The sequence below is a fragment of the Crenobacter oryzisoli genome (genome assembly GCF_030385785.1).
Classification (GTDB): domain Bacteria; phylum Pseudomonadota; class Gammaproteobacteria; order Burkholderiales; family Chromobacteriaceae; genus Crenobacter_A; species Crenobacter_A oryzisoli.
The window spans coordinates 53,460-110,559 of the sequence record NZ_JAUEDK010000009.1; the positions used below are offsets into that span (position 1 = coordinate 53,460).

General features: G+C 66.0%; 50 protein-coding genes, 1 other RNA gene and 1 pseudogene (2 of these 52 only partly in view). 12 read left to right on the forward strand and 40 right to left on the reverse strand.

The genetic code is table 11. The features are described 5' to 3' along the window. Positions 1–1,095: the 5' portion of a 2-isopropylmalate synthase gene (locus QU481_RS07215; protein ID WP_289829256.1), read on the reverse strand. 696 nt of this gene lie to the left of the window's left edge; the window shows 1,095 of its 1,791 coding nt (coding positions 1–1,095); it begins with the start codon at positions 1,093–1,095; its stop codon lies beyond the left edge, outside the window. Between the two features lie 221 nt (positions 1,096–1,316). After that, a complete protein-coding gene (gene pssA / locus QU481_RS07220; protein ID WP_289829257.1) occupies positions 1,317–2,090 on the reverse strand; it encodes a CDP-diacylglycerol--serine O-phosphatidyltransferase in 774 nt (257 codons plus the stop codon). 150 nt (positions 2,091–2,240) lie between these two features. On the opposite strand from pssA, the gene asd reads away from it, so the two are divergent. After that, the gene (asd, locus tag QU481_RS07225; RefSeq protein WP_289829258.1) at positions 2,241–3,080 is read left to right on the forward strand and encodes an archaetidylserine decarboxylase; all 840 of its coding nucleotides are present in this window, start codon (positions 2,241–2,243) and stop codon (positions 3,078–3,080) included. Positions 3,081–3,168: 88 nt separating this feature from the next. Here the strand turns inward: asd and ilvC are convergent, their stop codons facing one another. The 3 genes from ilvC to ilvB all read right to left on the reverse strand — a co-directional run bounded on the left by ilvC (position 3,169) and on the right by ilvB (position 6,555). Next, positions 3,169–4,185 (reverse strand): ketol-acid reductoisomerase, encoded by a 1,017-nt coding sequence (gene ilvC / locus QU481_RS07230; protein ID WP_289829259.1) that lies wholly within the window; start codon positions 4,183–4,185, stop codon positions 3,169–3,171. A 100-nt stretch (positions 4,186–4,285) separates the two neighbouring features. Beyond that, positions 4,286–4,777, reverse strand: a complete 492-nt coding sequence (gene ilvN, locus QU481_RS07235; protein WP_289829260.1) for an acetolactate synthase small subunit — start codon at positions 4,775–4,777, stop codon at positions 4,286–4,288. Positions 4,778–4,794: 17 nt separating this feature from the next. Next, positions 4,795–6,555, reverse strand: coding sequence for a biosynthetic-type acetolactate synthase large subunit (gene ilvB / locus QU481_RS07240; protein WP_289829326.1), 1,761 nt, complete (start codon positions 6,553–6,555; stop codon positions 4,795–4,797). A 197-nt stretch (positions 6,556–6,752) separates the two neighbouring features. On the opposite strand from ilvB, the gene QU481_RS07245 reads away from it, so the two are divergent. The 4 genes from QU481_RS07245 to QU481_RS07260 are packed head-to-tail and all read left to right on the forward strand — an operon-like array spanning position 6,753 to position 8,594. Then, a complete protein-coding gene (locus tag QU481_RS07245; protein WP_289829261.1) occupies positions 6,753–7,319 on the forward strand; it encodes an RNA polymerase sigma factor in 567 nt (188 codons plus the stop codon). Then, positions 7,316–7,693 carry a DUF3619 family protein gene (locus QU481_RS07250; RefSeq protein WP_289829262.1) on the forward strand — a complete coding sequence of 126 codons (378 nt, stop codon included), beginning with the start codon at positions 7,316–7,318 and terminating at the stop codon, positions 7,691–7,693. The genes QU481_RS07245 and QU481_RS07250 overlap by 4 nt, the downstream gene beginning before the upstream one ends. Continuing rightward, the gene (locus tag QU481_RS07255) at positions 7,659–8,069 is read left to right on the forward strand and encodes a DUF3106 domain-containing protein (RefSeq protein WP_289829263.1); all 411 of its coding nucleotides are present in this window, start codon (positions 7,659–7,661) and stop codon (positions 8,067–8,069) included. Before QU481_RS07250 ends, QU481_RS07255 begins: the two co-directional genes overlap by 35 nt. A 15-nt stretch (positions 8,070–8,084) precedes the next feature. Further along, on the forward strand, positions 8,085–8,594 hold the full coding sequence (locus QU481_RS07260; protein WP_289829264.1) for an RDD family protein: 510 nt from the start codon (positions 8,085–8,087) through the stop codon (positions 8,592–8,594). A gap of 207 nt (positions 8,595–8,801) precedes the next feature. Here the strand turns inward: QU481_RS07260 and guaD are convergent, their stop codons facing one another. Beyond that, complete coding sequence (gene guaD / locus QU481_RS07265; protein ID WP_289829265.1) at positions 8,802–10,106, reverse strand: guanine deaminase; 1,305 nt, start codon at positions 10,104–10,106, stop codon at positions 8,802–8,804. A 319-nt stretch (positions 10,107–10,425) separates the two neighbouring features. On the opposite strand from guaD, the gene QU481_RS07270 reads away from it, so the two are divergent. From QU481_RS07270 to QU481_RS07280, 3 genes are all read left to right on the forward strand, one after another. Continuing rightward, positions 10,426–10,926, forward strand: coding sequence for a MarR family winged helix-turn-helix transcriptional regulator (locus QU481_RS07270; protein ID WP_289829266.1), 501 nt, complete (start codon positions 10,426–10,428; stop codon positions 10,924–10,926). A 447-nt stretch (positions 10,927–11,373) separates the two neighbouring features. After that, the gene (locus QU481_RS07275) at positions 11,374–11,913 is read left to right on the forward strand and encodes a MarR family winged helix-turn-helix transcriptional regulator (RefSeq protein WP_289829267.1); all 540 of its coding nucleotides are present in this window, start codon (positions 11,374–11,376) and stop codon (positions 11,911–11,913) included. 81 nt (positions 11,914–11,994) lie between these two features. Continuing rightward, positions 11,995–12,969: a hypothetical protein gene (locus QU481_RS07280; protein WP_289829268.1), complete on the forward strand. Its 975-nt coding sequence runs from the start codon at positions 11,995–11,997 to the stop codon at positions 12,967–12,969. Between the two features lie 196 nt (positions 12,970–13,165). Here the strand turns inward: QU481_RS07280 and QU481_RS07285 are convergent, their stop codons facing one another. Then, complete coding sequence (locus QU481_RS07285; protein WP_289829269.1) at positions 13,166–13,783, reverse strand: transglycosylase SLT domain-containing protein; 618 nt, start codon at positions 13,781–13,783, stop codon at positions 13,166–13,168. Further along, a complete protein-coding gene (locus tag QU481_RS07290) occupies positions 13,783–15,492 on the reverse strand; it encodes a proline--tRNA ligase (RefSeq protein ID WP_289829270.1) in 1,710 nt (569 codons plus the stop codon). The genes QU481_RS07285 and QU481_RS07290 overlap by 1 nt, the downstream gene beginning before the upstream one ends. Positions 15,493–15,829: 337 nt before the next feature. Here QU481_RS07290 and kup point away from each other — a divergent pair, with 337 nt between their 5' ends. After that, on the forward strand, positions 15,830–17,701 hold the full coding sequence (kup, locus tag QU481_RS07295; RefSeq protein WP_289829272.1) for a low affinity potassium transporter Kup: 1,872 nt from the start codon (positions 15,830–15,832) through the stop codon (positions 17,699–17,701). Between the two features lie 289 nt (positions 17,702–17,990). On the opposite strand, the gene ampD is transcribed toward kup, so the two are convergent. The 3 genes and pseudogenes from ampD to QU481_RS07310 all read right to left on the reverse strand — a co-directional run bounded on the left by ampD (position 17,991) and on the right by QU481_RS07310 (position 19,416). Next, a complete protein-coding gene (gene ampD / locus QU481_RS07300; protein WP_435382725.1) occupies positions 17,991–18,536 on the reverse strand; it encodes a 1,6-anhydro-N-acetylmuramyl-L-alanine amidase AmpD in 546 nt (181 codons plus the stop codon). Positions 18,537–18,560: 24 nt separating this feature from the next. Further along, positions 18,561–18,986 (reverse strand): annotated as a pseudogene (locus tag QU481_RS07305) (GNAT family N-acetyltransferase); the annotation flags it as partial. Next, entirely contained in the window at positions 18,979–19,416 is a 438-nt protein-coding gene (locus QU481_RS07310) for a group III truncated hemoglobin (RefSeq protein WP_289829273.1), read from the reverse strand. The pseudogene QU481_RS07305 and the gene QU481_RS07310, both read right to left, overlap by 8 nt. Before the next feature lie 156 nt (positions 19,417–19,572). Here QU481_RS07310 and QU481_RS07315 point away from each other — a divergent pair, with 156 nt between their 5' ends. After that, entirely contained in the window at positions 19,573–20,097 is a 525-nt protein-coding gene (locus QU481_RS07315) for a hemerythrin domain-containing protein (RefSeq protein WP_289829275.1), read from the forward strand. 108 nt (positions 20,098–20,205) lie between these two features. Continuing rightward, positions 20,206–21,228 (forward strand): sodium:calcium antiporter, encoded by a 1,023-nt coding sequence (locus tag QU481_RS07320; protein WP_289829276.1) that lies wholly within the window; start codon positions 20,206–20,208, stop codon positions 21,226–21,228. Here QU481_RS07320 and QU481_RS07325 read toward each other — a convergent pair. From QU481_RS07325 to phoB, 6 genes are all read right to left on the reverse strand, one after another. Further along, on the reverse strand, positions 21,225–21,548 hold the full coding sequence (locus tag QU481_RS07325; protein ID WP_289829278.1) for a DUF190 domain-containing protein: 324 nt from the start codon (positions 21,546–21,548) through the stop codon (positions 21,225–21,227). The two genes, QU481_RS07320 and QU481_RS07325, sit on opposite strands and share 4 nt — an antisense overlap. 10 nt (positions 21,549–21,558) lie before the next feature. Then, the gene (locus QU481_RS07330) at positions 21,559–21,936 is read right to left on the reverse strand and encodes an HIT family protein (protein ID WP_289829279.1); all 378 of its coding nucleotides are present in this window, start codon (positions 21,934–21,936) and stop codon (positions 21,559–21,561) included. 35 nt (positions 21,937–21,971) lie between these two features. After that, a complete protein-coding gene (crcB, locus tag QU481_RS07335) occupies positions 21,972–22,361 on the reverse strand; it encodes a fluoride efflux transporter CrcB (RefSeq protein ID WP_289829280.1) in 390 nt (129 codons plus the stop codon). Positions 22,362–22,492: 131 nt separating this feature from the next. Further along, complete coding sequence (gene tal, locus QU481_RS07340; protein WP_289829281.1) at positions 22,493–23,551, reverse strand: transaldolase; 1,059 nt, start codon at positions 23,549–23,551, stop codon at positions 22,493–22,495. A 388-nt stretch (positions 23,552–23,939) separates the two neighbouring features. After that, positions 23,940–25,238 carry a phosphate regulon sensor histidine kinase PhoR gene (gene phoR, locus QU481_RS07345; RefSeq protein ID WP_289829282.1) on the reverse strand — a complete coding sequence of 433 codons (1,299 nt, stop codon included), beginning with the start codon at positions 25,236–25,238 and terminating at the stop codon, positions 23,940–23,942. A gap of 6 nt (positions 25,239–25,244) precedes the next feature. Beyond that, positions 25,245–25,934 (reverse strand): phosphate regulon transcriptional regulator PhoB, encoded by a 690-nt coding sequence (gene phoB, locus QU481_RS07350; RefSeq protein WP_289829283.1) that lies wholly within the window; start codon positions 25,932–25,934, stop codon positions 25,245–25,247. 400 nt (positions 25,935–26,334) lie between these two features. Here phoB and QU481_RS07355 point away from each other — a divergent pair, with 400 nt between their 5' ends. After that, positions 26,335–26,790, forward strand: coding sequence for an Lrp/AsnC family transcriptional regulator (locus QU481_RS07355; protein WP_289829284.1), 456 nt, complete (start codon positions 26,335–26,337; stop codon positions 26,788–26,790). Between the two features lie 214 nt (positions 26,791–27,004). Here the strand turns inward: QU481_RS07355 and QU481_RS07360 are convergent, their stop codons facing one another. The 23 genes from QU481_RS07360 to aceF all read right to left on the reverse strand — a co-directional run. Then, positions 27,005–28,564, reverse strand: a complete 1,560-nt coding sequence (locus QU481_RS07360) for a DHA2 family efflux MFS transporter permease subunit (protein ID WP_289829285.1) — start codon at positions 28,562–28,564, stop codon at positions 27,005–27,007. Next, positions 28,561–29,790, reverse strand: coding sequence for an HlyD family secretion protein (locus QU481_RS07365; RefSeq protein ID WP_289829286.1), 1,230 nt, complete (start codon positions 29,788–29,790; stop codon positions 28,561–28,563). The genes QU481_RS07360 and QU481_RS07365 overlap by 4 nt, the downstream gene beginning before the upstream one ends. 16 nt (positions 29,791–29,806) lie before the next feature. After that, positions 29,807–31,264 (reverse strand): efflux transporter outer membrane subunit, encoded by a 1,458-nt coding sequence (locus QU481_RS07370; RefSeq protein ID WP_289829287.1) that lies wholly within the window; start codon positions 31,262–31,264, stop codon positions 29,807–29,809. 41 nt (positions 31,265–31,305) lie between these two features. Then, positions 31,306–31,827: a MarR family winged helix-turn-helix transcriptional regulator gene (locus QU481_RS07375; protein ID WP_289829288.1), complete on the reverse strand. Its 522-nt coding sequence runs from the start codon at positions 31,825–31,827 to the stop codon at positions 31,306–31,308. Between the two features lie 394 nt (positions 31,828–32,221). Next, positions 32,222–33,988, reverse strand: a complete 1,767-nt coding sequence (nagE, locus tag QU481_RS07380; protein WP_289829289.1) for an N-acetylglucosamine-specific PTS transporter subunit IIBC — start codon at positions 33,986–33,988, stop codon at positions 32,222–32,224. Positions 33,989–34,022: 34 nt separating this feature from the next. Then, positions 34,023–36,533: a phosphoenolpyruvate--protein phosphotransferase gene (ptsP, locus tag QU481_RS07385; protein ID WP_289829290.1), complete on the reverse strand. Its 2,511-nt coding sequence runs from the start codon at positions 36,531–36,533 to the stop codon at positions 34,023–34,025. Positions 36,534–36,606: 73 nt separating this feature from the next. After that, positions 36,607–37,629, reverse strand: a complete 1,023-nt coding sequence (locus QU481_RS07390) for an SIS domain-containing protein (RefSeq protein ID WP_289829291.1) — start codon at positions 37,627–37,629, stop codon at positions 36,607–36,609. After that, a complete protein-coding gene (nagA, locus tag QU481_RS07395) occupies positions 37,610–38,734 on the reverse strand; it encodes an N-acetylglucosamine-6-phosphate deacetylase (RefSeq protein WP_289829292.1) in 1,125 nt (374 codons plus the stop codon). The genes QU481_RS07390 and nagA overlap by 20 nt, the downstream gene beginning before the upstream one ends. Then, positions 38,731–39,465 carry a GntR family transcriptional regulator gene (locus tag QU481_RS07400; RefSeq protein WP_289829293.1) on the reverse strand — a complete coding sequence of 245 codons (735 nt, stop codon included), beginning with the start codon at positions 39,463–39,465 and terminating at the stop codon, positions 38,731–38,733. Before QU481_RS07400 ends, nagA begins: the two co-directional genes overlap by 4 nt. Before the next feature lie 334 nt (positions 39,466–39,799). Then, the gene (gene yedA / locus QU481_RS07405; RefSeq protein WP_289829294.1) at positions 39,800–40,684 is read right to left on the reverse strand and encodes a drug/metabolite exporter YedA; all 885 of its coding nucleotides are present in this window, start codon (positions 40,682–40,684) and stop codon (positions 39,800–39,802) included. 151 nt (positions 40,685–40,835) lie between these two features. Continuing rightward, the gene (tolQ, locus tag QU481_RS07410) at positions 40,836–41,495 is read right to left on the reverse strand and encodes a protein TolQ (protein ID WP_289829295.1); all 660 of its coding nucleotides are present in this window, start codon (positions 41,493–41,495) and stop codon (positions 40,836–40,838) included. A gap of 35 nt (positions 41,496–41,530) precedes the next feature. Continuing rightward, the gene (gene tsaC, locus QU481_RS07415; RefSeq protein ID WP_289829296.1) at positions 41,531–42,100 is read right to left on the reverse strand and encodes an L-threonylcarbamoyladenylate synthase type 1 TsaC; all 570 of its coding nucleotides are present in this window, start codon (positions 42,098–42,100) and stop codon (positions 41,531–41,533) included. 128 nt (positions 42,101–42,228) lie between these two features. Then, entirely contained in the window at positions 42,229–43,506 is a 1,278-nt protein-coding gene (gene purD / locus QU481_RS07420) for a phosphoribosylamine--glycine ligase (RefSeq protein ID WP_289829297.1), read from the reverse strand. A 57-nt stretch (positions 43,507–43,563) separates the two neighbouring features. After that, the gene (gene pagP, locus QU481_RS07425) at positions 43,564–44,184 is read right to left on the reverse strand and encodes a lipid IV(A) palmitoyltransferase PagP (RefSeq protein ID WP_289829298.1); all 621 of its coding nucleotides are present in this window, start codon (positions 44,182–44,184) and stop codon (positions 43,564–43,566) included. 55 nt (positions 44,185–44,239) lie between these two features. Continuing rightward, a complete protein-coding gene (gene purH / locus QU481_RS07430) occupies positions 44,240–45,817 on the reverse strand; it encodes a bifunctional phosphoribosylaminoimidazolecarboxamide formyltransferase/IMP cyclohydrolase (RefSeq protein ID WP_289829299.1) in 1,578 nt (525 codons plus the stop codon). A 91-nt stretch (positions 45,818–45,908) separates the two neighbouring features. Continuing rightward, positions 45,909–46,145 (reverse strand): helix-turn-helix domain-containing protein, encoded by a 237-nt coding sequence (locus QU481_RS07435; protein ID WP_289829300.1) that lies wholly within the window; start codon positions 46,143–46,145, stop codon positions 45,909–45,911. Between the two features lie 31 nt (positions 46,146–46,176). Further along, positions 46,177–47,199: a tRNA dihydrouridine synthase DusB gene (gene dusB / locus QU481_RS07440; RefSeq protein WP_289829328.1), complete on the reverse strand. Its 1,023-nt coding sequence runs from the start codon at positions 47,197–47,199 to the stop codon at positions 46,177–46,179. 209 nt (positions 47,200–47,408) lie between these two features. Further along, positions 47,409–47,887, reverse strand: an RNA gene (rnpB, locus tag QU481_RS07445) — RNase P RNA component class A. A 53-nt stretch (positions 47,888–47,940) separates the two neighbouring features. Further along, positions 47,941–51,801: a translocation/assembly module TamB domain-containing protein gene (locus tag QU481_RS07450; protein WP_289829301.1), complete on the reverse strand. Its 3,861-nt coding sequence runs from the start codon at positions 51,799–51,801 to the stop codon at positions 47,941–47,943. Positions 51,802–51,811: 10 nt separating this feature from the next. After that, on the reverse strand, positions 51,812–53,554 hold the full coding sequence (locus tag QU481_RS07455) for an autotransporter assembly complex protein TamA (RefSeq protein WP_289829302.1): 1,743 nt from the start codon (positions 53,552–53,554) through the stop codon (positions 51,812–51,814). 138 nt (positions 53,555–53,692) lie between these two features. After that, entirely contained in the window at positions 53,693–54,466 is a 774-nt protein-coding gene (locus QU481_RS07460; RefSeq protein ID WP_289829303.1) for a glutamate racemase, read from the reverse strand. 152 nt (positions 54,467–54,618) lie between these two features. Continuing rightward, positions 54,619–56,394, reverse strand: coding sequence for a dihydrolipoyl dehydrogenase (gene lpdA / locus QU481_RS07465; RefSeq protein ID WP_289829304.1), 1,776 nt, complete (start codon positions 56,392–56,394; stop codon positions 54,619–54,621). Between the two features lie 84 nt (positions 56,395–56,478). After that, positions 56,479–57,100, reverse strand: partial view of a dihydrolipoyllysine-residue acetyltransferase gene (aceF, locus tag QU481_RS07470; RefSeq protein ID WP_289829305.1) — the final stretch only. 1,043 nt of this gene lie beyond the right edge of the window; only the last 622 of its 1,665 coding nucleotides appear in the window; its start codon lies beyond the right edge, outside the window; the stop codon is at positions 56,479–56,481.

The window sequence follows — 57,100 nt, forward strand, 5'->3', positions numbered from 1 at the left end:
CTGCACCGGGTAGCCGGTGACGGTGGACACCAGCTTGGAAGCCGGCACGATCTGGGTGGTGTCGATACGGGTATCCACGTTGAAGATGTCACGACGGGTCTTCACCGCCATCACGATTTCTTCCATCGCCGCGTTGCCGGCACGCTCGCCAAGGCCGTTAATGGTGCACTCCACCTGGCGGGCGCCGCCGAGCACCGCAGCCAGGCTGTTGGCCACCGCCATGCCCAGGTCGTTGTGGCAGTGCGCCGACCAGATCACCTTGTCGCCGCCCGGAGTCTTGGCGATCAGCTCGCGGAAGAACGCTTCAGTCTTCTGCGGCACCGCGTAGCCGACCGTATCCGGCACGTTCAAGGTGGTGGCACCGGCCTTGATCACCTCGCCGAAGATGCGGGCGAGAAAATCGATATCGGAACGCAACGCATCTTCGGCCGAGAATTCGACGTCGTCGGTGTATTCGCGCGCCAAGGTCACCGCCTTCACCGCCGCCTCGACCACCTGATCCGGGCTCATGCGCAGCTTATGCTCCATGTGGATCGGGCTGGTAGCGATGAAGGTGTGGATGCGGCCACGCGCGGCCGGCTTGATCGCCTCGCCGGCGGCACGGATGTCGCGCTCGTTGGCACGGGCCAGGCTACAGACGGTCGACTCCTTGATCACCTCGGCGATCGCACGGATTGCGTCGGCATCGCCTGGGCTCGCCGCAGCGAAACCGGCCTCGATGATGTCGACGCCGAGCCGCTCCAGCTGGCGCGCGATGCGGATCTTTTCTTCCTTGGTCATCGACGCGCCCGGGCTCTGCTCGCCGTCGCGCAAGGTGGTGTCGAAGATGTACAAGCGATCGCTCATGATAGGTGACTCTCCCTGTCCCGATCGGGTCCCACCGATCAGATAATCGTTGAAGTTGAACGATTTACCGACTCCCGCCGCGAGCAGGGCCAGTTTATTTAATTGCGCCAAGGGCAGACTGCCGCGTTCGCGCCACTTGTAAACAGCGGCACGCGACACCGGATCGTCGGGGAAGGCCCGATTGAGCTCGTCGGCCAGCTTGCCCGGGCCGCCGAAGTCTGCGATCAGTCGTTCGATGTCGAGTTGCATGTCACACCCTTGCGTTGTCATTGAGATCGAGAATAGGGAAAAGTTGGACATCTGGTCAACCAGTTTTCAGAATTTTTCCATAAAAACCGTAAAACACCGTGTCTAACACGCAAATATTGGACATATGGTCCAATTTATTTCCCAAGAGGGCGCCCTGCGGACCTCCAGACGCAAAAAAAGGGCGGCTCACGCCGCCCTTTCGGGAAATTAAATACACCGCTTCACACCGCCGGACGCCCGGGCGTCTGCTTGCCATTGCGCCCCATGCCGAGCAGCGCCATCACATAACCGGACAGGCCGTAACCGACGAAGAAGCCGAACAGCACCAGCGGCGGCTCGGACACGATCAGCAGGATACCGATCACCACCACCAGCAATGCCATGAACGGCACCTTACGGCGCACGTGGATCTCCTTGAAGCTCCAGAAGCGCACATTCACCACCATCGAAATGCCGGCGAACGCGGTGAAGCCCAGCGTGACCCAATTTAGGTACGGCAGATCGGTGTACTGATAGGCATGGCAGATCCACACCAGCCCCGCTACCAGCGCCGCTGCCGCCGGACTCGGCAGACCGGTGAACCAGCGCTTGTCGGCCGTGCCGAGCATCGTGTTGAAGCGCGCCAGGCGCAGCGCAGCGCATGCGCAATAGATGAACGCGACCATCCAGCCTAGCTTGCCCAGATCCTTGAGCATCCACTCGTAGGCGATCAGCGCCGGTGCCACGCCGAAGCTAACCATATCGGAAAGACTGTCGAACTCGGCGCCGAAGGCGCTCTGGCTATGCGTCAGCCGCGCCACCCGACCGTCCAGGCCGTCCAGGATCATCGCGAGGAACACCGCCACCGCCGCCACCTCAAACTTGGTGTTCATCGCCTGCACGACGCCGTAGAAGCCGGCGAACAGCGCCGCCAGCGTAAACAGGTTGGGGAGAAGATAAATGCCCTGGCGCCGGAGCGTTGGCTTTTCCGGTCTGAGGGAGTCAGGAGTCTGCATCTTCACTTTCCGCAGAAGACAACGGCGCCACGGCACCGTTGCGGTTGGTATCAATAACTTACTATTGTAACGCGAGCAGCGCGCCGAGCGCGACCGGCAGGCGGATAGGCTATACTTTGCTGCTTTGACCGAATTCTTGGGAATCTACCCTTGTCCGAGCGCCTTTTCGTCCAGCTGCAGCACCTGCTGCCCAAGCTTCTCATCACACGCCTGTTCGGCTTTGTCGCGCGTCGGCGCGCCGGTGCGCTGACGCAGTGGATGATACGCCGCTTCATCGCCAAATACGGCGTTGACATGTCGGAGGCGGCCGAGCCCAATCCGCACGGCTACACCCGCTTCAACGATTTCTTCACCCGGGCACTGAAGCCGGGTTTGCGTCCGCTGGCGGCGACGCAGCTGGTCTGTCCGGTGGACGGCGCGATCAGCCAGTTCGGCCGCATCGAGCGCGATCAAATCTTCCAGGCCAAAGGCAAGTCCTATAGCAGCGGCGCCCTACTGGCCAGCGATGCCGCGCAAGCCCGCCAGTTCGACGACGGCCTGTTCGCCACCATCTACCTGAGTCCGCGCGACTATCACCGCATCCACATGCCGTGTGACGGCCGCCTGCTCTCGATGAGTTATGTGCCGGGCGAACTGTACTCGGTCAACCCGGCCACCGCACGTGGCGTCGACGGCCTGTTCGCCCGCAACGAACGCGTGGTCTGCCACTTCGACTCCCCACACGGCCCGTTCGCCCTGGTGCTGGTCGGCGCCACCATCGTCGGCAGCATGGAGACGGTGTGGCACGGCGTAATCAACCCGCCGCGCAGCGCCAATGTGCGGCGCTGGGACTATCGCGACCAGAACATCACTCTGAAGAAGGGCGAGGAGATGGGGCGTTTCCTGCTAGGCTCGACCGTGGTGCTGCTATTCCCGAAGGGTCCGCTCACTTTCAATGCCGACTGGGCGCCGGCACGCGCAGTGCGAATGGGCGAGGCGATGGCCGACTGAACGGCCCGCCACCCGACTCGCACCTGAGGCGCTCTTACAAAAAAAAGCCGGGATCGCTCCCGGCTTTTTTACTTGCTTTGAATCAGGCTTAGTTCTTCGACTGGTCGACCAGCTTGTTCTTGGCGATCCACGGCATCATCGCGCGCAGTTCGTTACCCACCTTCTCGATCGGGTGCTCGGCGTTCAGACGACGACGGGCGGTCATCGACGGGTAGTTGGTCTTGCCTTCCAGGATGAACATCTTGGCGTACTCACCCGACTGGATGCGGTACAGCGCTTTCTTCATCGCTTCCTTGGTAGCCGAGGTCACCACTTCCGGGCCGGTCACGTACTCGCCGTATTCGGCGTTGTTCGAGATCGAGTAGTTCATGTTAGCGATGCCGCCTTCGTACATCAGGTCGACGATCAGCTTCAATTCGTGCAGGCACTCGAAGTAAGCCATTTCCGGCGCGTAGCCGGCTTCGGTCAGGGTTTCGAAACCGGCCTTCACCAACTCGACCGCACCGCCACACAGCACGGCTTGCTCACCGAACAGGTCGGTCTCGGTCTCTTCGCGGAAGTTGGTCTCGATCACACCACCCTTGGTGCCGCCGTTGGCTGCAGCGTAAGACAGCGCCACGTCACGTGCGCGGCCCGACTTGTCCTGGTACACGGCGATCAGCGTCGGCACGCCGCCACCCTTCAGGTATTCGGAGCGCACGGTGTGGCCCGGGCCCTTCGGGGCGATCATGATCACGTCGAGGTCGGCACGCGGCACGATCTGGTTGTAGTGCACGTTGAAGCCGTGCGCGAACGCCAGTGCAGCACCCTGCTTGATGTTCGGCTCGATTTCGCTCTTGTACACGTCCGGCTGCGACTCGTCCGGCAGCAGGATCATCACTACGTCAGCGCCTTTTACTGCCTCGGCCACTTCCTTCACCTGGTGGCCGGCGCCTTCCGCCTTCTTCCACGAAGCGCCGTCCTTGCGCAGACCGACTACGACGTCGACGCCGGACTCTTTCAGGTTCTGCGCGTGAGCATGGCCTTGCGAGCCGTAACCGATGATGGCGACCTTCTTACCCTTGATGATCGAGAGGTCAGCGTCTTTGTCGTAAAAAACCTTCATGATGTTTCCCTATATATTTCGGGGCACCGCCGTCGGGCGGCGCCCAAGTTTGCTAATGCGTTACGGCTATCCGGCGGGAACCAGCCCCGCCGCCGACGACTCAGATTTTCAGAATCCGCTCGCCGCGACCGATCCCCGATGCACCAGTACGGACCGTTTCCAGGATCACTGTACGGTCGACCGCCTCGATAAAGGCGTTGAGCTTGTCGCTGGTGCCGGTGAGCTCGAGGGTGTAGGTCTTCTCGGTCACGTCGATGATGCGGCCGCGGAAGATGTCCGCCATCCGCTTCATCTCTTCACGATCCTTGCCTGTCGCGCGCACCTTGATCAGCATCAGTTCGCGCTCGATATGCTCGGACTCGTTCAGGTCGATCACCTTGACCACCTCGATCAGCTTGTTGAGCTGCTTGGTGATCTGTTCGATCACATCGTCGGAGCCGTGGGTGACGATGGTCATACGTGACAGTGTCGCATCCTCGGTGGTGGACACGGTCAGCGAATCGATGTTGTAACCGCGGGCCGAAAACAGGCCCACGACGCGGGACAAGGCGCCCGCTTCGTTTTCAAGCAAAATGGAAAGAATATGTCGCATGTTCAGGCCGTCCTCGATCAGCACAGGTTGCCGTAGTCACGTTCGGACTCGGCCGCTTGCGCATCGCGCATGTGCGGCGGCAGGTCCATCTCGTCCAGGCCCTTGCCGTTACCGACCATCGGGTAGACGTTTTCCGACTGATCGGTCAGGAAGTCGAGGAATACCAAACGCTCTTTCAGCTTCGGCCCGAACGCTTCGCGCAGCACCGGCTCGACGTCGGACGGCTTTTCCACCTTGAAGCCGACGTGGCCATACGCTTCGGCCAGTTTCACGAAGTCCGGCAGCGCATCCATGTACGACTCGGAATAGCGGTTGCCGTAGAAGATCTCCTGCCACTGGCGCACCATGCCCAGGTAGCGGTTGTTCAGGTTCACCAGCTTGACCGGGATGTGGTACTGGTGACAGGTCGACAGCTCCTGGATGTTCATCTGGATCGACGCTTCGCCGGTGATGCAGGCGACTTGCGCGTCCGGATTGGCCAACTGGGCGCCCATCGCGTACGGCAGGCCGACGCCCATGGTGCCGAGGCCGCCGGAGTTGAGCCACTGCTTCGGACGGTCGAACTTGTAGTACTGCGCCGCCCACATCTGGTGCTGGCCGACGTCGGAGGTGATGATCGCGTTGCCGCCGGTCACCTCGAACAGCGTCTCCACCACGTACTGCGGCTTGATGATCTCGTTGCTGGTCGCGTAGCGCAGCGAGTTCGGCGCGCGCCAGGCGTCGATCTGGCGCCACCAGGCGGCCAGCGGCTCGGCGGCCGGCTTGGCGCCGGTGGCCTTCAGCACGTCGAGCATCTCGCGCAGCACCAGCTTCACGTCGCCGACGATCGGGATGTCGACCTTGACGCGCTTGGCGATCGAGGACGGGTCGACGTCGATGTGGACGATCTTTTTCGGCACGGCGGTGAACTTGGACGGCACGCTGATCACGCGGTCGTCGAAACGCGCGCCGATCGCGATCAGCACGTCGCAGTTCTGCATCGCCATATTGGCTTCGTAGGTGCCGTGCATGCCGAGCATGCCGAGGAACTGCGGGTCGGTACCCGGATAGGCGCCCAGGCCCATCAGCGTGTTGGTACAAGGCAGGCCCAGCGAGCGCACCAGTTCGCGCACCTCGTCGGCAGCGTTGCCCAGCACCGCGCCGCCACCCACGTAGATGAACGGGCGCTTGGCTTCGGCCAGCAGGCTGACCGCCTTCTTGATCTGGCCCGGGTGACCGCGGGTCACCGGGGTATAGGAACGAATGTTGACGCTATCCGGCCAGTGGAACTCGGCCAGAGTCTGCTGCACATCCTTCGGGATGTCGACCACCACCGGGCCGGGACGGCCGGTCTTGGCGATGTAGAATGCCTTCTTGATGGTGGACGCCAGCTCGGCGATGTCCTTGACCAGGAAGTTGTGCTTCACACACGGCCGCGACATGCCGATCATGTCGACTTCCTGGAAGGCATCCAGGCCGATGGCCGGGGTGCCGACCTGGCCGGAGATCACCACCAGCGGGATCGAGTCGAGATAGGCGGTGGCAATGCCGGTGAGGGCATTGGTCGCGCCGGGACCGGAGGTCACCAGCGCCACGCCGACCTTGTCGCTGGAGCGCGAATAAGCATCGGCGGCATGCACCGCTGCCTGCTCGTGCCGCACCAGCACGTGTTTGAATGCATCTTGCTTGAAGATGGCATCGTATATTTCGAGTACCGCACCACCAGGGTAGCCGAAGACGAATTCAACGCCTTCTTCCTGGAGACTGCGGACGACGATTTCCGCGCCCGAGATCTGCATCATTGCCTCTTGATTTAATATGAGATTAATCCCAATGTTATGAGTTCGAACTTAGCTTATCTGTGAAAGTTCGGTCAAGCGCTTTTGCGCACCTGCAAATCCCCGCCAACGCTTAAAAATCAGTGCTTTCAAGCAGCGCTACCCGACTGCCAACGGGTTTGTTAAGATGGTCCGTTGGCATTGAAATTGCTAGTCAAATGGCATCTCGCAAGGAAATGGCCGACTTTCTTCAGTCGGTAGAACGTCGTGCCTTCAAACAGGCGCTGTACGCGGTCCAGGACGAGAATAATGCTCTTGACATTGTTCAGGACTCGATGATGAAACTGGCCGACCGTTACGCGCACGCGCCGGCGGCAGAGTTGCCATTGCTGTTTCAACGCATCCTGCAGAACACCATCCGCGACTTCTACCGGCGCAGCAAGGTGCGACGCTTCTTTATCACGCTGTTCTCCGCACTGGTCCCGGCCCGCCAGGAAGATGAGGGCCTCGACCCGCTCGAGGTGCTGAACGTCGAATCGGACGAGACGCAGACCAATCCCGAGACCTGGCTGGCACGCAAGGAAGTGAGCCAGCTGATCGAGGGCGCGATCTCACTGCTGCCCAATCGTCAACGTGAGGCGTTCCTGCTGCGTTACTGGGAAGGACTGGACGTGGCGGAAACAGCCGAAGTGATGGGCTGCTCACAGGGCAGCGTGAAGACCCACTGCTCTCGCGCTACCCATACGCTGGCCACCATCCTGCAGCAGAAGGGAGTCACGCTATGAATCATGATGCCCACGATGACCGTTTGCCAAACCAGCTGACCCGCGCGCTCGATGCGCCAACCGACGCGCTGACGCTGCGTCAGCTAGAACGCTTGAAGCGCGCCCGCCAAGCGGCGCTGGCACGTTATGACATGCGCGCCGAAGAACCGGTCCGCCTGGCCGAGACCGCCGGCCTCTGGCTGAGCCACCACGCCCGGCTGGTACGCCGCGGCGGCGCCGCTCTGCTCGGCCTACTAGCACTGGCCAGCTCGCTGTGGTTGGCCGAAAGCCAGCTCACCGTCGACGAGAGCCCGACCGAAGCCTCGCTACTGTCCCATGAGCTCCCTCTGGAGGCATTCCTTGAGCCGACGTTCAGCCGTGCCGTCGAGCAGTAAGCCCGGCCTCTTTGCCGCCCTCCTCCTGGCCGGGCTCTTCGCTATGCCGCTGACCGGCTGGGGCACACCCCCCGCGTCGCCGAGCTGGATGCAGCTGTCGGCCGAGCAGCGCGCTGCGCTGACACCGCTGGCGCACGACTGGGATCGCTACTCGCCGGCCAAGAAACAGCAGATGCTCAACCTGGTCGACGACTATCAGGGTCTCGACGCCGTGCAGCGCCAACGCATGCAGCAGCGGCTGAAAAGCTGGTCAGAGCTTACCCCGCAGCAGCAGGAAGAGGCGCGCAACAACTGGAAGCACCTGCAGGAGCTACCACCGGCCGAGCGCGCCGCCGCCATCGACCGCCTGAAGGCGCACTCCGCCACCACCCCCTGACCCGCGACGAGCCTCATGAGCGAAACCTATCTGTTCCCCGGCTGGTGGCGGCGTCTGGCCAGCCTACTCTACGAACTACTGCTGATCACCGCCGTGCTACTCGGTGCCAGCGCCGCATACACCCCGCTAATCACCTGGCTCGGCCACTCGCCGCTGCTCGACCTGGGCCAGCAGCTATGGCAGGTGCTGCTGCTGTTCGGCTATTTCGGCTATGCCTGGACTCGCTCCGGCCAGACGGTGGCGATGAAGACCTGGCGATTGAAGCTGATCGGAGCGCACGGCGCACCGCTTGACTGGCCCCGCGCCGCGCTGCGCTACCTGATCGCGCTGGCTCTGTTCGCCGGCATGCCGCTGATCGCCTACAAGGGCTTGGCCGTAGAGCTTGGCGCCGGCAAGCATGCGCTGACCGCTGCGCTCTTGTGGTGGATCGTACCGCTCGGCTTCGCCTATTTCGACCCGGAAAAGCAGTTCCTGCACGACCGCCTCGCCGGCACCCGGCTGGTGCGCGTCAAGCCGACACGCTAAGAGCCCCCATGCCGCCGCCATTCGGGCAGCATCGCCTTCGGCGCGATCGGCTACATGCCGATCAGGCTGTTGATCGGATCGCGCCGACTGCCGACGCTGCTCCCTGAGCGCGACCTGCTCCTGTAAGCCGATTCGATCAACGAAAAACGGGCGCGCCTTGGCGTGCCCGTTTCGTCACCCCACAGCTACGGCGGGACTCAGGTTCACTCAGTCGCGGCCGTACACCTTGTTGCCGGCGACGTAGGTGGCGGCGATCGCGCGGTCGTCGCCCATCGTCATCTGGATGAACAGCGCCTCTTCGATGTCTTTGCAGTACTTCATCCGGTAGTCGATGATCGGCGTGCTGTGCAGATCGATCACCGCAAGATCGGCCTCGAAGCCCGGAGCGATGGTGCCGATCTTGTCGGCAAGACCGAGTGCCTCGGCGGTGCCGCGGCTGGCCAGGTAGAACGCATGGCCAGCCGACAGCGCATTGCCGTTCAGTTGGGCGGCCTTGTACGCCTCGTTCAGCGTCTGCAGCATCGAGAAGCTGGTGCCGGCGCCCAGGTCGGTCGCGAGACCCACGCGGATCGGACGGCTCGGGTCCTTGGCCTTCTTGACGTTGAACGCGCCGGAGCCCAGGAAGAAGTTGGACGTCGGGCAGTGCGCGACGGCCGCCTTGGTGTCGGCGAAGATGTCTAGCTCTTCGTCGGTCAGGTGGATGCCGTGGCCGTAGATCGCGCGCTCACGCATCAGGCCGTACTTGTGGTACACGCTGGTGTAGCTGCCGCATTCCGGATACAACGACTTCACCCACTCGACTTCGTTGACGTTCTCGGACACGTGCGACTGGATCAGCGCGGTCGGGAAGTCGCGGGCCAGCTGGCCGACCATCTCGAGCTGTTCCGGGGTCGAGGTCGGCGCGAAGCGCGGGGTGATCACGTATTCGTTACGGCCGTTGCCATGCCATTTCTTGGCGAGCGCGGCCGATTCGTCGTAGGCGCGCTGCGGGGTGTCGAGCAGCGCTTCCGGCGCGAAACGGTCCATGCAGATCTTGCCGGCCTGCACGCGCATATTGTAGCGGCTGGCCACCTCGAAGAACGCGTCGACCGACTGCGGGTAGACGGTACAGTAGACGGTGGCGCTGGTGACGCCGTTCTTCAGCTGTTCGCGCAGGAACACCTCGGCCACCTCGGTGGCGTGCTCCTTCTGGGCGAACTGCTGCTCGGCGATGAAGGTGTAATTGTTGAGCCAGTCGAGCAGCTGCTCGCCGTAGGCGCCGATGATCTGGGTCTGCGGGTAGTGCACGTGGCTGTCGATGAAGCCAGGCACGATGATGCTGTTCTTGTATTCGGTAACCTCTACGCCGGCCGGCAGCGCTGCAATCAGGTCACTCGCCTTGCCCACCGCGGTGATCTTGCCACCGTCCATTACGATCAGCGCGTCGGACTCGTAGACCATACAGTCCTTGAGGTCGCGCTGGAATGGATCGTCCTTGAAGGTCAGCATTGCGCCACGAATCGCAGTCTGCATTTCTTGCTCCTTGTATAATATTGTCATTACTCGCATGGAATTTACTTCCCATCCAGGTTTCCATGCCATTCGGCCCCGATCCAGCTTTCCACTATTCCTTTGATATCACGGCGAATTTCACGTCGAAGTGGTTGAGCCGGGGGTAGAAGTCGTCTCCACCCGAAGCATGCCACGAATTATTGCTTCATATCAAAATTCTTTGTGTTGATTTATACCTATATAAGTTGCTTTCGATTGAATAATTTATCTGTTGCTAAAGTGTTCCAATCTGCTTTAAATAGCGCTTTCCCACCCAAGAACCATAAGCAGTCAGAGAGCCATGTCCAATAAAACAGACCACGTTGACCACATCGTCGCCCGCTGGCGTGAGGTCCGCCCGGATCTGGACCCTTCCAGTACCGAAGTCATCGGACGCATCGTCCGTCTCGAATATTTCATCACTCGTCGCGTCCTCACCGATCTGGCCCGCCATCTGCTGAACGTCGGCGAATTCAACGTGATCGCCGCGCTCCGTCGCGCCGGCGAGCCCTATGAGCTGTCGCCTAACCAGCTGCAGGGCATGGTCTTGATCTCGTCCGGTGGCCTGACCAACCGGATCAACCGCCTCGAAGCGGCCGGCCTGGTCACCCGCCACCCCGACCCGAACGATCGCCGCGGCGTGATCGTGCGCCTGACCGAGCGCGGCCTGGCGGTCGTCGACGACGCCGCCGAGCATCACTTGGCCGCCGAGGACGAGCTACTGTCTCCGCTAAATACCGAAGAGCGCGAGCAGCTGGCCTCGCTGCTGCGCAAGCTGCTGATCAGCCACGACGAGGGCTAAGCGACAACCTCAAAGCCGGGTTTGCCTCGCAGGGCAACCCGGCTTTGTCGTGTTCGGAGGGTGGCAAGGGAAAGAAAGTGAAAACGCGGCCGTGCCGGGGGAAGGCGGGGCGGCCAGCGCCGGCAACGAATGGTCGACGGCAGGATCAAGGCCTTGCGGGGAGCGAGACGACCTGTTGGTCAGGGGTAACCCGCTGCGGTCCAGCCACCGGCCGGCGATCACAAGACTGGTCGACGATGCTTCGCCACCGGCGGCGCCAAGCCGAACATTACGCTGGACTTGGCCATGAAGGGAAAGCGGTCGGCTGGGACGGGCTAGCGTATTGGATAGGGCTGCGGCATCCGTCTCCCGAAAACGCCGCCGACGCTGCACCACACCAAACATCGCTGTGTTGAAGATCCAATCTACAAGCCGCAACGATGCGGCCGACCAAGCAGAAAGTGCAAGATGTTCCTCGACGACAACCCCTCGGCACCGGACGAGGCCACCGACATGGTCGACGAGCCGATCGTCGGCGGACACCACGAGTTGCCCGGCCCCAACGGCAGCGGTACCGAAGTGATCGGCCGGCTGGCGCGGCTGGAGTACTTCTTGAGCCGCCGGCTGCTGGCGCAGCTGGAGGGGTTCGGTCTGTCGGTTGGCGAGTTCGGCGTAATCGCCGCACTGCGCCGCAGCGGCCCGCCGTTCCGGCAGAGCCCTCAGCAGCTGCGCACCCAGGTGCTGATCACCGCCGGCGGGCTGTCCAACCGCATCTCGCGGCTCGAAGCAGCCGCTCTGGTCGTACGTCGCCCCGACCCGGACGATCGGCGCGGGGTGCTCATCGAGCTGACCGAGAAGGGACTGACAGTGGTCGAGGCCGCCGCTGAGCGGCACATTGCCACCGAACACGCGCTGCTCACGCCGCTATCGGCCGCCGAGCGCCGGCAGCTTGCTGCCCTGCTCAGGAAACTGATGCTGTTGCACGAGCCAGCGGTGGCTGGGCGCTGAGCGCCTGGGTATACCCTCTTTACGCTGGCATTGACTCTGGTCTAAAACACCCATTAAGCAATGACCAAAGTCGGCCCCGCAATGAGATATGGACACATCCGTCGCGCCGCTGTTGCGACCATGCTAATGGGCCTCGCCACCGGCACCCACGCCGACGAATTTACACTCTCGGCCGGGGCGATGGACAGCAAGGAGCCGGAAGGTCATTCCTATGCGTGGATGCTGTCCTACCAGACACCGCTGACCGAGCACATCGCCGCCAGCGTCACCTGGAGCAACGAGGGCCATGTGCCAGGCCACCACCGCGACGGCCACAGCGCTCAACTATGGTGGCGCTCGTCCCCGCTGTGGGACAGGCTGGTGCTGTCGGCCGGCGTCGGCCCCTACCACTACTTCGACACAACCATGGCGGCCAACGGCGTCGGCTACAGCGACGACCACGGCGTGGCGGTGCTGTACAGCGCCGCCGCTACCTACTACCCCGACAGCAAGTGGCTGTACCAGTTGCGCCTGAACCGGGTACAGGGCGGTGGCGGCATCACCACCAACTCGATCCAGCTAGGTCTCGGCTATCAGCTGACGCCGGATGGCCTTGACAGCGGCTCCTGGCAGAGCGGTAAGAGCAACAACGAGGTCACGTTGCTGGCCGGCCAGACCATCGTCAACAGCTTCAAGTCGGAAACCGGCGTCGCCAAGAGCCTGGAGTACCGCTACTCGTTGAGCCCGGTGGTGAAATTGTCCGGCGCGTGGATCAACGAGGGTGACACCCGCCTGACTCGTCGCAATGGCGGGGCGCTGCAGGCGTGGCTGGAGCCGGAATTCTTCGACAAGAAGCTCACTCTCGGCGTCGGCGGCGGTATCTATGCTGCATTCGACCGCTATCAGACCGATCAGGTCAGCGGCAGCAGCGGCCGCGAGATCTCCGGCATCGTCACGCTGACCGCCAGCTACGGGATCACCGACCATCTGCGTGCCCGCATCCACTGGCACCGCATCGTCACCGACTACAGCCGCGACAGCGACATCATCCTCCTCGGCCTCGGCTACCAGTTCTGATCGCACCAAGCAAAACACCCCGCCTAAGCGGTAATGCCGTTCACTTAAGCCGTTCAGTCCGGATTTTAGCTTCGAAGAACGCTTGGAAGTAACAAAAAAGCACCGTTTTTCCGCCTTGGTGGGCGGTGCTTTTTCCTTAAGTGAACGGCATTACCGCCTGAGCGGGGTGTTTTTTCAGGATGGCCGGCCAAATTACCTAGTTCTGCGCCAGCGTGGCCATCGGTGGCGCCCACTGCCAGCTACTGCGCAGTGTGCCGAGCACCGCGTCCGGGTACTGCGGCTGGCCGAGGCTGCCGTTGTAGCGTCCGAGCGCGCGACTGAGGTTGCCGCGCTCTATGTCGAGGTAGTGGCGCAGGATGGCGCAGCCGTAGCGCAGATTGGTCGTCAGATCGAACAGGTCGTGGTCGGGCGAACCGATGCTGCGCTGCCAGAACGGCATTACCTGCATCAGCCCGCGCGCGCCGACCGACGAGATCGCATACTTGCGGAAATTGCTCTCCACCTGGATCAGCGCCAGCACCAGTTGCGGGTCGAGCCCGGCGCGGCTGGCCTCGTACTGCACCGCGACGAGCAGGCGCTCGCGCACCCAGGGGTCGGGCACGCGCTTCTCGAGCCGCCGCGACATCTCGGACAGCCACGCTATGCCGTCCTGCGGCCGGGCGAACACCAGCCGCGGTGCGTTGACGTCGCTGACCGAGCGGTGCATCGCCGACGCCACCGTCGCCGACAGCGCCTCCTCACGCTGCGCGCCGGCCCAGACGGCCGGCAGGCTCAGCGCGCAGAGGATGGCCGCCAGCGCCGGCGTCAGCCGCATTACTTGGCCAGGCGCTGCAACAGTTCGGCGGCGATCGCATCGACCGCAATGGCGGTAGCGGCGCTGTCGCGGCGGTGCTGGTACTCGACCTTGCCGTCCTTCAGGCCGCGGTCGCCGATGGTGACGCGGTGCGGCACGCCGATCAGCTCCCAGTCGGCGAACATCGCGCCGGGGCGCTCGCCGCGGTCGTCGAGGATCACGTCGACGCCGGCGGCGGCCAGCTCACCGTACAGCTGGTCGGCGGCAGCCTTCACGCCCTCGTTGCGGTCGTAGCCGACCGGGCACAGCACCACGGCGAACGGCGCGATGCTGTCCGGCCAGATGATGCCGCGCTCGTCGTTGTTCTGCTCGATCGCCGCGCCGAGGATACGGGTCACGCCGATGCCGTAGCAGCCCATCTCGAAGAAGCGCGGCTTGCCGTCCTCGTCGAGGAAGGTGGCGTCCATCGCTTCGGAGTACTTGGTGCCGAGGTAGAACACGTGGCCGACCTCGATGCCGCGCTGGATCGCCAGCACGCCCTTGCCGTCCGGCGACGCGTCACCGACCACCACGTTGCGGATGTCGACCACTTCCGGCTCGGCGCAGTCGCGGCCGAAGTTGGCGCCGGTGTAGTGCTGGTCGTCCTCGTTGGCTCCGATCACGAAGTCGGCCATCGCGGCGACGGTGCGGTCGGCGATCATGCGGCCCTTGAAGCCGACCGGGCCGAGCGAGCCCGGTTGTGCGCCGAAGGCGGCGCGGATCAGCGTCGGGGAGGCGAAGGTCAGCGGCTTCTTGATGCCGGCGAGCTTCTCGGCCTTGACCTCGTTGAGCTCGTGGTCGCCGCGCACCAGCATCAGCACCGCGTCGCCCTCTTCGCCTTCGACCACTATCGCCTTGACGGTTTGCTTGATGTCGACCTTGAGGAAGTCGACCAGCTCGGCGATGGTCTTGACGTTCGGGGTGTGCACCTTGGCAAGCTGGGCGACCGCCGCCGGGCGGGCTTCGGCCGGAGCCACCGCTTCGGCCAACTCGATGTTGGCGGCGTAGTCGGAGGCCGGGCAGTAGACGATGGCGTCCTCGCCGGTGTCGGCGATCACTTGGAATTCGTGCGAGCGGTCGCCGCCGATCGCGCCGGTGTCGGCCGCCACCGCGCGGTAGGTCAGGCCAAGGCGGTCGAAGATCTTGCAGTAGGCCGCGTACATATTGTCGTAGCTCTTGCCGGCCGCTTCGGCGTCACGGTCGAAGGAGTAGGCGTCCTTCATCGTGAATTCGCGGCCACGCATCACGCCGAAGCGCGGACGGCGCTCGTCGCGGAACTTGGTTTGGATCTGGTAGAAGTTCTTCGGCAGCGCGCGATAGCTCTTCAGCTCGCTGCGGGCGATGTCGGTGACGACCTCTTCCGAGGTCGGCTGGATCACGAAGTCGCGCTCGTGACGGTCCTTGAAGCGCAACAGCTCGTCGCCCATCTTGTCCCAGCGGCCAGTTTCCTGCCACAGGCCGGCCGGTTGCACCACCGGCATGGTCAGCTCGATCGCGCCGGCGCGGTTCATCTCTTCGCGGACGATGTTCTCGACCTTGCGCAGCGACTTCAGGCCCATCGGCATCCAGGTGTAGACGCCGGCGGCGACCTTGCGGATAAAGCCGGCGCGCAGCATCAGTTTCTGGCTGATGATGTCGGCGTCGGCGGGAGCTTCTTTCAGGGTGGAGATGAAAAACTGCGAGGCACGCATGTTCGGACGGCTTTCTCTGGATTGATAGCGGTAAATGCATCGATTGTAGCGTCAAGCCGCGCCGAACGAAAACGCCACGCCACGCCGCTGATCGGCCGAAAAAATGTCATTAAAATATCAATGACATGTTGCTGGCGTACGGCAGACCGGGCAATGCTGTCAAGCCGCGCCACGCCTATGTCGTATTCCACCGACACCCGGTGCAGCGCGAAACGAGGGCAAAGGTTGGCCGCGGTGTCCGACCGCGTTAAGCTTCGCGCTCCGAGGCCCTTGCGCGCTGCAGCATGCCCGCTGCCCCCTGGGCCGTGAAACCCAACAAGCAACCGAATCGATTTTCATGAGCCATTCTGCATCCGGCAAGTCCGCCATGGCGGGCATCACGCTGGCCGCCCTCGGCGTGGTGTACGGCGATATCGGCACCAGCCCGCTCTATACGTTGAAGACCTGCTTCTCGGCTGAGCATCTGCCGATCTCCGAGGTCAACATCCTCGGCATCCTGTCGCTGATCTTCTGGTCCATCATGCTGGTGGTCACGCTCAAGTACGTCACCTTCATCCTGAGGGCCGACAACAAGGGCGAAGGCGGCATCATGGTGCTGATGGGACTGGCTCGCCGCCTGGTGGAAGGGCGTGCCAGCTGGCGCATCGTGCTGTTCGGCCTGTTCGGCGCCGCGCTGTTCTACGGCGACGCGATCATCACCCCCGCGATGTCGGTGCTGTCCGCCGCCGAGGGCCTGGAAGTGATCAGCCCCACCCTCACGCCGTACGTGCTGCCGATGTCGGTGGTGGTGCTGGCCGGCCTGTTCCTGATCCAGCGCCACGGCACCGACACGGTCGGCAAGCTGTTCGGCCCGGTGATGCTGGTCTGGTTCTTCATGCTCGGCGTGCTCGGCGCGATCAACATCGCCAAGGCCCCGCTGGTGATCGCCGCGATCAACCCGATGAACGCGCTGGCCTTCCTGATCCACCACGGCTGGGGTTCGTTCCTGGTGCTCGGCGCGGTGGTGCTGGCGCTGACCGGAGCCGAGGCGTTGTACGCCGACATGGGCCACTTCGGCCGCCGCCCCATCCATATCGCCTGGTTCAGCGTGGTGCTGCCGGGCCTGGTGCTGAACTACTTCGGCCAAGGCGCGCTGCTGCTGCACGACCCGAAGACCATTGAGAACCCGTTCTTCTACATGGCACCGCAATGGGCGGTGCTACCGCTGATCATCCTGGCCACGCTGGCGACCGTGATCGCCTCGCAGGCGGTGATCTCCGGCGCCTACTCGCTGACCCGCTCGGCGATCCAGCTGGGCTACTGCCCGCGGATGAAGATCACCCACACCTCGGAGCGTGAAATCGGCCAGATCTACCTGCCGTTCGTGAACTGGGCGCTGTTGGTGGCCGTGATGGTGGTGGTGCTGACCTTCCGCTCGTCGGACAATCTGGCCGCGGCGTACGGCATCGCGGTGACTGGTACGATGGCGATCACTTCGATCCTGTTTTACGTGGTGGCGCGCCACCAGTGGAACTGGTCGCTGCCGGTGGCCGGCGGGCTCACCGGCCTGTTCCTCGCCTTCGACCTGACGTTCTTTTCGGCCAACCTGCTCAAGGTCACCCACGGCGGCTGGCTGCCGCTGGCAATCGGCCTGGTGATCTTCACCCTGCTGAGTACGTGGAAACGCGGTCGCGAGCTGCTGTTCGATCGTATCCAGGAGCATGCGCTGCCGATCGACAGCTTCGTCGAAAACATCGAGGCATACCCCCCGACCCGGGTGGAAGGCACCGCGGTGTTCCTGACCGGTACCACGCACGGCGTGCCACACGCGCTGCTGCACAACCTCAAGCACAATAAGGTGCTGCACGAGCGTGTGGTGTTCCTGACCGTGCGCACCGAGGACCTGTCCTACGTCGACGACGCCGAACGGGTTCAGGTCGAACAGATGTCGCCAAGCTTCTGGCGGGTGATTGCCCGCTACGGCTTCATGGAGACGCCGGACCAGCAGGACATCCTCAAGCACTGCGAGCAGGCCGGCTTGAAGCTCGAACTGATGGAGACCTCGTTCTTCTTGTCGCGCGAGACGCTGATCACGACCGACCATCCGGGCATGGCGCGCTGGCGCGAGAAAATATTCGTGTGGATGAGCAAGAACGCGCTGCGCGCGACCGACTTCTTCCAGATCCCGACCAACCGCGCGGTGGAGCTGGGTACGCAGGTCGAACTGTAAACGCCGCCACCAAGCGATCAGGGCCGTCCCGAGGGGCGGCCCTTGTTTTGGCCCAATTCGGTCGTCATTGGCCGAACGGTTGTGTCCCAAACCGGTTCGGCCTCTGTCACGAGCGGCCCTCAGCAGGGTGAGGAGCAGCGCAGAAGCCGGAATGGACTCGGTGTCCATGAGGATTTCTGATCGCTGAGTGAATCTGTGCGTGCGTATCTGCGATACGCCCTGCGATAGATTCGCACGCCAAGCGCATGAGCCCCGATCAGGGCCGCGCAGCAAGAGGATGAATAGATTGTCAGCCCGGCAGGCCGGTCGCCGCCCTGACCCGCGCCCAGTCGAAGAACGCGCCAGGATCGGTCTTGCGCCCCGGGGCGATGTCCTGGTGGCCGACCAGCGCGGTCAGCGGCAGGGAATCGGACAGCGCCGCGGTCAGCCCGATCAGGCTGCGGTACTGCGCCTCGCTGAACGGCTCGAAATCGCAGCCCTCCAGCTCGACGCCGACCGAGAAGTCGTTGCAGCGTTCGCGCCCGTCGTAGTGCGACACGCCGGCATGCCAGGCACGATCGAACACCGACACGAACTGCATGAGCTCGCCGTCGCGGCGGATCAGGAAGTGCGACGACACCCTCAGCTGCGCGATGGACGCGAAGAACGGGCTGGCGCTCGGATCGATCCGGTTGGTGAACAGCCGCTCGATCGCATCGCCGCCGTATTCGAAAGGCGGTAGGCTGATGTTGTGCACCACGAGCAGCGTGGGTGGCTCGCCGCCGGGGCGGGCGTCGCAGTTGGGCGAGACACACTGGGTCACGCCGACCAGCCTCCCGTCGCCGCCGAGTGCCAATCGATGGTCAAAACGCACCAGCTCCAGCCCGTCCGGGGTCGACCAGCGACGCTGCTCGACGAAGCCCATGTGCCGATAGAGCGAGCAGGCGGCCAGGTTCGCCGTTGCGGTGTCGATGCTGAGCGCCGGCTCACGCGCCAAGAGGTGCGCGAGCAGCCGCCGCCCCCAGCCGCGTCGCTGCTGCGCCGGGTCGACCGCCACCCGGTCGATATGCCCTCCGCCGTCGGCGCGCCGGCTGATGACGGCGAGGCCCACCAGCGTCGTGCCGTCGAACGCGCCGAGCACCTGCTGCGCGTCACCGCCGACATCGCCTGCCGCCTGCCACAGCCGCGGCAGTGCCGGATAGTTCAACCAGCCGATCTCCTGTCGGGTGGCGGCCTCCTCCAGTGCGAACGCGGCGATCAGCTCAGCGGGGCGAACAGGGTCGAGCGGCCGAATCGTTTCAGTCATCGGCCGACTCCGCCGCGTGCGCGGCGAGTGCGTCGGCACGGCGCGCTGCACGCTGCTCGGCGGTGAACTGCGCGAGATACAACAGCGACTGGCCAATCCGCTCGGCGCGCTCCAGCCAGCCCAGCAACAGCTCGTCGGCCAGCGGCTCTTCGGCCAATGTTGCACGAAACAGGCCGAGCCAGTCGGCCAGCAGCGCAGGCGTGACACCGACGTCCATATGGGCGCGTCCGACCGCCAGCTCCTCGTCGCGGTAGCGCGCGCCGCCGAGCGTGGTCCACCAGAAGTGGGTCAGCTTCGCCTCGTGCTCAGTCCAGTCGGTGACGCGGGCGAACGGCTCGGCCAGCGTCGGATGCGCGCGCACCCTCCGGTAAAAGCGCGCTACCACCGCGGCGACCCGCTCGCGGCCGATCTCATCTGCGATCGGTGTCATCGTTTCTCCACAACAGCTATCACATAATGTAGGGAGGGATTGTAACGCGGCCCGATCCCGCAGGCCCGTCGGCGTTCGCTTGAACGCGGAGAGGGTCTTCTTCCGCCACAAGCGGCAGACTTGCGCCTTGGGTTTTCTTGCTTCAGGAGTTCCATCATGATCAATCTCGACACACTGGGTAGGGAGCCGGGGCCGTCGTTCGATGAACCGCTGGCGATGTTGCTGGCCTGCCACGACAAGATCCGCCGCTTCTGCGATCAGCTCGAGGCCCTGCCCGGCCACATCGCGTCGCGCGGCGTTGACGAAGCGGTGCAAGGCTCGATCGACGGCGTGATGCGCTATTTCGACCAGGCCGGTCCGCAGCACCACAGCGACGAGGAAGAGGAGCTGTTCCCCATCCTGCTCGAGCGGGTGCCGGAGGCGGCGCCACGGCTCGAGCGACTGGCCAGCGAGCACGGCTACCTGCAGTCATGCTGGAACGAAATCCGCGACGACCTGCTGGCGCTGAAGAAGGGCGAGCTCGAAGCGGTCAATCCGACCGAGATCGGCGAGTTCGTGCGGATGTACCGCGAACACGCCGAGATCGAGGAACAATGGCTGATTCCAACCGCGGAACGCACGCTCAGTGCCGACGAGCAGCGCGCCGCCGGGGAACGGATGGCGGCGCGGCGGCAGCGCTAGCCCCTGCAGGCCAGAACATGCCAACGGGGCGGCAGATCATGTCGCCCTATTCGTTTGTCCGTCATGGCGGAGTACACTGCCGCCTTTCGCGTTTTCCATTCGGCCACTATGTTGCTCACCCTCGGTGAACTCCTTCTGATGCTGGTGGTGATCCTGATCGCCGCCGAAGTCTTCACCAACGCGCTCGAACACCTCGGACAGAAGCTGCGCATCTCCGAAGGCGTGACGGGCTCGCTGTTCGCCGCAGTCGGCACCGCGATGCCCGAGACCCTGGTCCCGATACTCGCGATCATGGGCGGCACTGCCAACGGCGAGGTCAACCAGGAGATCGGCGTCGGCGCCATCCTCGGCGCACCGCTGATGCTGTCGACGCTGTCGGTCTGCCTGATGGGCTTGTCAGTGTGGCGCCAGCGCGGCCCGCGCGGCCTGATCAGCCCCGAGCCGGGCGGCCTGAAACGCGACCTGCTGTTCTTCCTCGGCGGCTATACCTTCGCCGCCCTGGCGATGTTCTTCCCGCAGAGCGGCCCGTTCGAATTCCTGCGCGCCGTCACCAGTGTGGTGCTGGTGATGCTGTATTTCGTCTACGTCATGGTGACGCTGCGCGCGTCGAGCGACCTGGTCGACCAGGGCTACGGCACCGAGGCGGACAAGCCGATGTTCCTGGAAAAGCTCGGTCTGCCGGTCGGCTGGACGACCATCCTCGCACAACTGGCACTCGGCGTCGCCCTGCTGGTCGGCGGCGCAAAAGGCTTCATCGCCGGCGTCCAATCGGCGTCGGACATCCTGCATGTCTCGCCGCTGCTGTTGTCGCTGATGATCATCCCGATCGCCACCGAGCTGCCGGAGAAGGTTAACTCTATCCTGTGGGTGCGCAAGGGCAAGGACACGCTGGCGTTCGGCAACATCACCGGCGCGATGGTGTTCCAGGGCACGCTACTGCCGGCGATCGGCATCGCGCTGACGCCGTGGATGCCGCGCACCGAGGTGCTGGCGGGGCTGACGATCACGCTCGCCGCCGCCGTCTGGCTGTACGTGGCGACGCGGCGTCACGGCGGCATCCGCGTCTGGCAGCTGGGCGTGAACGGCCTGATGTACCTGCTCTATCTGTACATCGGCCTGTCGGCGCATTAAGACTCCCCGCTCACCCCCGCCTCGACCGTGAAGCGCACATAGAACAGCGCCAGCTGCTCGCGGGCCAGGCTCGCGAGCAGCGCATCGGCCTGCTCATCACTGACGACGAACTCGAGCTTCACCGGTAGATCGCCCTGTAGCTCGATGAAGCGCGCCTCGTGCAGCACGCCGTGCCGACCATAGCCGGCCAGCGCCCGAAACGCCGAGCCGCCGGGAATGCCGAGCCGCTTCGCCTCCTCGAGCAGCCACTCGTAAGCAAGCCGGCCATGGTGGCGGCGGTTCTCCGCCACGAAGAAGCGCAGATAGGTCGCGTTGCCCATCGCGTCGCCCTCAGTACGACTGCCGGGTCGGGATCACCCCGCGCACCCCGCCACGCGGCGCGGCGACGTCGCCGGTATAGCGCGGGATCAGGTGCAGGTGCACATGCGGGATCGACTGTCCGGCCGCCGCCCCGATGTTGATGCCGACGTTGTAGCCGTCCGGCCGGTATTCGCGCTCGAGCAACGCGTACGCCTCGTCGAGCAGGCTCAATAGCGCCAGCTTCTCGGCATCGCTGGTCTCGAAATAGCTGGCGACGTGGCGGTTCGGAATGATCAGTAGATGACCCGGCGTCACCGGGTGGCGGTCGTAGCGCGCGTGCGCGAGGTCGTTGGACAGCACCGCACCGTCCGGGTGACAGAACGGGCAGGACAGGGAGGGATCGCTCATCGTCAGGACCCTTCATCAACGTGTCACAGGCAGTCTTAGCCGCCGATCAGTTTGCGCACGGTCACCATCCCGAGCGCGGTCATGCTCAGCGAGCCGCCCAGATGCAGCGCCGCGGCGCCGAGCGCCCACAGGTACTGCTGGCGCCCCAGCAGGCCGACCACCTCGGCCGAGAAGGTCGAGAAGGTGGTCAGTCCTCCCAGAAAGCCGGTGATCAGCAACAGCCGCAGCTCCGGCGGCAGCGCGCTGTTGTGCTCGAAGAACGCCACCGCCACGCCGACCAGGTAACCGCCGAGCAGATTGGCAGCCAGGGTGCCGAGCGGCACGGTCGGGAACACCGGGTTGAACAGCAGGCTCAGCCCCCAGCGCAGCCAGGCACCCAACGTGGCGCCGACCGCGATGGCGGCGAGGGAAAGAGTGGGCCCCATGGCCGGTCCTTTGTTATCCAGATGAGACCTTCTCGCTGCGACTATAGGCAGCACTCCCGGACACCACAAGCCGGGCGGAGATGCAAAACGGGACGGCCGTGGCCGTCCCGTCGGGTGATGCAGGCAATCGCTTACGCGGTCAGTTCGAGCAGCGAGGCAAACGCATCGTCGAACAGCTTCAGACCATCGTGCTGCAGCTGCTCACCGACCTCCACCAGATCGATGCCGGCGTCGGCCACCTCGAGCAGGCGCTCCTGCGCGGCCAGCAGGTCCTGGCCGAGCGTGGCGGCGGCGGCGCCGTGGTCGCGGAACGCGGCGAGCGTCGCGTCCGGCACGGTGTTGACCGTCTCGTCTCCGATCAGGCTCTCGACGTAGAGCACGTCCGAATAGGCCTTGTTCTTGGTGCCGGTCGACGCCCACAACAGGTATTGCGGGCGGGCGCCAACCGCGTTCAGCGCGGCGAACTCGGCGCCGTGGAAGCGCTGCTGGTAGCGCGCGTAGGCGGTCTTGGCCAGCGCGATCGCCGCCTTGCCCTGCAGGCCATCCGGCAGCTGCGGATCGAGCAGGCTGTCGACGCGCGACAGGAAGAAGCTGGCCACCGCCTTGATGCCGGCGATGTTGTGGCCGGCGGCGTGGCGCGCGGTCAGGCCGGCGATGTACGCGTCCCACACCGCGTCGACCTGCTTGAGCGAGAACAGCAGCGTGATGTTGACGTTGATGCCTTCGCTGGTCAGCTGGCGGAACGCCTCAATGCCGGCGGCGGTCGCCGGGATCTTCACCATCAGATTGGGACGGGCCACCGCCTGCCACAGCCGGCGCGCCGCGTCCAAGGTGCCCGCGGCGTCGTGAGCGAGCTGCGGCGACACTTCCAGGCTGACGTAGCCGTCGTTCAGGTCGCTGGCCTGGTACACTGGGGCCAGCAGGTCGCAGGCGGCCTGCACGTCGGGAATCACCAGCGCCTCGTAGCGCGCCTCGGCCGACAGGGGTTGCTGCTTCAGGCTGGCCAGGTCGTCCTGGTAGCGGACATCGCCGCTGATCGCCTTGTAGAAGATCGCCGGGTTGGAGGTGACGCCGGCAATGCCGTCTTCATGGACCAGGCGGGCGAGCTCGCCGCTCTCGATCAGTTCGCGCGACAGATTGTCGAGCCACACACGTTGGCCGAACGGCCGGATGGCTTGCAGACGGTTCATGGCGTGTTTCCAGATTCGGTTGGTGGACATGTCAAAGCACTATCCTAGCGCCGGCGCCGCGCCGCGCCAAGGAGCGCAGAGGTCCAAATGGCAAAGACCCGGCCTGAGCCGGGTCTGAGAGCCTGTTCAAAGTCTTTTTGCGGCTGCGGCCGGCTCCTGCCGGATGCAGCGCTAGGAGAGAGTTCCGCCGCAGTGTCATTCACTGCCAGGAGCGAACGACAACGCGATGCGCCGGCAGGAGCCGGCCCCGGAGGGCTGACCCGGCAAACGGTCAGCTGCGTTGTTGGTCGGCTTGACCTTAGAACGACTAAGGCCTGCGCCGCCCGCCTAGCATCTGGCCGTTTGCCGGGCCAGCGCAGTCCGTAAAAAGACTCTGAACAGGCTCTGATCAACGCTCGGAGAGCTGCTCGCCGGCGAAGCTGACGCTGAAGCAGCTGCCCTTGTCCGGTTCGCTGCTGATCTCAAGCCGGGCATGGTGGCGCGCGATCACATGCTTGACGATGGCAAGGCCCAGGCCGGTGCCGCCGTTGTTGCGCGAGCGACCGCGATCGACCCGGTAGAAGCGCTCGGTCAAGCGCGGGATGTGCTCGCGCGGGATGCCGATGCCGGTGTCTCGCACCGAGAACACCGAGCGCTCGCCGTCGTCGCGCCATTGCAGCGTGACGGTCCCCCCTTCCGGCGTATAGCGCACCGCGTTGGACACCAGATTGCCGAACGCCGAGTGCAGCTCCTTCTCGCTGCCCCACAGGCCGTGGCGGCTGTTCTTCTCGAGCACGATGGTATGGCGGCCCTGAGACAGCCCCTCGGCCTCGACCACCAAGGTGTCGAGCAGCGCGTCGATGTCGACCGGGTCCAGCGGCACGTTCTTCGGGCTGTTCTCCAACCGCGACAGCGTCAACAAGTCCTCGACCAGGCTCTGCATGCGCCGGGTCTGCTCGAGCATCATCGGCATGAACTGCTTGAGCATCGCCGGGTCCGGCTCGGGCATGTCGGCGAAGGTCTCGAGGAAGCCGCCGACCACGGTCAGCGGAGTACGCAGCTCGTGCGAGACGTTAGCGACGAAATCGCGGTGCACCGTCTGCACCCGCTCCAGTTGGGTGATGTCGCGCGACAGCAGCAGCTTGCGAGTCGAATCGAACGGCACCAACTGGATCGACAGCACCTTCTCGTTCGGCGCGCCGGTGCGCAGGATCAGCGGCTGGCTGTGGCTGTCCTCGGCCATATAGGCGTGGAAGCTCGGCTGACGCACCAGGTTCAACAGCTGATTGCCCACGTCTGTCTTGCGATCGAGGCCAAGGTGTTCCTCGGCGCTCGGGTTGATCCACTCGATCCGCTCGTGCTCGTCGAGCACCACCACGCCATCCGGCATCGCCTCGCCGGCGTTGATGAAACGCTCGAGCACATTGGTGAGCTTCTGCTTGCTCTGGCGCTGGGTGCGCGCCTGACGGTACAAGGCGGTGAACACCACCCGCCACGCGCCGAAGCCGTCCGGTACCCGCTCGGGCGAGGGATGACGCAGCCAGCGCAGCAGCAGCGCGACGTGAAACAGATGAAAGCTCAGCCAGGCGCCGAGCAGCACCACCACCACGATCAGCGCGTCCTGCGGACTGTCCAAGCGCCAGAGCGCCAGGCTCAACAGGGCGATGGCAGCCAACCAAACCAGCGTGCGTTGCAGGAAATCGCGCAAAATGAATCAGCCTTGGGTGGAGAAACGGTAACCGGTGCCGCGCACGGTCTGGATCAGCGCATCGTGGCCGGACGGCTCGAGCGCGCTGCGCAGGCGACGGATATGCACGTCGACGGTGCGCTCCTCGACGAACACATGGTCACCCCATACCTGGTCGAGCAGCTGCGAGCGCGAGTGTACACGCTCGGGGTGCGTCATGAAGAAATGCAGCAAACGGAACTCGGTCGGGCCGAGGTCGATCGGCGACTCGGCGCCGCTGACGCGGTGGGTGACCGGGTCGAGCTTCAGGCCGCGAATTTCCACCGTGTCGTCGGTCATCTGCGGCGCACGGCGACGCAACACCGCCTTGATGCGTGCGAGCAGCTCGCGCGGCGAGAACGGCTTGGTGATGTAGTCGTCGGCACCGGTCTCGAGGCCGGCGATCTTGTCCTGCTCGTCTGAGCGCGCGGTCAGCATGATGATAGGCACATGGCGGGTACGCTCGTCGGCGCGCAGTCGCTTGGCGACCTCGATGCCGGATATGCCCGGCAGCATCCAGTCGAGCAGAACCAGATCGGGCAAGGCGTTCTTGACCAGCGTCAGCGCGGCCTCGGCGGTGCTGGCGCGCAGCACATGATGGCCGGCCTGGGTCAGGTTGAATGCGATCAGTTCCTGGATCGCCGGCTCGTCTTCCACCAGTAGGATATTGGCAGGCATGGTCTTTCCCCGTTTAGTCACTGACGCAAGGATAAGAACGGGCCATTACAGAAATATGACATGTCTTGATCGGACATGCACTGTCTGTGTAACAAACGGTAACACCTTGATCACAGACAAAAAAAGAGGCCTGCACAGAGGGCAGGCCTGCAAGGGTCGTTGTCTGAATTCGGACTGTCGACCAGGGACAAAGAGATCACCAGAACCATGAGCCGCCCCGAGGGGCACCCGTTGATCCTGCCGGCACGGTGGAGACAAGAGGCATCAAGCACCACCACGACCGGAACGGGGCGAATTGTACGGGTGTCGCCGGTTGACAGGCCTGCAGAAACCGGGGATTTTCTGGGCAACGAGCTTCGATTCATAGTTTGTATACAATATTTGCTTTAGAATAAAAGCCATGGACAAATACGATCGCAAGATCATCGCCTGCCTTGGCGAAAATGCCCGGATCAGTTACGCGGAACTCGCACGTCGGGTGAACCTGTCGGCACCGGCGGTCGCCGAACGAATCGACAAACTCGAACGCGCCGGGGTGATCACCGGCTACCGCGTCGGCGTCGATCCGGCCAAGATCGGCCGGCCCATCGTGTGCCTGATCGAGCTGACGGTAAAGCACCTGGAGTTCTACGCGACGGTGGCCCAGCTGCGCGCAATGCCCGAGGTAGTCGAGTGCTACGCCATCACCGGCACCGGCGGGCTGCTGATCAAGGTCGCGATGGAGTCGATGGCCGAACTGCAGGCACTGATCGCGCGGCTGATGGAGTTCGGCGACACGCGCACCTCTATCGTCATCGACACGCCGGTGCCGCCACGACTGCCCTCGCTGCCCAGCGACGAGGCGGGCGAAGACTGACCGCCCCCTTCGATGCAAGCGCCCAAAACAAAGCCCCTCTCTTCGGAGAGGGGCTGTTGCTTTGCCGGGCTCGGAACCTGTTCACGATCTCGCGAACGAAGGGTCAGCCAAGGCGAAATGACGCGAAACAGCGGAATGGACATGGAGTCCATGAGCATGTTGAGCGGCATTTCAACGCAGGATCACCCGAGTGCAGCAGATCGTGAACAGGTTCTCAGTGCCCACCACCACCGCCGGCAGTAAACGGCGGCCGGGCGAACCACAACACCGCGATCAACAGGATGAACAGGATGCCGAAGCCCCTGAACATCTCGCTGGTGGCGATCTGCACCGCCTGCGAATGCATCACCTGCTGCATATAGGCGTAGGCGCCGCTGCCGCTGATGCCGTGCTGGCCGAGCTGGGCGATGTAGTCCTGCGTCGCCTGCCCGCTCGCCACCGTGTGCTCGCTCAGCACCGCCTCGTGCATCTGCGCGCGCCGGTCCCACATGGTCACGACGATCGCGGTGGCGAAACTGCCGGCCAGCGTCCGGAAGAAGTTCGACAGGCCGGACGCCGCCGCCAGCCGCGAGGTCGGCAGGCCGGACACGATGATCGAGTTCACCGGCACGAAGAAGCACGCCACGCCCAGACCCTGCAGAAAGCGCGGCCAGAGCAGCATCGAGAACTCGGTTTCCAGGTTGAACGTCGACAGCCAGTACGAGGTGGCGGCGAACACCACGAAGGCGAACGAAGCAACGAGGCGCAGGTCGGTACGGTGCAGATTCTTGCCGACAATGGGCGAGAACACCAGCGCCAGGATACCCACCGGCGCGGTCGCCATGCCGGCCCAGGTCGGCGTGTAGTCGAGCACCGTCTGCAGCCACAGCGGCAACAGCACCGTCGAACCGAAGAACGCGAAATACGCCAGGCACAGCGAGATCACCCCGGCACGGAAGTTGACACTCTTGAACAGCGACAGGTCGACGACCGGGTGCTCGTCGGTCAGCTCCCACGCGATCAGGAAGGTCAGCGCCACCGCCGCGACGACGGCCAGCGTGACGATGAAGGACGAGTTGAACCAGTCGTAGTCGTTGCCGTTGTCGAGCATCACCTGCAGGCTGCCCACCCCGAGCACCAGGAGGAAGATGCCCACCTTGTCGATCGGCAGCTTGGCGGTCGGCGTCTCGCGGTGACCGAGCAGGTTCCAGGTCACCCAGGCCGCCAGCAGGCCGACCGGCACGTTGATGTAGAAAATCCACGGCCAGCTCATATTGTCGGTGATGTAGCCGCCCAGCAGCGGGCCGAAGATCGGCGCCACCACCACCGTCATCGCCCACACCGCCATCGCCATGCCGCGCTTGGCCGGCGGGTAGTTCGACAGCAGCAGGGTCTGCGACAGCGGCACCATCGGACCGGAGAAGAAGCCCTGCATCAGACGGAACGCCACCAGCATCGGCATGCTCTGCGCCAGGCCGCACAGCATCGACGTGACGGTGAACAGCAGGATGGAGGCGATGAACACCCTCACCTCGCCGAAGCGCTTGGCGATCCAGCCGGTCAGCGGCACCGCGATGGCGCTGGCGAGACCGTAGGACGAGATCACCCAGGTGCCTTGGCTCGCGCTCACCGCCAGGTTGCCGGCGATGGTCGGCACGGCAACGTTGGCGATCGAGGTGTCGAGCACCTCCATGAAGGTGGCGAACGCCAGCGCGATGGTCAGCAGCGCCAGCGGCGTCCCGACGATGGGCGGGTGCCCGCCGTGCGGCAGGCCTTCAGCAGCGGCCGCGCTCATGGCTGTACGGGCTTACCCGCCTCGCGTTGGATGATCGCCTGCGCCGACGCGCGCGCCGCCTTCAGCTGGTCGTCATACACCGGGGTCGCCAACGCCCGGTTCACCGCGAGCGCGGTCAGCGCCGAGCCGCTGCGGTCGTGGGTGTCGACGTTGACCACGGTAGACAGGCCGATGCGCAGCGGATGCTGCTCCAGATCCTTCGGATCGAGCGCGATACGCACCGGCACGCGCTGCACCACCTTGATCCAGTTGCCGGTGGCGTTCTGCGCCGGCAGCAGCGAGAACGCGCTACCGGTGCCGGCGCCGATGCCGGCCACCTTGCCGTGATAGGTAACGCGGCTGCCGTACACGTCGGTGGTCACCTCCGCCGGCTGGCCGATGCGGATATCGGTCAGCTGTGACTCCTTCATATTCGCGTCGACCCACAGATTGTTCAGCGGCACGATCGCCATCAGCGTGGTACCCGGCGACACGCGCTGGCCGACCTGCACCGATCGCTTGGCGACGAAGCCGGTGATCGGTGCCGGCACGCTGCCGCGCACATTGTTGATGTACGCCTGCTCGTAGTTGGCGCGCGCCTGGCGCACGCTCGGGCTGTCGGTCAGCGTGGTGCGATCGGTCAGCGCGCGCGATACCTCGAGCTGGCGCTGCGCCACCACCAGCGCGGCCTTGGCCGAGTCGAGCGCCGCCTGTGCGTTCTGCACCGCGGCCTTGGCGTGTGCGATGTCCTCGCCGGCCACCGCATCGGTGCCGGACAGCTGCAGGCGGCGCGCCAGGTCTTCCTTCGCCTTGGCAAGATCCGCCTCGCGCTGCGCGATGTCGCTCTTCTTCTGTTCCAGTACCGCGGTGTTCTGGTCGACGTTGCTGAACGACTGGCGCATCTGGCGGATCGAGCTGGCCAGCGCCGCCTCGGCCTGCGCCAGCGCCACGGCGGTGTCGGCGCCGTCGAAGCGCACCAGCGAGGACCCGACCTTGACCAGCTGCGTATCGTCCGCGCCGATCGATACCACCGTGCCGGCCACCTGGGCGTTCACGTACACCAGGTTGCCGTTGACGTAGGCGTCGTCGGTCTCTTCGTGAAAGCGCTGATAGAACAGGTAGTAGGCACCGTAGGCGATCGCGGCCAGCGCGAACACGCCGCCGATCTTCATCATCAGCTGTTTGCGCTTGCCATTGCCGTTGCCCTTGCTTGGCTTCTCTGGGGTTTGTTGAGCTTGTTCCGACATGATGTTCTCCGAAGGCTCAGCGCGCCGCTGCGGCGGTCGCCGGGCTGGCCGCAGCGTCGCGATAGCCGCCGCCGAGAGCCTTGTACAAATCGACACGGGCGATCAGCGCCCTGGTTTGCAATTGCAATTGTTGGTCCTGCAGGCTCAGCGCCACCGCCCTCGCCCTCAGCGAGTTGCGGCCATCGGCGAGCCCGGCGCGCGCCTGCTGGCCGAACAGCGCGGCGTCGCGCTGCCGTGCCGCCAGCGCATTGTTGAGCGGTGTGGCTTCGTCGGCCGTGCCCTTCAGGCGCAGCGCGGCGTCGTTCACTTCCTGCACCGCCTGCTGCAGCGTCTGGTTGTATTGCGCCACCGCGAGCGTGACGTTGGCCTCGGCGCCCCGCAGGTTGGCCTGCAGCGCACCGCTGTGGAAGATCGGCAGGCTCAGCGCCGGGGTGACACCGAGAATGTGGCTGCCGTTCTTGAACATGGTGCCCAGATCCAGGCTGTCCACACCGACAAAGGCCGCCAGGTTGATGTCCGGGTAGAACTCGGCCTTGGCCTGCTTCACCTCTTCACCGGCGGCATAAATCTGCTCGCGCGCGGCGGCGATGTCGGCGCGGCGCCCCACCAGGTTCAAGGGCAGGTTGGCCGGCAGGCCGCCGTTGGCCTGCGGCAGCGGGCGCGCTGCGAGCGCCGGGAAGGCGTCACCCCGCACGCCGACGAGGCCGCGCAACTGGTTGAGCGTGGTGGCGGCGTCGTTCTCAAGCGCGAGCACCTGCTGGTGCGCGCTCTCCAGATCGGCCGTCAGCGGCTCCGCCGTCTCGCCGGCCTCGAGCCCCGCCCGCACCCGCTGCTGCTGCAGCGTCACCAGCTGCTGGCGGACGCCCTCGTCCTGCTTGGCGAGCGCCAGGCGTGCCAGATCGGCCTGGTACTGGAAGTAGGTTTCCGACACCGCCGCGATCAGCGTCTGCGCGGCCCCTGCGGTCTCGGCCTCGGCGGCGCGGTGGCGACCCAACGCGGCCTCAAGCGCGGCCTTCTGCTTGCCCCACCAGTCGAAGTCATAGTGGAAGTCCAGCGTCATGCGGCCTTCGTTGAAGATGTTGCCGCCGAACGGGGGCGGATAGATCGTGTTGGCCGAGAAGCGCTGGCGCGATACCGAGGTGTTCAGATCCAGCGTGGCGCCGGCCTGGGCGCGGGTCAGGTCGACCGAGGCACGTGCCGTGTCGATGCGCGCCTTCACCGTCTCGAGCGACGGCGAATTCTGCAGCGCCAGCGTCACCAGCTGGTCGAGCTGCGAATCGCTGAACTGTTGCCACCAGTTGGCCTCCGGCCACGGGTCGCTGCCCGGCATCACGAAGTCGGCCTGGACCGGCGCGCGCATGGTCGATTGCGCCTGCTGATGCGGCAGCGCCGCGCAACCGGCGAGAACCAGCGCCGCCAACAGTGGCGCGATACGCAGGCCGCTGCGGGCAAAACCTGAATAGATGCGTTTCATTTCGTACTTAACCTTCAATGGCGACGGTCAGCGACCCCGGATCAGCCATGCTGCTCGAATCCGAGCAAGAGCTTCTTGAGCAGGCTTTCGAGCGTGTCCTTCTCGGTGTCGGACAGCACCTGGAATGCGGTCTCGCTGCGGGCGCGCAGTTTCGGCAGCAGACCGTCCATCAGCTCGGCCCCGCGCTCGCTCAGCGCCAGATCGACACGGCGGCGGTCGGTCGGACAGGGAGCCCGGCAGATCAGCCCCAGCTGTTCCAGCTCGTTGCAGATGCGGGTCATGTTGGTTCGCGTCTCGCCGGTGCACTGAGACAGCTCGGAAGGGTTCACCGACGAGCCCGGCGCGCTATAGAGCATCAGCAGAGTCGAGAAGCTCACGATGTTGAGGCCGCTGTCGCCCAGCTCGGCGTTGGCCCCCTCGGCCAACCACTTCCACAGATGCTTGATCAGGGTAAGCAGTGCCGTGTTCTGCTCGCCGCTACCGGGCAGGCGCTGGTAGACGCGGGCAATGCGTTCTTCGGCCTCTTGGTAGGAGCGCGGGGCGATGATGGAATCACTGTTCATTTTTCAATAGTACATAATTCAACTATCTCTTGCAAAATATTTCCCATGGAAACTACTTACACCGATAACAAGGCTCCCTCCGTGCGCAGTCACTGAGAGAAAGGTGAGCGGGCAGAGAAAAGGAATCGCGCTGTGCGCATTGGATCGGGCGTGGCAGGCGCCGAGTGACAAAGCGGGGTGGAGAGCGGCGCGCGGCATCCTGTGTCGTCGCGTTGTCCCCAATGCTTCCCCTGACCATCCACCGCTTATCCCCAGCCTTATCCCCAACTCCGCCAGTCGCGCGGCACGGGCAGGCCGACAAGGAAGCGGAGTGGCCCGGTGGTGAGCGAGGGGCGGCCAGCGACATGAAAAATGGCACCGCATGCGGTGCCATTGTTGCGACGCCGGAAGCCGCTCAGCGCGCGACCAGCGCTCCGGCCAAGGAGTCCGCCGGGCCGTTCAGCACCACGTGTGCCAGCTCCGCCGAGAAGCGCTGCACGCCAAATGCGCCGAGCGACACCAGCGCCGTCTCGTCGAGCCGGGCGGCATCGACCAGCGACAGGCGCAGGCGGTTGCCGGCCACCGCGCTGACCGAGCGCAGGTTGGCCGAACCGCCCAGCGCGGCGAGCCAGCGCTCGCGTTCGGCCAGTGGGGGCGCTGCATTTGCGGCGGCCGCGACGGGGACCGCACTGGTCGGGACGCTGGCGGTGGCAGCCGGCGTGGCCGCCCAGGCGGCGCGCACCTCGTCGGCGATCAGGTCGGCCTCGGGGCCGATCACCACCTGCACGCTGCCGGCAGCCGGGCGGATCATCCCGCGCGCGCCGAGCGCCTTCAGCGCCGGCTCGTCGACCGCGTCGTTGCTGACCACCTGCAGGCGCAGGCGGGTGGTGCAAGCGTCGACCGCCTTCAGGTTGGCCGAGCCGCCCAGCGCCGCGAGATAAGCGAGTCCGCGCTCGCTGCCGCTGGCTGCGACGACCACGGCGGCCGGGGTCGCTTCGCGACCGAGCGTCGGCAGGTCGAAACGGCGGATGCAGAAGCTGAACAGGCCGTAGTAGACGGCGAAGTACACCACGCCGACCGCCAACATCGTCAGGCCGTTCTCGCCCTTGCCCATCGACAACAGGAAGTCGAACAGACCGGCCGAAAAGGTGAAGCCAAGGCGCACGTGCATGAGGTGCATCAGGGCCATCGACACGCCGGTCAGCATCGCGTGCACCGCGTACAGCATAGGTGCGAGGAACATGAAGGCGAACTCGACCGGCTCAGTGACGCCGGTGAGCATCGCGGTCAGCGCCATCGACAGGAGCACGCCGCCGACCGCCTTCTTGTTCTCCGGACGGGCGTGGCGGTACATCGCAAGGCATGCCGCCGGCAGACCGAACATCATCACCGGGAAGAAGCCGGTCATGAACGATCCGGCGGAAGGGTCCCCCGCGAAGAAACGGTTCAGGTCGCCGGTGGCCAACTTGCCGGCCGCGTCGGTGAAGCTGCCGAACACGAACCAGGCGAAGGAATTGAGGATGTGGTGCAGGCCGGTGACGATCAGCAGGCGGTTGAGCACACCGTAGACAAACAAGCCGAACTCGCCGGCATTGATCAGCCAATGGCCGACCGCGTCGATACCCGACTGGATAGGCGGCCAGATCAGGCCGAACAGCAGCGCCAGCAAGAGGCAGGCGAAGCCGGTGGCGATAGGCACGAAGCGTTTGCCGCCGAAGAACGCCAGATACGGCGGCAGTTGGATGTCCTTGTAGCGGTTGTACAGGTTGCCGGCGACGATGCCGCTGACGATGCCGGCGAGCACGCCCATATTGATCGCCACCGGCTTGCCGGCGTCGTCCAGGTGCACGAACAATGCCCAGAAGCCGCCGCCGGCCGCGTGCGCCTGCAGCGTGTCCGGCATCACCTTCAGCACTGCGGTCAGCACCAGGTAGCCGATCACGCCGGCGAGGCCGGCCGTGCCGTTGTTGTCCTTGGCGAAGCCCACCGCCACGCCGATCGCGAAGATCAGCGCCAGATTGCCGAAGATCGCGTCGCCGGCCTGCGCCAGCAGCTTGATGTCCAGCAGGTCCGGCTGGCCGAGGCGCAGCATCAGGCCGGCCACCGGCAGCACCGCGATCGGCAGCATCAGCGCGCGGCCCAGCTGCTGGATCTTGGCGAACTTGTCGTTGTTGCCACTCATTGTTTATCTCCTCCCCTGTGTAGATTGATGCGCATCACGGCTGCGGCCACACGGCCGCCACCCGTTCGCGCACCGCCTGCGCCGACGGCAGGCCGAGCATCGCCCGCGCTTCTTGACGGCACTGATCGACACTCAGCTCGCGCACCTGCGCCTTGATCTGCGGCACCAAGGCCGCGCCCACCGACAGCTCGGCGACGCCGAGGCCCACCAGCACCGGCACCGCGGCCGGCTCGGACGCCAATGCGCCGCACACGCCGACCCAGCGGCCGTGCTTGGCCGCGCCGTCCACCGTCAGCTTCACCAGGCGCAGCAGCGCCGGGTGCAACCCGTCGATCTGCGCCGCGAGGCCCGGATGGCAGCGGTCCATCGCCAGCGCGTACTGGGTCAGGTCGTTGGTACCGATCGACAGGAAGTCGGCGTGCTCGGCCAACTGGTCGGCCAGCACCGCCGCCGACGGCACCTCGATCATCACGCCGACCTCGGGACGCTCGGTCACGCCGAGCTGCGCTGCGATCTGGTCGATCAGCGCGCGCACCGCGATCAGCTCGGCCACATCGGTGATCATCGGCAGCAGGATGCGGCAGCGCGCCAGCGGCTTCACTGACAGCAGCCCTTCGAGCTGCGCTTCCAGTACCTCGGGGCGGGCGAAGCCGCTGCGGATGCCGCGCAGGCCCAGCGCCGGGTTCGGCTCGGGCGGCAGCGGCAGGTAGGGCAGCGACTTGTCGCCGCCGACGTCGAGGGTGCGGATGATCGCGGTCTTGCCTGCGAGCGCGTCGACGATGGCCTGATAGCTGTCGCGCTGCTCGGCGGCGTTCGGCAGGCTGTCGCGCTCGAGAAACAGGAACTCGGTGCGCAGCAGGCCGACCCCGTCGGCGCCGCAGCGCACCGCCTCCTCGGCGTCGGCGAGGCTGCCGATATTGGCGGCGACCTCGACGCGCACGCCGTCGCGGCTCAGTGCCGGGTCGTGGGCGGCGGCGAAGCGGCGGGCGCTCTGCTCCCGCAACAGCGCTAGGCGCTGACGCGCTTCGGACAACGTGGCTGCCTCAGGTTCGGCGTCGAGCAGGCCGGCGGCCGCGTCGAGCACCACCTCGCGGCCGGCCGGCAAGGACAGCACGCCATCGCCCGCGGCGACCAGCGCCGGGATGCCCATCGCCCGGGCGATGATTGCCACATGGCTGGTGGCGCCGCCCTGGGCGGTGACGAAGCCCGCCACCCGCTCGCGCGGCAGCCGGGTCAGCTCGGACGGTGCCAGGTCGTCGGCGAGCAGGATGCTCTGTTCGTCCAACTCGGGCTCGGGCAGCTTGCCGCCGGCCAGCTGGGTCAGCACCTGGCGGGCGATGTCGTTCAGGTCGCTGACCCGCTCGCGCAACAAGGGGTTGTCGAGCGCGCGCAATTCGTCGGTCTGCACCTGCACTGCCTGGCGGAACGCCGCGCCGGCGGCCATGCCGTTGGCGACGCTATTCTCGGCGGTGGCAGCGAGCTCCGGGTCGTCGAGCAGCGCGAGGTGGGCGCTGTAGATGTCGGCCTGCTGGGTCAAAGCCTTGGCTCTCGCGCCGTGCACCATCGCGTCGATCTGCTCGCGCACGCTGGCGAGCGCACTGGCAAGCCGGGTGAACTCGGCGTCCGCACCGGCCGGGGTCTCGGCAAGCTCGGGCAGGCCGTGGTCGAGCCGCACCAGGGTGCCGACCGCCAGGCCCGGTGCTGCGCAGACGCCGGCGAAGCGCGGGCCTTGCTGGGCGCTCGGCAGCGGTACCGGAACGGCAGCTGGTGCATGCGCCGCCTCGCTCACCGTCTCGATCGCCGCCACCACCGCGGCGAGCGCCGCCGCCGCGTCGGGGCCCTGCGCACTCACCTCGACCGTATCGCCCTCGTCGGTGCCGAGCCGCATCAGCCCGACCACGCTGGCCGCCTTGGCCGAGCGCCCACCGAAGCGCACCTCGACCCGGGCGGCGAACGGCTTGGCCGCAGCCTGCACCAGCGCCGACGGACGCGCGTGCAGGCCGCCGCCGTGGCGTACCGTGGCCTGCGCGAAAAGCACCTCGCCAGAGGCCGACAGGGTCGCCTCGTCGCTAGCCTGGCCGCACGGGCTCACACTCATCAGCACCGTCTCCCCGCCCTCGACCCGGCCCAGGCCCAGCGATGCCGGCACGAACGCGTCGCCGTTCACCACCAGCACTACGGTCTGTAGGCTCTTTGCGCCCTGCGCGACCCGGTCGGCGTCGAACTCGATCAGCGTCTCGCCGGCGGCGACGCGCTGCCCTTCACGGACCCGGGCGGTGAAACCCGCGCCGTTCAACAGCACGGTGTCGATGCCGACGTGGATCAGGATGTCGGCCCCGGCGTCGCTGCTCAGCGTCAGCGCGTGGCCGGTCTTCGCGAGCTGGCTGATCGTGCCGGCGCAGGGCGCGTACACCCGGCCGTCGGCCGGCTCGATCGCCACGCCCTCGCCCATCATGCCGCCGGCGAACACCGGGTCGGGCACCTCGGACAACGGAACCACCCAGCCGGTCAGCGGGGCGAGCAGGGTCAGTGCATCAGTCGACATCGGTTCCTCTCTCTCATTCATCTGTTTTTACCGGGGGCCGCTCTGCGGCGGCCCTGTTCTACCCTGCCGCCGCTCAGAGGGTGCAGGTGACCTTCTGCAGATGGCGCGGCGCGTCCGGGTTCAGGCCACGCGCCTCGGCCAGGTGCGCCGCCATCACGTAGAAGCTCTGGATCGCGGTGAGCGGGTCGAGCACCGCGTCGTCGGCGGTGGCGAGCGTCAGGTCGCGCCCGGCCACGTCGGCCGGGGCCGCCAACAGCACCCGCGCGCCGCGCCCGCGCATCTCGTCGGCCAGCGCCAGGATGCCGGCCTGCTCCGGACCGCGCGGCGCGAACACCAGCAGCGGGTAGCCTTCGTCGATCAGCGCCATCGGACCGTGCTTGATCTCAGCACTGCTGAACGCCTCGGCCTGGATCGCGCAGGTTTCCTTGAACTTCAGCGCCGCCTCCAGCGCCACCGCGAAGCCGAGGCCGCGGCCGACCACCATGATGCGTTCGGCGTCCTTGAGCACCGGCAGCGCGGCGCTCCAGTCCTGCTGTGCCGCGTCGGCGAGCCGCTCCGGCAGCGTCTCCAGCGCGGCAAGCAGCGCGCGGTCGTTGCCCCAGTGCGCGACCAACCGCGCGACTGCGGCGAGCGTCGCGATATAGCTCTTGGTCGCGGCGACGCTCCGCTCGGCGCCGGCGGCGAGCGGCACCGCCCATTCGCACGCCTCGGACAGCGGGCTGTCCGGCTTGTTGACCAGCGCCACCGTGGTCGCGCCGGCGGCGCCGAGCGCCGCCATCGTGTCGACCAGGTCGGGGCTCTGGCCCGACTGCGACAGCGCCACCGCCAGCGCACCGTCGACCGCCAGCGGCGCACGGTGCAGCGTCATCAGCGACATCGGCAGCGACACCACCGGCACGCCGAGGCGCTGCATCGTCAGGTAGGCGAAGTAGCTAGCCGCGTGGTCGGAACTGCCGCGGGCGACGGTCAGCGCGAGTTTTGGCGGACGCTGCGCCAGCTGGCGCGCCAGCACCGACAGGCGCTCGTCCGAATACATATGCTGGGCGGCAACCGCTTCCGGGGCCGACAGCGCTTCCTCAAGCATCAGCGAGGCCAAGGCATTCTCCTTCGACAAAGACTTCGTTCAGGTTCAGTTGGGTATCGAGCAGCACCAGGTCGGCGTAGCCCCCCTCTTCCAGGCGGCCGCGGTCGGTGACGCCCAGGTAGTCGGCTGGGTAGCGCGACAGCCGGTTCGATGCATCGGCCAACGTCAGGCCGATGCCCACCAGGTTCTTCAGCGCGACGTTCATCGTCAGCGTGCTGCCGGCCAGGGTGCCATCGGCCAGGCGCACCCCGCCCAGGCACTTGGTGACCGGCTGCGAGCCGAGCTTGTAATCGCCGTCCGGCATGCCGGCCGCCGCGGTCGAGTCGGTGACGCAGAACAGGTGCGGGATCGCGCGCAAGGCGGTATGGATTGCACCCGGATGCACGTGCAGCAGGTCGGGGATCAGCTCTGCATACTCGGCGTGCGCGAGCGCGGCACCGACCATGCCCGGCTCGCGGTGGTGCAGGCCGGTCATCGCGTTGAACAGGTGGGTGAAGCCGCTGGCGCCGTGTTCGAGCGCGGCGACGCCGTCCTCGTAGCGACCCAGCGTGTGGCCGAGTTGCACGCGCACGCCGCGGTCGGCCAAGCTCCGGATCAGGTCGAGATGGCCGGACACCTCCGGCGCGACGGTGATCAGCTTCAGCGGCGCCAGGCACATGAACGCCTCGACCTCGTCGAGCACGCCGGCCTTGGCCTGCGCCGGCTGCGCGCCGAGCTTGCCCGGATTGATGTAGGGGCCCTCCAGGTGCACGCCGAGGATGCGCGCACTGCCGGGCGCACGCTCTCGGCAGGCCGCGCCGATCGCACTGAGCGCCGCCTCGATGTCGGCGCGCGGCGCGGTCATCGTAGTGGCGAGCAGCGAGGTGGTGCCGAAGCGGGCATGCTGGCGCGCGATGGTGACCGCCGCCTCGCCGCCTTCCATCACATCGGCGCCGCCGCCGCCGTGCACATGGGTGTCGATGAAACCGGGCAGGATGTAGCGGCAGGCTTTGCCATCGTCGTCGACCGGCGTGCCGCAGATCGCGGCTATCCGCTCGCCACGGACTGTCAGCTCGCCGTCGAGCCAGCCCTGTGAGGTCAGGATGCGGCCGGCAAGGATGCGGGAGGTGGCACTCATCGGGTCAGCTCCACCACGAAGTCGTAGTAGTCGTTGCGACAATAGGTGACGGTCAGCTCGACCGCGCGGTCGTCGGCGGTGTAGCCGACCCGGGTGACCAGCATCATCGCGTCGCCGACCGGCACCTGCGCGAGGCGGGCGATGTGCTCGGGCGCGTTCACCGCGCGGATATGCTGTCGGGCGCGCACTACCGCGTGGCCGAGCGCGTCGAGGTGGGCGTACAGCGAGTCGCCGACCTCGGCCGGCTCGGGCAGGCAGTCGAGCGGCAGCGTGCTGTGCTCGATCGCCATCACCACGCCGTCGGCCAGGCGCTGGCGCTTGAGCCGCGCCACCGGGGCGAGCGGCTCGATGCCCAGGCGCACCGCCTCCTCGTGGTTGGCGACGCCGGCTTCGCGGCTCAGCCACATCGTCGACGGGGTGTAGCCCTTTTCGGTCAGCGTCTCGGTGAAGCCGGTCAGTCGCGACAGCGGCTGTTCCATGCGCTGCGAGATGAAGGTGCCAGACCCCTGGCGGCGGCGGATCAGGCCCTGCTCGAACAAGAGGTCCAGCGCCTTGCGCGCGGTGACGCGCGACACACCGATCTCGTCGGACAGATTGCGCTCGGACGGCAGCGCCTCGTTCGGGCGCCACCAGCCGGCGCTGATCGCGAGGCTCAGGCTGCGCGCCAGTTGCAGGTACAGCGGCGTCGCCAGCGATTCGTCGGGTTTGAGCGTGATGAGGCGGTTATCCATGCGGTCGGTCTCCTCGGCCCGGTATGGGCAGTCGGCTCGCACACTAGCGGGCGGGGCCGCGCCGTGTCAATACCACTTTAAGACCATTTTGCCGGCTTTGTGGGCGTGATTTGACAAGGCGATGCAAAAATCGCCGATTGCTGCGCCGCATCCTGAATACAAAACACAACAGACCACTTTTCCGGGGAAAAGTGGTCTGCATGGAAACCGAGAAAACATCGGGAAATGAACAACTTGGTATCAGATCAGCCCCAAGCCTGACCGAATCGCCGCCGTTCGTCGGATCGGCCGCCGAATCAGGCAAAAAGGGGGGTCATCACCCCCGTGCGGGGGCTCAACGACTCTTGAAACCGAGCAAGGCGACCGAGCCGATGATCACCGCCATCGCCATCAGCTCCGGCGTGCCGATGTGCTCGCCGGCGAACATCACGCCCAACCCCACCGCGATCGCCGGGTTGACGTAGGCGTAGCTGGTCGCCGCAGCCGGACGCACATGGCCGAGCAGATACTGGTAGGCGCTGTACGCGATGATCGAGCCGAACACAATCAGGTAGCCGAGCGCCAGCCAGCCGGACAGGCTCGGCGCTGCGGTGAGCGTCTCGCCCATCGCGCGGCTGCCGACGAGCAGCGCCACGCCGCCGGCGAGCATCTCGCAGGCGCTGGCCATCGGTCCTGCCGGCAGCGGCAGGCGGCGGCTCCACGCCGAGCCGAACGCCCAGCTCGCCGCCGCAGTCACGAGCAGCAAGGCCCCGGCCGGGCTGGCCGACAGGTTGGCCCCCTGGTTGAGCAGGGCGATGCCAACGAGGCCCAGCGCGATGCTTAGCCACTCGACGCCGCGCACCTTGTGGCCGAACGCGCGCGAGAACAGGACGGTGAACAGCGGCACGGTGGCGATCACCAGCGCGGCGACGCCGGACGACACGTCCTTCTCGGCCACCGTCACAAGGCCGTTGCCCAGCGCCGGCATCAGTACGCCGAGGATCGCCGCCCCGCCCCACTCGCGCCGGGTCGGCCACGGATAGCCCATCAAACGCAGCACGGCGAACAGGATGCTACCGGCGATGACGAAGCGCAACCCGGCCATCATCAACGGTGGCCAGCTCGCCACGCCGATGCGGATGCCGAGATAGGTCGAGCCCCAGATCACGTAGACCGCAAAGAAGGCGGCAAAGGTCAGGGGCGTGAGCGAGGAACGGAGGCTGGGGGCGGTGGCAGACATGATCGGTATCCAATCGGCAAAGTGCGACTTTGCCCGATCAGCCGCAACGGTACAAGGAGCAGAACCTCACCGTTTCGACCGGTGCAGCTGCCGTCCCAGCCCAACGAAAACGGCGCCCCTCAGGGCGCCGTTCGGCAAACCTTACAAGCGCTTAGCGCGATGCCTGGCGCTGCAGGATGTTCGAAAACTCTTCCATGAAGGTGTCGAAGCGGGTCGCCAGACGGTCGACGTCGGCGGCGAATCGATTGTAGCCGATCACCGCCGGAATCGCCGCGAACAGGCCGATCGCAGTGGCGATCAGCGCCTCGGCGATGCCCGGCGCCACCGTCTGCAGCGTCGCCTGCGTGGCGTTACCGAGGCCGATGAACGCATGCATGATGCCCCACACGGTGCCGAACAGGCCCACATACGGGCTGACCGAACCGACGGTAGCGAGGAAGGCGTTGTGGTTCTCCAGCGCGTCGAGCTCACGCTGTGCGGCGGCGCGCATCGCGCGACGGCTGCCGTCCATGATGTCCGACAGCTCGCCGTGGTTCTTGCTGCGCAGCTTCAGGAACTCGCCGAAGCCGGACTGGAAGATCCGCTCCATCGCCGAGCCGTCCTGGCGCCGGTTGCCGTCCTCATACAATCGGTTCAGGTCGGCGCCCCCCCAGAAGGTTCGCTCGAAGTCTTCGCTGTCGCGGCGAGCGCCCTTCAGCAGCAGCGACTTCTGGATAATCAGCGCCCAGGACAGCACCGACAGCGCCAGGAGGCCGGCCATGACCAATTGCACGACCAGGCTGGCGTTGGCGATCAGACTGAATACAGACATCTGTTGCACGTTGGTTTCCTCAAAGGAGTGCCCGGCTAGCGTAACACGCGGCCGGTTTCAAAATCGATAATGGTCGACGGCTTGCGGCGCTTGCCGATCCGCCCCGGCAGCGCCAACAGCCGTTCGCCGAACGTCTGGCGGCAGCCGCGCGCGCTGCGCTCGGCCTTCTTGCCGGCCGGATTCGCCGACGTCGATACCAGCGCGGTGCCGAGCGCGCGGCACAGCGCCGCCGCTTCGCCGTGGGCGGTGACCCGCACCGCGATCTTGCGATGCCGGCCGCGCAACAGCGGCAACACCCGGCGCGATGCCGGCAGCAGGAAGGTGTACGGGCCCGGCCAGTATTCGGCCAGCTTGGCCTTGTCAGCGGCACTCAACGGCGCGATGAACGGTGCCAGCTGCCCGATATCGGCGGCGAGCAAGATCATGCCTTTGTGGTTGGGGCGCCCCTTCAGCCGGATCACCCGGCGCAACGCCCGCGCGTTGGCGGGGTCGCAACCGAGGCCGAAACAGGATTCGGTGGCGTACGCGAGCACGCCCCCATCGGCCAGCACGCCGCGCGCACGACGCTGCAATGCCCGGCCGGGCAAACGGTAACACTTCTTCACGATAGATACGGATTGTCGACGGCAAAGCGCTAGGCTAGCAGATTGACCGCACGCCGGCGCACGGGTTCCGCAATGGCAAAGAAAAACGGGGCCGCTTACGCGGCCCCGTTGCGTTCGATATGCCAGGTTCAACTGCGTCGGCCGATCGCGCGCGCGCCGATGTCGCGGCGCAGCTGCTTGCCGGCGAAGTGGATCTGGTCGGCCACCTGGTAGGCGCGGGTCTGCGCCATCTTGACGCTGTCACCCAGGCCGACCGCGCACAGCACCCGACCGCCGCTGGTCACCAGCTCGCCTGCGGCGTTGTCGGTAGAGCCGGCGTGGAACACCACCGCGTCGTCGCTCTCGTCCGGAATGCCGGTGATCAGATCACCCTTGCGCGGCGCCTCCGGATAGCCCTCGGCCGCCAGCACCACGCCCAGCGCGACGCGGCGGTCCCACTCGGCCTCGGCCTTGTCCAGCGTGCCGTTGACACCATGCTCGAGCAGCACGGTGAAGTCGGACTTCAGCCGCGCCATGATTGGCTGCGTTTCCGGGTCGCCGAAGCGGCAGTTGAACTCGATCGTGAACGGGTTGCCCTGCGCGTCGATCATCAGGCCGGCGTACAGGAAACCGGTGTACGGGTGGCCGTCGGCCTTCATGCCGCGCACCGTCGGCATGATGATGTCGCGCATCACCCGCGCGTGCACCTGCGGCGTCACCACCGGTGCCGGGCTGTAAGCGCCCATGCCGCCGGTGTTCGGCCCCTGGTCGTGGTCCTTCAGGCGCTTGTGGTCCTGGCTGGTGGCCATCGGCAGCACGTGCTCGCCATCGACCATCACGATGAAGCTCGCTTCTTCGCCGGCGAGGAAGTCCTCGATCACCACCCGCGCGCCGGCGTCGCCCATCTTGTTGCCGACCAGCATGTCGTCGATCGCGGCATGCGCTTCGTCCAGCGTCATCGCCACCACCACGCCCTTGCCGGCGGCCAGGCCGTCGGCCTTGATCACGATCGGCGCACCGCGGCCATCCACATAGGCATGTGCGGCCGCAGCGTCGCTGAACGTCTCGTAACCGGCGGTCGGGATACCGTGGCGCTTCATGAACGCCTTGGCGAAGTCCTTCGAGCTCTCCAGCTGCGCGGCGAACTGGGTCGGGCCGAAGATCTTCAGCCCGGCATCGCGGAACGCATCAACCACGCCAGCGGCCAGCGGCGCCTCGGGACCGACCACGGTCAGATCGACCTTTTCCTGCTTCACGAACTCGATCAGCTCGGGAATGGCGGTGATCGCCACATTGGTCAGATGCGCGTCGCGTGCGGTGCCGGCGTTGCCCGGTGCCACGAATACCTTGGAGACACGGCCCGACTTGGCGATGCGCCAGGCCAGTGCGTGCTCACGCCCGCCCGAGCCGATAACCAGTACTTTCATGTGGAATACTCCAATAATCCTCCACGACGCGTCAGCGCGCCGGGATGCTTCATCCAATCACAGCTGCCAGCGCAGCCAGGCGAACAGCACATTGCCGTTGTTGTGGCCGCCGGGAATATAGGTGGCCTGCAGCGCCAGCTTGCGGTATTCGACCGACACCAGCGGCAACACCGCCGGGATGGGCACATAACCGGAGTCCGAACGGGCAGTCACGCCGACGGCGAAGCCGGCACCGAGCCGCAGATTGCTGATCGGCCGCCACAGCGTCTGGAAGGCGTAGCCGCCGAACGGCTCGACATCGCGATGCGAGTCGAGGAACGCCATCGCGTACACCGCGTGCCAGTCGCCGTCGGCATCGTAACGGTAGCGCCCGATGCCCAGGCCCCATGGCCGCTCGTTGAACCTGTCGATCTTCTCTTTATCGTAGAAGGCGCGGTTGTGCCAAGCCTCGACCGGCACGTACAGCTCGTACTGATCGGAGCGCCAGGTGTCAGCGATATTGACCCAGCTGTACTGCCAGAAGCCGGGCTTGGCGACAACGGTATCGCTTGCAGGGGACGGCACGGTCGGAGCGGCCGGCCCGGCTGTCGCCGGAACGCTGCCATCGTCGGCCAGCGCAGGCAGACAGGCCAACACCATGAGACCGGCGCCCAAATACGACACAAGCGGCTTTTTCAACAGTCAATGGTTTCAATAACGCGGGCCGGCATGCCGGCCCGCGTTGCGTACGGACTTAGTGGCGGAAGTGTCGCACGCCGGTCAGCACCATGGCGATACCGTGCTCATCGGCCGCCGCGAACACTTCCTCGTCGCGCATCGAGCCGCCCGGGTGGATGATCGCCTTGATGCCCTGCTCGGCGATCACGTCGATGCCGTCGCGGAACGGGAAGAACGCGTCCGACGCGGCCACCGCGCCGTCCAGCGACAGGCCGGCGTCCTGCGCCTTGCGGGCCGCGATGCGGGTCGAGTCGACGCGCGACATCTGGCCGGCGCCGATACCGGCGGTCTGGCCGTTCTTGCAGAACACGATGGCGTTGGACTTCACGTACTTGGCGACGCGCCATGCGAACAAGAGGTCGGTCATTTCCTGCGCGGTCGGGGCGCGCTTGGTCACTACGCGCAGTTCGTCCAGGCCGACGTTGCGGATGTCCGGGGTCTGCACCAGCAGGCCGCCGCCGACGCGCTTCAGGTCAAAGGCGTTGGCACCGGCGGTCAGCGGTACTTCCAGCACGCGCACGTTCTTCTTCGCGGCGATCACCGCCTTGGCGCTGTCGGTGAACGCCGGGGCGATCAGCACTTCCAGGAACTGACCGGTCACCGCCTCGACGGTGGCCGCATCCACTTCGCGGTTGAACGCGATGATGCCGCCGAAGGCGCTGGTGGTGTCGGTGGCGAAGGCCAGACGGTAGGCGGTCAGCGGGTCGGCCGCCACGGCCACGCCGCACGGGTTGGCGTGCTTGACGATCACGCAGGCCGGTTCGGCGAAGGTCTTCACCGCTTCCCAGGCCGCGTCGGCGTCGGCGATGTTGTTGTACGACAGCTCCTTGCCCTGCAGCTGCTGGTAGTGGGCGATGCTGCCCGGCGCCGGGTCGAGGTCGCGGTAGAACGCGGCGCTCTGGTGCGGGTTCTCGCCGTAGCGCATGTCCTGCACCTTGACGAACTGGGCGTTCAGGCGGTTCGGGAACGCGGTGCGCTCCGGCACGCCGGTCACGGTGCCGGCCGCCAGGCTGGTCAGGTAGTTGGAGATCGCGCCGTCGTAGGCGGCGGTGTGGGTGAACGCCTTCTTGGCCAGCTCGAAGCGGGTAATCTTGGCCAGTGCGCCGCCGTGCGCCTTCATCTCGTCGAGCAGCGCCGAGTAGTCGGCTGCATCGGTGACGATGGCAACGTGCGCCCAGTTCTTCGCCGCCGAGCGGACCATGGTCGGGCCGCCGATGTCGATGTTCTCGATCGCGTCCTCGAGCGTGCAGTCTGCCTTGGCGATGGTCGCCTCGAACGGGTACAGGTTCACGCAGACCAGGTCGATGTTGCCGATGCCGTGCTCGGCCATCTTGGCCACATGCTCCGGCAGGTCACGGCGACCGAGGATGCCGCCGTGCACTTTCGGGTGCAGCGTTTTCACGCGACCGTCGAGCATTTCCGGGAAACCGGTGTAATCGGACACCTCGGTCACCGCGATGCCCTGCTCGGCCAGCAGCTTGGCGGTGCCGCCGGTGGAGAGGATCTCCACGCCCTGCTCGGCCAGGCCGCGGGCAAATTCAACAATGCCGGTTTTGTCGGAAACGCTCAGCAGCGCTCGTTGGATCTTGGTCATGATTGCAGTACCGCCATGGTTTAATGTAAAGAAACTCAATAGCCAGATAGGGCGAAGGCCGCTTGCAGGGCGGCCTTCGTTCATCTTGATATCAAATCAAATCGTAACTCTTCATCTTCTTGCGCAGGGTGTTGCGGTTGAGCCCGAGCAGCTCGGCCGCACGCGTCTGATTGCCCTGGGTGTGCGCCAGCACCACCTCGATCAGCGGTTTCTCGACCCGTGCCAATACCATATCGTAGATGGCCGCCGGCGTTTCGCCGTCGAGGTCGCGGAAATACTGTTCCATCGCATGGCGAATGGTCTGTCCGATGTGATCGCTGGTCTGCATGGCTATTGTTGTGTTGTTCACCGGGGGTTGATCAAACCGCCGCGTCGTCGTGGGCGACGTCGGCAACGTATTCCAGCCGCTCGGACTGCGCCGACAGCTGGTCGAAGTAATCGCTGACCGCGAGGCGCTGCTCGGCGGTCGATTCAAGCCGGTACATGGTCTGGCGGAACTCGTTGGAACCGGCCAGGCCCTTGGTGTACCAGGCGATATGCTTGCGGGCGACCCGGCAGCCCGAGTACTCGCCGTAGAAACCGTACAGCTCGTCGAGGTGCTCGAGCAGCACGCTGCTGATCTCGGCCACGCGCGGCGGAGGCAGCGTCTCGCCGGTCTCCAGGTAATGCTGGATCTCGCGGAACAGCCAGGGCCGCCCCTGCGCGGCGCGGCCGATCATGATCGCGTCAGCACCGGTGGTTTCAAGCACGAAGCGTGCCTTTGCCGGGCTGTCGATGTCGCCGTTGGCGATCAGCGGGATCGAGATCGCCTGCTTCACCGCGCGGATCGTGTCGTACTCGGCGTCGCCCTTGTACATGTCCTCGCGGGTGCGGCCGTGCAAGGCCAGCGCGGCGATGCCGGCGTCTTCGGCCAGCTTCGCGATCTTGAGCGCGTTCTTGTGCTCGCGGCGCCAGCCGGTGCGGGTCTTCAGCGTCACCGGCACGTCGACCGCCTTCACCACTGCCTCGAGGATGCGCGCGACCAGGTCCTCGTGCTGCAGCAGCGCCGAGCCGGCCGCGACATTGCACACCTTCTTGGCCGGGCAGCCCATGTTGATGTCGATGATCTGCGCGCCGTGCTCCACATTGAGGCGCGCCGCCTCGGCCATCTGCACCGGATCGGCGCCGGCGATCTGCACCGAGATCGGCGCGACCTCGCCCTCGTGGTTGGCGCGGCGCAGCGTCTTCGGCGTGGTCCACAGCGCTTTGTTCGAGGTGATCATCTCCGACACCGCCAGCCCCGCCCCGAAGCGCTTGCACAGCATCCGGAACGGCCGGTCGGTGACGCCGGCCATCGGCGCGACGATCAGGCGATTGGGCAGCGTGTACGGGCCGATGCGCATGGGTTTCAAGGGTGTCTCGGGTCGGGAAGGGGGGCAATTGTAGCGGGTTTCGCCCGGCCGGTAAAAACCTTTTTGCTTATTTTTTAAGCGCCGTCCATAGCCAATCGAAATCACCCCACACCCTCTAGGGGTAACTCTGCCCGCCGACACCAGCCCTTGTGATCGGCGATGAAAAAACCCTTCTGCAACATGCAGAAGGGTTCGCGATCGGGGGAAGTCAGCCGATAAGCCGGGTTCTGTCGTTGGACAGTCATTCCTCTAGGCCTGCCGTTACCGACAGGCTCAAGCAACCTACCCGGGGACAACGCGAGCCACGTTAGCGCCCCCCTATTTGGTCTTGCTCCGGATGGGGTTTAGCCTGCCGTCCGTGTTGCCACGTCCGCGGTGCGCTCTTACCGCAGCGGGTTTCCCCGCTCCCCGGTCGCGGCTTACGCCTTGTCCGGGCACCTTTTCACCCTTGCCTGTGCCGTCCAGCCAGGTTTCCCTGTCTGGATACTCCAAACAGGTCACCCTGTCTGGATGAAGACTTTGTCGCCCTTGCGGGCGACCAGTCCAGCCATCGGCGGTTCAGCTCTCTGTTCCACTTTCCGTCGCCTCACGGCGCCCGGCCGTTAGCCGGCATCCTGCTCTACGGAGCCCGGACTTTCCTCCCCGCCCCGAAGGGCGCGGCGACTGTCTGTCTGACTTCCGGCGCGAATTGTAGCGCATTTGCGCGCACCGTGCCCGGCCGCACGACCGGTGTCAGTCAAAGCGCAGCGTATAGCGCGATTCGGCCGACGACGACTGCTGGCCGGCGCGCAGCACCATCGACCACCCCTTGGTCAGCTGGTAGACCATCTTGACTGTCTGGTCGGCGCTGGTGATGCCGTATTCGTAGCCCAGATACAGCTCGCGGGTCAGCTGCTTGCCGACCGTCACCACCTGCTCGGCCGGGCTGATGCTGCCGTCGGCGGCGGTGCGCGCCTTGCGGCTGGTCATGCCTAGATCGTCGAACAGCCCGATGTGTTCGTTCACCGCACCGGCGAGCAAGGCGCCGGCCGCCGCGCCGAGCGCCGCATTGTCCTTGGCGTCGCCGCTCGAGGCACGGCCCAGCACCAGCCAGGACAGCTTGTCCCTCTCGCTCATCGCTTCGTCAGCGACCAGGTTGATATGCGGGTTCGACACCGAACCGGTCACCTCGACGCCGGCATTCACCGGCGACAGCCGGCGCACCGCACGCACCTTCAGCCCCGGGTTGTCGATCGGCCCGGCGAACGAGATCACCCCGGACTCGATGTCGAGATCCTGGCCGTACGCCTTGTAGCGCCCCTTCTCGACGTGCACCTGGCCATTGGCGGTCGGCGGGTAGCCGGGCTTGGCGTCGACGCGGATCAGGCCCGATAGCGTCACGTCCAGGCCCTGGCCGACGAAGCGGAAGCGGTCGCCGAGGTCGAGTTCCAGGTTCACCGTGATCGGCAGCTTGCCGAGCGACGAGGGCTCGGGCGGCTTACGGCCGACCACCACCACATCGTCGGACAGAGTGGGTGCGCCCGCCTTGGGCAGATCGATGCGGCCGCGGTCGACGCGCAGCTTGCCGGTCAGCACCACCCCCTTGGTCTGCGACAGCCCCAGTTCGCTGGTGCCGGAGACCACCAGCACGCGTCCCGGCTTGTCGAACACGCCGAACTTGTTGAATACCACCTTCGCCTGGGCGTTCGGCCCGGTATCGCGCGCGTCCATCACGCCGGACGCCACCACCTCCCCCTTGCCGCCGGCAAAGCGCAGCCGCTCCAGCACCACGCGCTGGCCATCGAGTTGAGCGGCCAGCTGGCCGTCGGACAGGCGAATGCCGGTGGCGCGGTCGAAGAACGCCAGCTGCTCGCCGGTGAGCCGACCGCGCAGCTGGGGCTGCGCCAGTGCGCCGTCGAGCGCAACGTTGGCCGACAGCTTGCCGGCGACGCTGATCGACGGCGGCATCAGCGTGCCGAACGCAGCCAGCGACGGCACCTCGGCGCGCAGCGTGCCAGACAGCGGCGTGCGCGGCGTCGGCAGCGCAGCACCGCTGGCGAGTGCCCCCTGCCCCGACAGCATCGCGTACTTGCTGACCACGTCGAGCGCGAACTGGGTGCTGCCGCCTCCGAGGGTGACGCTCGCCTTCAGCGTCGACAGCCCGGCGGCGAGCTTGCGACTGTCGGAGGGCAGCAGCACGTCGCCGCGCTGGCGCGTCACAGTGATCTGGCCGCGCGGGTTCTTGCCGAGCACCACATCCCAGTCGGCACCGAGCACCAGGTCCTGTTGCACCGGCAGCGTGACGAACGACGACAGCGCCGCCAGCGCCGCCAGCGCGATATTGTCGGCGCGGCCGCTGGTGGCGAGCGTACCGCCGTGGTGCCAGTCGAGCGAGTTGAGCGTCAGGTTGCCGCCGAGCAGGCTCAGCCGCGCGCCGCCGAACGTCACCCGTTCGGCCGACGCGGCAAGCGTCACCGGCGCGAGCAGGCGCAAGCCGGGCTGGCCGTTCAACTCCAGCCGGCTCAGCGTGCCGCGCCAGTTCAGCATCTTGGCATCCAGCCCGCCGGCGGCGGACAGACCCACGCCGTAAGCATGCTTGTCGAACTCGGCACGGCCATCCAGCGTCAGCGTGTGGCGCGAACGGGTGCCGTCGGCCAAGAAACGCAGCGTCGGCACCGCCAAGCCGCCGGCCCGCAACGCTGCCACGTCGAGCGCCACCTTGAACGGGCTATCGGCAGCATCGCGCAAATTGCCGGTGAGCTGTACCCGCTCGGCGGCGATGCCACCAGGCAGACGCAGCCGCTGCGCGGCAAGATCCGCGCTGACCACCGGCTGACGGGTCGAGCCGGACAGCTCGGCGCGGCCGGCGATGCGCCCGGCAAAGCCCGGTCCGATCAGGCCGAGGTTCGGTGCATCGATCGCGAGCCTCAGCCTGTCGCCCGGCTTGCCCCAGGCGCCATTGGCGTCGAGCTTATTGTCGGCCAGTCTCAGCGAGGCCGAGAGCTGGCTGAGCCGCCGGCCGTCGAGGTTCAGCTTGGCCTGGCCGCTCAGCGGTGCGCCCGACAGGGTGCTCGGCGCGAGCTTCAGTTCGGCAGCGAGCTTGGGCCCGGCGCCCAGCTCGCCCTTCGCCGTCAGCGTGGCGCTGAGCTTTCCGTCCGGCCAGCCGGCCATGAAACGGGACGGGTTGGCCGAACGCAGTGCGGCGTGCGCGTCGATCGGCAGCTTGGCACCGAGACCTAACCTGCCCGCGAGCTGCAGCTCGCCGCCGTTCTTGGCGGCCAGCTGCAGGCGGGCGATGTCGAGCCTCGACTGGCCGGTCCCGTCGCGGGCCAGCGCCAGCTGCCCCTTGGCCGTCAGCGCCCCGCTGGCCAGATCCACCGCCAGCTGCGGCGCCCGCCCCGAACCGCCGACGCTCAGCACACCGGACAAGGGCGGCTTCGGCAGCGCGGCGTGGAACTGGGTCATGTCGAGCTTGGCGAGCGTCGCCCGCAGCGCCAGCTGTTGCTGCGAAGCGCTGCCGGTGAGCTGCACCGAGCCGCCGGCGACGTCGGCATTGAGCGTATCGAGCGTCAGCCTGCCGTCGGCAAGATGCAGTGCGCCGGTCATCAGCCGCAGCGGCAGGAAGCCGGCCGGCAGGCTGCCAGGCTTCTGGTTGATCAGCGACACCCCCCCCTTCAGCACGTTGGCGCGGCTCGGTTCGACGATCACCGCCAGGTTCAAGCGCGCCTTCGGCCAGGCCGGATTGAGCGCGCGCGGGTTGATGCCACCGGCGCGCAAGTTGACGCGCTTGAGCTTCTTCAGGAGTTCCGGCGCGAAGGGATCGATCCGGCCGTCGAGCTCGACGACCACGCCCTCGCCGCGGACCTCGGCAGAGAGATGCGTATCGGTCAGGTCGCCCGACAGCCGGCTCTTGGCACTCACATCGACCTCGTCGAGCCGGCCGGCAGCGCCGATCTGGCCGCCGAGCCTGAACGGGCGGCTGTCGGTGAGGCTCAGCTGGCCGTCGGCGCCGCCCCACGGCGTGGTGAGGCGGACCAGCGTCAGCCGGTGCCGGCCGGCGTCGTAACGGTAGCTCGCATCCACGCCGTACAGCACCGGCTCGCCCGGCAGCAGCGTCAGGCTGTCGAGCGACAGCTTGTCGACCCGCACCGACAGCGGCAGTGCCAGCGATGCGGGCAGCGTCGGCGGCGGGGTTGGGGCGGTCGGTTTGCTGATGAGGCGCAGATGGCCAAGCTCCAGCGCGCGCACGTGCAGCGTGCCCTCGAGGAGCTCGCGCGGCGCCCAGTCGAAGCGCACGCGGTCGAGGTCGACGTCGCTGCCGGTGGTGACGACGCGCACGCCGCTCAGCATGAAGCCGTCCCACAGATTGCCGCGGCTCTGTTTGACGCTGAACGCCCCCTGGCTGAACCGCCCCGCGTTATCGAGCAACCAGGCGAAGCCGCGGTCGCTGCCGGCACACCAGCCCAGCAAGCCGGCCAAGGTCAGCACCGTGAGCAGGCCGGCGGCGGCAAGCCAGTAGCCCAAGAAGCGGCGTGACGGCCGTTGAGGCGGTGGGGTCTCGGGTGGTAGAGCCGGGTTCGGGCCGGCGTCCTGTGGATCGTGGATATCGGTCATGCCGCGCTCGTCAGAAGGCCAGGCCCAGGCTCAGGTTCCAGCGCCAGCGCTTGTCGCGCTCGGCCTGGGCGATGTCGAAAGACAGCGGTGCCACCGGGCTGAACCAGCGCGCGCCAATGCCGTAGGAATTCGCGACCGAATAACTCTGCCAGCTGCTGGCGGCATCGCCGGCATCGCGGAACAGTGCCACCGCCCAGCTCGTCGCCACTGGAATCTGGTACTCGATGCTGCCGACCGCCAGCACCCGGCCGCCCAGCACCGAGCCGTTCGGCCCGGCCACGCCCAAACTCTGGTATTCGTAGCCGCGCACGCTATTCGGACCGCCGGTACGGAACAGCAGCGCCTCCGGCACGCTGTCGGTGTCCTTGGCCCATACCTGACCGGCCTCGACGCGGCCGATCAGCGTGCCGTACTTGCTGGCCCACGGCGTGTAGTAGCCGACCGCGTGGGCGTAGCCGCGCACGAACTGGGTATTGGAGCCTATGCCGCCGAGCGTGGTGGATATCTTGGTGTCGACCAGGTAGCCGGAACGCGGGTGCCGCTCGTCGTCGACCGCGCGCTGGGTCCAACCGTAGGAGACGAACAACGCGTTGGAACGGCCGAGTGAGCCGTCGTCGACGATGGAGGAGCGCTCGCTCAGGTACTCCAGGCCGATGCGCGACTCGATGTTGCCGCGCTGGCGGATGCGCCAGGCGCCGCCGCTGAGCGACTCGGTGCGCAACCCCTGGATTTCGCTCTCGTCGTACTTGATGTTGACCGAGTGCGAATAGCCGTCCGCGGTGCGCGGGAAGCCGATCCCGGCCGAATAGGTCTTCTGGTCGCGCTTGACGTCGGCAAGCGCCGAGCCAATCCAGCCGCGGTTGAAGAGGTTGTACTGCTCGTAGCCGACCCGCACGCCGGGCCCTTCCACGCTGTCGTAGGTCAGGCCGAGCTCGAGCTTCTGGCGCGGCTGTTCGACCACCTCGACGTCGACCGGCACCTGGCCGTTCTGCAGCTTGCTGAAATCGGTGGTGACGATCGCGCTCTTGTAGTGGGCGTCCTGCTCGAGCGCCCCCTGGTAGTCGAGCACCTTGGACAGCTGATACGGCGAGCCCTGGTTGAAGTCGGCCATGCCGGTCGCCACCGACTTCGGGTAGCGCTGCACGCCCTTGATGGTGAGCGGGCCGAAGGTGACGCGCTGGCCGCTGTCGAAACGGGCGCTCAGCGTGGCGCGGTGCGACACCGGGTCGATCTCGGCGCGGCTCTCCGCGACCTGAGCGAGTGGAAAGCGGTCGACGGTCAGGCTGCGCAGCGCCAGTTTCTTGCTGCTGGCCCAGTCGTCCTGGCGAAAGCGTGCGCCGATCGGCAGCGCCCATACCTCGATCAGCTTGGCGTAACGGGTCTGGAAATCCGGTTCCTGATGGATGGCGCCGTCGATGCGCAGCGTCACGTCGGTGATGATGACCGGGAGCCCCGGTTCGACCGAGACTAGGTAGCCGCCGTCCACCTTGGCGACCTTCACCTTGGCGTCGAAGTAGCCCTCGGTCTCGAGCAGAGACCGCGCCTGTGCCGGCGCCTCGTCGACCAGCGCAGCGAGCTGCTCGGCGTCGAGGTCGGGGTTGTCACGCTCGTTCGCAAGGTCGAGGTGCTCGGTCAACAGCTTCACCAGATCGCTGTCGGGCGCGTCGACGCGCACCGTGTAGGCGGCCAGCGCGGGCGCACCGTAGCAGGCGAGCGCCAGCACGGCAAACGGGAGAAAACGGCGTGGCAGCATCCGGGTTCGGTCTTGTCTATCTGCTTGAATGGTAAAGAATCGACCGGACGCTGGCGAGCGATAAGCGGCGAATGCGTCCAATTTTCGGAACATTGCGGCCGATCCACCCGTTTTGACCGGCGATGCCCCCCATCCCGCTTACACCGGGGTAATCGCGAGCTCGATGCCCAGCCGCGCCGTCATCTCCCGGAAACCGGCCAAATCGTAGCCGGGCCGCGACGACACCAGCGTGACGAAGGCGCCGCTGCCCGGGCGCACGTGCGGCGCCAGCGCTTCGACCACCGTGTCGGCCGGGTCGAGGCAGGTCAGCGCCGGCGCCGCAGCAGCGAAATAGTTCGCCAGCCACGGCAGGTGGGTCGACGACAGCGTAATGACATCGATATCGGCCGGCAGTTCCGCCAACTTGGCCCGCACTGCGGCAAGCGTGCCGTCCGGGTCGCTGACAAAGGCGCCGCTCTCGACCAACGCGACCAGGTCCGACGCCGCCACCAGCTCGACCCGGCCGCCGCTGGCCTCGCCCGCCACATAGGCGCGGATCTCGGCGCTCTCCACCAGCGAGTCGACGCCGAGCACTGCGACATGGCCGGTACGCGAGGCAGCCAGCGCCTGGCGCACCGGCGGGAACACGCCGATCAGCGGAACGGCGCTCGTCGCACGCAGGTCGTCCAGCACCATCACCGACGGCGCGTTCGACGCCACCACGACTGCAGCGGGACGGTAGTCGGCCAGCCGCGCCAGCGTGCCCTGCAAGGTAGCCAGCAGCTCGGCGCGGCCCTTGCCGCCGTAGGGGAAGCTCGCCCGGTCGGCGAAGTAGACGATGTCCTGGGTGGGATAGCGCTTGGCGATCTTGCGAGCGATCTGGTAGCTGCCGATGCCAGCATCGAACACCGCGATAGGATGGGTGAAGTTCATGGGGGGCTCCGGTTCGGTCAACGTCGCCATGACGTTGGATTAACCGCCGATTATCCGCGCAGCGTCTTCGCCGAGCAAAAAAAGACGGCGACCCCAAGGGGTCGCCGGTCAAGGTGAGAAGGAGGACGGTCACGCCCTCCCAATGGCAAAGCTTATTTCTTGCGCTGCGGCGGCAGGTCGGTGCACGAACCGTTGAACACTTCGGCAGCCATACCGATCGATTCGCCCAGCGTCGGGTGCGGGTGGATGGTCTTGCCGATGTCGTGTGCATCGCAGCCCATCTCGATCGCCAGGCAGATCTCGCCGATCATGTCGCCGGCGTGGGTGCCGACGATGCCGCCACCGATGATCTGGTGGGTCTCGGCGTCGAAGATCAGCTTGGTGAAGCCCTCGTCGCGACCGTTGGCGATCGCGCGGCCGGAAGCGGCCCACGGGAACACCGACTTTTCGATCTTGACGCCGTCCTTCTTGGCCTGCTCTTCGGTCATGCCGACCCAAGCCACTTCCGGATCGGTGTAGGCCACGCCCGGGATCACGCGCGCGTCGAAGTAGGCCTTGTGATCAGCAGCGTTCTCGGCCGCCACGTGGGCCTCATGCACCGCCTTGTGCGCCAGCATCGGCTGGCCGACCAGGTCACCGATCGCGAAGATGTGCGGCACGTTGGTGCGCATTTGCTTGTCGACCGGGATGAAGCCGCGGTCGGTCACCACCACGCCGGCGTTCTCGGCGCCGATCAGCTTGCCGTTCGGCGCGCGGCCGGCAGCCACCAGCACCAGGTCGTAGCGTTGCGGTTCCCTCGGCGCCTTCTCGCCCTCGAAGGTGACGTAGATGCCGTCTTCCTTCGCCTCGACCGCGGTGGTCTTGGTGTTGAGCATGATGTTGTCGAAGCGGTGCTCGTTCATCTTCTGCCACACCTTGACGAGGTCGCGGTCCGGGCCCTGCATCAGGCCGTCCATCATCTCGACCACGTCCAGACGCGCGCCCAGCGTCGAGTACACCGTGCCCATTTCAAGGCCAATGATGCCGCCGCCAATCACCAGCATCTTCTTCGGCACGAACTTCAGCTCCAGCGCGCCGGTCGAGTCGACGATGCGCGGATCTTCCGGGATGAACGGCAGCTTCACCACGCGCGAGCCCGCAGCGATGATCGCCTGGCCGAAGCGCACAACCTTCTTCTCGCCGGTCAGGTCCTTGCCATCGCCGGAGGTCAGCTGCACTTCCAGGTGGTTCGGGTCAAGGAAGGTGCCGACGCCGCGCACGGTTTCCACCTTGCGGGCCTTCGCCATGCCGGCGAGGCCGCCGGTCAGCTTGCCGATCACTTTTTCCTTGTAACCGCGAAGCTGGTCGATATCGATTTCCGGCTTGCCGAACTTGATGCCGTTGGCTTCGAGATGCGCGACCTCATCGATCACCGCCGCGTTGTGCAGCAGCGCCTTCGACGGAATGCAGCCCACGTTCAGGCACACGCCGCCCAGGGTGGCGTAGCGCTCGACGATCACGGTCTTCAGGCCCAGGTCGGCCGAACGGAACGCGGCGGAGTAGCCGCCAGGGCCTGCGCCCAGCACCAGCACGTCGCATTCGATGTCGGCGCCGCCGGCATGGCTGGCAGCCTTCGGCGCTTCAGCCGGAGCGGCCGGCGCTGCAGCCGGGGCCGGAGCGGCGGCCTTGGGCACCTCGGCGGCAGCACCTGCCGCTTCGACGATGGCGATCACGTCGCCTTCGGACACTTTCGCGCCGACGGCAACCTTCAGTTCGACGATCTTGCCGGCGGCACTGGCCGGCACTTCCATGGTGGCTTTGTCGGTTTCCAGCGTGATCAGCGATTCTTCCACGGCCACGGTGTCGCCGACCTTGACGAAGACTTCGATCACGTCGACGCCGCTGTGGCCGCCGATGTCCGGAACCTTGAGTTCGATGGTGTTGCTCATAATCTTCCTTGCGCGGGATAAGGTGCGGGGAGCGCATCGCGCACTCCCCGGTCGTCGGTCAGGCCGTTTCGGCCAACGTCGGACTTACAGCACCAGTCGGCGGATGTCGGTCAGCAGCTTGCCCAGATACACGGTGAACTTGGCAGCGGCGGCACCGTCGATCACGCGGTGGTCGAAGGACAGCGACAGCGGGCACATCAGGCGCGGCGCGAATTCCTTGCCGTTCCATACCGGCTTGATCTGCGACTTGCACACGCCGAGGATCGCCACTTCCGGCGCATTGATGATCGGGGTGAAGCTGGAGCCACCGATGCCACCCAGGCTGGAGATGGTGAAGGTCGCGCCCTGCATGTCGGTCGGCTTGAGCTTGCCTTCGCGAGCCAGGCCGGACAGCGTGGTCAGTTCCTGGGCGATCTGCTTCAGGCCCTTCTGGTCCACGTCCTTGATCACCGGTACCACCAGGCCGTTCGGCGTGTCGGCGGCGAAGCCGATGTGGTAGTACTGCTTGAGCACCAGGTTGTCACCGTCCAGCGAGGAGTTGAAGGTCGGGAACGCCTTCAGCGCCTCGGCGGCGGCCTTGATGATGAACGCCAGCGGCGAAATCTTCAGGCCCGACTTTTCCCATTCCTTGCCGATGTCCTTGCGGAACGCTTCCAGCTCGGTGATGTCGCACTCGTCGTTGAACGTAACGTGCGGGATCACCACC

Bases quoted from the DNA above. Each gene is read 5' to 3' on its own strand.
- kup (WP_289829272.1), top strand. From the start codon at position 15,830: ATGAGCCATTCTGCATCCGGCAAGTCCGCCATGGCGGGCATCACGCTG.
- QU481_RS07250 (WP_289829262.1), top strand. From the start codon at position 7,316: ATGAATCATGATGCCCACGATGACCGTTTGCCAAACCAGCTGACCCGC.
- QU481_RS07320 (WP_289829276.1), top strand. From the start codon at position 20,206: ATGTTGCTCACCCTCGGTGAACTCCTTCTGATGCTGGTGGTGATCCTG.
- ilvN (WP_289829260.1), bottom strand. From the start codon at position 4,777: ATGCGACATATTCTTTCCATTTTGCTTGAAAACGAAGCGGGCGCCTTG.
- ilvB (WP_289829326.1), bottom strand. From the start codon at position 6,555: ATGCAGATCTCGGGCGCGGAAATCGTCGTCCGCAGTCTCCAGGAAGAA.
- QU481_RS07315 (WP_289829275.1), top strand. From the start codon at position 19,573: ATGATCAATCTCGACACACTGGGTAGGGAGCCGGGGCCGTCGTTCGAT.
- crcB (WP_289829280.1), bottom strand. From the start codon at position 22,361: ATGGGGCCCACTCTTTCCCTCGCCGCCATCGCGGTCGGCGCCACGTTG.
- QU481_RS07330 (WP_289829279.1), bottom strand. From the start codon at position 21,936: ATGAGCGATCCCTCCCTGTCCTGCCCGTTCTGTCACCCGGACGGTGCG.
- QU481_RS07450 (WP_289829301.1), bottom strand. From the start codon at position 51,801: ATGACCGATATCCACGATCCACAGGACGCCGGCCCGAACCCGGCTCTA.
- QU481_RS07460 (WP_289829303.1), bottom strand. From the start codon at position 54,466: ATGAACTTCACCCATCCTATCGCGGTGTTCGATGCTGGCATCGGCAGC.
- QU481_RS07260 (WP_289829264.1), top strand. From the start codon at position 8,085: ATGAGCGAAACCTATCTGTTCCCCGGCTGGTGGCGGCGTCTGGCCAGC.
- purD (WP_289829297.1), bottom strand. From the start codon at position 43,506: ATGAAAGTACTGGTTATCGGCTCGGGCGGGCGTGAGCACGCACTGGCC.
- QU481_RS07325 (WP_289829278.1), bottom strand. From the start codon at position 21,548: ATGGGCAACGCGACCTATCTGCGCTTCTTCGTGGCGGAGAACCGCCGC.
- guaD (WP_289829265.1), bottom strand. From the start codon at position 10,106: ATGCAGACTGCGATTCGTGGCGCAATGCTGACCTTCAAGGACGATCCA.
- tal (WP_289829281.1), bottom strand. From the start codon at position 23,551: ATGAACCGTCTGCAAGCCATCCGGCCGTTCGGCCAACGTGTGTGGCTC.
- QU481_RS07400 (WP_289829293.1), bottom strand. From the start codon at position 39,465: ATGGATAACCGCCTCATCACGCTCAAACCCGACGAATCGCTGGCGACG.
- nagE (WP_289829289.1), bottom strand. From the start codon at position 33,988: ATGAGTGGCAACAACGACAAGTTCGCCAAGATCCAGCAGCTGGGCCGC.
- purH (WP_289829299.1), bottom strand. From the start codon at position 45,817: ATGACCAAGATCCAACGAGCGCTGCTGAGCGTTTCCGACAAAACCGGC.
- QU481_RS07275 (WP_289829267.1), top strand. From the start codon at position 11,374: ATGTTCCTCGACGACAACCCCTCGGCACCGGACGAGGCCACCGACATG.
- ilvC (WP_289829259.1), bottom strand. From the start codon at position 4,185: ATGAAGGTTTTTTACGACAAAGACGCTGACCTCTCGATCATCAAGGGT.
- yedA (WP_289829294.1), bottom strand. From the start codon at position 40,684: ATGTCTGCCACCGCCCCCAGCCTCCGTTCCTCGCTCACGCCCCTGACC.
- dusB (WP_289829328.1), bottom strand. From the start codon at position 47,199: ATGCGCATCGGCCCGTACACGCTGCCCAATCGCCTGATCGTCGCGCCG.
- QU481_RS07355 (WP_289829284.1), top strand. From the start codon at position 26,335: ATGGACAAATACGATCGCAAGATCATCGCCTGCCTTGGCGAAAATGCC.
- QU481_RS07360 (WP_289829285.1), bottom strand. From the start codon at position 28,564: ATGAGCGCGGCCGCTGCTGAAGGCCTGCCGCACGGCGGGCACCCGCCC.
- QU481_RS07310 (WP_289829273.1), bottom strand. From the start codon at position 19,416: ATGACACCGATCGCAGATGAGATCGGCCGCGAGCGGGTCGCCGCGGTG.
- QU481_RS07375 (WP_289829288.1), bottom strand. From the start codon at position 31,827: ATGAACAGTGATTCCATCATCGCCCCGCGCTCCTACCAAGAGGCCGAA.
- tolQ (WP_289829295.1), bottom strand. From the start codon at position 41,495: ATGTCTGTATTCAGTCTGATCGCCAACGCCAGCCTGGTCGTGCAATTG.
- QU481_RS07285 (WP_289829269.1), bottom strand. From the start codon at position 13,783: ATGCGGCTGACGCCGGCGCTGGCGGCCATCCTCTGCGCGCTGAGCCTG.
- QU481_RS07435 (WP_289829300.1), bottom strand. From the start codon at position 46,145: ATGCAGACCAGCGATCACATCGGACAGACCATTCGCCATGCGATGGAA.
- ptsP (WP_289829290.1), bottom strand. From the start codon at position 36,533: ATGTCGACTGATGCACTGACCCTGCTCGCCCCGCTGACCGGCTGGGTG.
- QU481_RS07370 (WP_289829287.1), bottom strand. From the start codon at position 31,264: ATGAAACGCATCTATTCAGGTTTTGCCCGCAGCGGCCTGCGTATCGCG.
- QU481_RS07245 (WP_289829261.1), top strand. From the start codon at position 6,753: ATGGCATCTCGCAAGGAAATGGCCGACTTTCTTCAGTCGGTAGAACGT.
- QU481_RS07290 (WP_289829270.1), bottom strand. From the start codon at position 15,492: ATGCGTGCCTCGCAGTTTTTCATCTCCACCCTGAAAGAAGCTCCCGCC.
- QU481_RS07280 (WP_289829268.1), top strand. From the start codon at position 11,995: ATGAGATATGGACACATCCGTCGCGCCGCTGTTGCGACCATGCTAATG.
- lpdA (WP_289829304.1), bottom strand. From the start codon at position 56,394: ATGAGCAACACCATCGAACTCAAGGTTCCGGACATCGGCGGCCACAGC.
- QU481_RS07270 (WP_289829266.1), top strand. From the start codon at position 10,426: ATGTCCAATAAAACAGACCACGTTGACCACATCGTCGCCCGCTGGCGT.
- QU481_RS07365 (WP_289829286.1), bottom strand. From the start codon at position 29,790: ATGTCGGAACAAGCTCAACAAACCCCAGAGAAGCCAAGCAAGGGCAAC.
- phoB (WP_289829283.1), bottom strand. From the start codon at position 25,934: ATGCCTGCCAATATCCTACTGGTGGAAGACGAGCCGGCGATCCAGGAA.
- QU481_RS07455 (WP_289829302.1), bottom strand. From the start codon at position 53,554: ATGCTGCCACGCCGTTTTCTCCCGTTTGCCGTGCTGGCGCTCGCCTGC.
- pssA (WP_289829257.1), bottom strand. From the start codon at position 2,090: ATGCAGACTCCTGACTCCCTCAGACCGGAAAAGCCAACGCTCCGGCGC.
- nagA (WP_289829292.1), bottom strand. From the start codon at position 38,734: ATGAGTGCCACCTCCCGCATCCTTGCCGGCCGCATCCTGACCTCACAG.